49 protein-coding genes and 3 tRNA genes (2 of these 52 running past the window's edge) are annotated in these 57671 nt (G+C 71.6%); 16 read left to right on the top strand and 36 right to left on the bottom strand.

Features of this window, described 5'->3' with window-relative positions; genetic code table 11:
* A protein-coding gene (locus ABD932_RS10675; RefSeq protein ID WP_345011077.1) for a S8 family peptidase crosses the window boundary here: on the bottom strand, positions 1-312 show its start. 1023 nt of this gene lie to the left of the window's left edge; the window shows 312 of its 1335 coding nt (coding positions 1-312); the start codon lies at positions 310-312; the stop codon falls past the left edge of the window.
* Positions 313-636: 324 nt separating this feature from the next.
* On the opposite strand from ABD932_RS10675, the gene ABD932_RS10670 reads away from it, so the two are divergent.
* Complete coding sequence (locus ABD932_RS10670; protein WP_345011075.1) at positions 637-1563, top strand: oxidoreductase; 927 nt, start codon at positions 637-639, stop codon at positions 1561-1563.
* A 20-nt stretch (positions 1564-1583) separates the two neighbouring features.
* On the opposite strand, the gene ABD932_RS10665 is transcribed toward ABD932_RS10670, so the two are convergent.
* The 5 genes from ABD932_RS10665 to ABD932_RS10645 form a co-directional block, all read right to left on the bottom strand.
* Positions 1584-2363: an SDR family NAD(P)-dependent oxidoreductase gene (locus ABD932_RS10665; RefSeq protein WP_345011073.1), complete on the bottom strand. Its 780-nt coding sequence runs from the start codon at positions 2361-2363 to the stop codon at positions 1584-1586.
* A 72-nt stretch (positions 2364-2435) separates the two neighbouring features.
* Entirely contained in the window at positions 2436-3020 is a 585-nt protein-coding gene (locus ABD932_RS10660) for a TetR/AcrR family transcriptional regulator (protein WP_345011071.1), read from the bottom strand.
* Between the two features lie 46 nt (positions 3021-3066).
* The gene (gene nirD, locus ABD932_RS10655) at positions 3067-3417 is read right to left on the bottom strand and encodes a nitrite reductase small subunit NirD (RefSeq protein ID WP_345011069.1); all 351 of its coding nucleotides are present in this window, start codon (positions 3415-3417) and stop codon (positions 3067-3069) included.
* Positions 3414-6026, bottom strand: a complete 2613-nt coding sequence (gene nirB / locus ABD932_RS10650) for a nitrite reductase large subunit NirB (RefSeq protein WP_345011067.1) — start codon at positions 6024-6026, stop codon at positions 3414-3416. The genes nirD and nirB overlap by 4 nt, the downstream gene beginning before the upstream one ends.
* The gene (locus ABD932_RS10645; protein ID WP_345011065.1) at positions 6026-7249 is read right to left on the bottom strand and encodes an NAD(P)/FAD-dependent oxidoreductase; all 1224 of its coding nucleotides are present in this window, start codon (positions 7247-7249) and stop codon (positions 6026-6028) included. The genes nirB and ABD932_RS10645 overlap by 1 nt, the downstream gene beginning before the upstream one ends.
* Positions 7250-7693: 444 nt before the next feature.
* Between ABD932_RS10645 and ABD932_RS10640 the strand changes: the two genes are divergently transcribed.
* Complete coding sequence (locus ABD932_RS10640) at positions 7694-8476, top strand: sulfite exporter TauE/SafE family protein (RefSeq protein WP_126392060.1); 783 nt, start codon at positions 7694-7696, stop codon at positions 8474-8476.
* 27 nt (positions 8477-8503) lie between these two features.
* Here ABD932_RS10640 and ABD932_RS10635 read toward each other — a convergent pair whose 3' ends face one another.
* The 4 genes from ABD932_RS10635 to ABD932_RS10620 form a co-directional block, all read right to left on the bottom strand.
* Positions 8504-9571 carry a S1C family serine protease gene (locus tag ABD932_RS10635; RefSeq protein WP_345011062.1) on the bottom strand — a complete coding sequence of 356 codons (1068 nt, stop codon included), beginning with the start codon at positions 9569-9571 and terminating at the stop codon, positions 8504-8506.
* A 270-nt stretch (positions 9572-9841) separates the two neighbouring features.
* On the bottom strand, positions 9842-10561 hold the full coding sequence (locus tag ABD932_RS10630; RefSeq protein ID WP_345011060.1) for a class F sortase: 720 nt from the start codon (positions 10559-10561) through the stop codon (positions 9842-9844).
* Positions 10562-10678: 117 nt separating this feature from the next.
* Positions 10679-11197: a hypothetical protein gene (locus ABD932_RS10625; RefSeq protein ID WP_345011058.1), complete on the bottom strand. Its 519-nt coding sequence runs from the start codon at positions 11195-11197 to the stop codon at positions 10679-10681.
* 535 nt (positions 11198-11732) lie between these two features.
* Positions 11733-13379, bottom strand: coding sequence for a M4 family metallopeptidase (locus tag ABD932_RS10620; RefSeq protein ID WP_345011056.1), 1647 nt, complete (start codon positions 13377-13379; stop codon positions 11733-11735).
* A 111-nt stretch (positions 13380-13490) separates the two neighbouring features.
* On the opposite strand from ABD932_RS10620, the gene ABD932_RS10615 reads away from it, so the two are divergent.
* Positions 13491-13922 carry a gamma-glutamylcyclotransferase family protein gene (locus ABD932_RS10615; RefSeq protein WP_345011054.1) on the top strand — a complete coding sequence of 144 codons (432 nt, stop codon included), beginning with the start codon at positions 13491-13493 and terminating at the stop codon, positions 13920-13922.
* Between the two features lie 75 nt (positions 13923-13997).
* Here the strand turns inward: ABD932_RS10615 and ABD932_RS10610 are convergent, their stop codons facing one another.
* The 3 genes from ABD932_RS10610 to ABD932_RS10600 form a co-directional block, all read right to left on the bottom strand.
* Positions 13998-16220, bottom strand: a complete 2223-nt coding sequence (locus ABD932_RS10610; RefSeq protein ID WP_345011052.1) for a molybdopterin oxidoreductase family protein — start codon at positions 16218-16220, stop codon at positions 13998-14000.
* 195 nt (positions 16221-16415) lie between these two features.
* Positions 16416-16712 (bottom strand): hypothetical protein, encoded by a 297-nt coding sequence (locus ABD932_RS10605; RefSeq protein ID WP_345011050.1) that lies wholly within the window; start codon positions 16710-16712, stop codon positions 16416-16418.
* Positions 16713-16888: 176 nt separating this feature from the next.
* Positions 16889-17575 (bottom strand): SanA/YdcF family protein, encoded by a 687-nt coding sequence (locus ABD932_RS10600; protein ID WP_345011048.1) that lies wholly within the window; start codon positions 17573-17575, stop codon positions 16889-16891.
* Between the two features lie 235 nt (positions 17576-17810).
* Between ABD932_RS10600 and ABD932_RS10595 the strand changes: the two genes are divergently transcribed.
* On the top strand, positions 17811-18698 hold the full coding sequence (locus tag ABD932_RS10595) for a sirohydrochlorin chelatase (RefSeq protein WP_345011046.1): 888 nt from the start codon (positions 17811-17813) through the stop codon (positions 18696-18698).
* Between the two features lie 179 nt (positions 18699-18877).
* Entirely contained in the window at positions 18878-20131 is a 1254-nt protein-coding gene (locus ABD932_RS10590) for a deoxyguanosinetriphosphate triphosphohydrolase (protein ID WP_345011044.1), read from the top strand.
* Here ABD932_RS10590 and ABD932_RS10585 read toward each other — a convergent pair.
* Complete coding sequence (locus ABD932_RS10585) at positions 20115-20921, bottom strand: ArsR/SmtB family transcription factor (protein ID WP_345011042.1); 807 nt, start codon at positions 20919-20921, stop codon at positions 20115-20117. The two genes, ABD932_RS10590 and ABD932_RS10585, sit on opposite strands and share 17 nt — an antisense overlap.
* 328 nt (positions 20922-21249) lie before the next feature.
* Between ABD932_RS10585 and ABD932_RS10580 the strand changes: the two genes are divergently transcribed.
* From ABD932_RS10580 to ABD932_RS10570, 3 genes are all read left to right on the top strand, one after another.
* The gene (locus ABD932_RS10580; RefSeq protein WP_345011040.1) at positions 21250-22515 is read left to right on the top strand and encodes an NAD(P)/FAD-dependent oxidoreductase; all 1266 of its coding nucleotides are present in this window, start codon (positions 21250-21252) and stop codon (positions 22513-22515) included.
* 149 nt (positions 22516-22664) lie between these two features.
* Positions 22665-24566: a DNA primase gene (dnaG, locus tag ABD932_RS10575; RefSeq protein ID WP_345011038.1), complete on the top strand. Its 1902-nt coding sequence runs from the start codon at positions 22665-22667 to the stop codon at positions 24564-24566.
* 114 nt (positions 24567-24680) lie between these two features.
* Entirely contained in the window at positions 24681-25991 is a 1311-nt protein-coding gene (locus tag ABD932_RS10570; protein ID WP_345011036.1) for an RNA polymerase sigma factor, read from the top strand.
* A gap of 97 nt (positions 25992-26088) precedes the next feature.
* Here ABD932_RS10570 and ABD932_RS10565 read toward each other — a convergent pair whose 3' ends face one another.
* From ABD932_RS10565 to ABD932_RS10550, 4 genes are all read right to left on the bottom strand, one after another.
* On the bottom strand, positions 26089-28017 hold the full coding sequence (locus tag ABD932_RS10565; protein ID WP_345011034.1) for an ABC transporter ATP-binding protein: 1929 nt from the start codon (positions 28015-28017) through the stop codon (positions 26089-26091).
* Positions 28017-29750 carry an ABC transporter ATP-binding protein gene (locus ABD932_RS10560; protein ID WP_345011032.1) on the bottom strand — a complete coding sequence of 578 codons (1734 nt, stop codon included), beginning with the start codon at positions 29748-29750 and terminating at the stop codon, positions 28017-28019. The genes ABD932_RS10565 and ABD932_RS10560 overlap by 1 nt, the downstream gene beginning before the upstream one ends.
* 163 nt (positions 29751-29913) lie before the next feature.
* Entirely contained in the window at positions 29914-31371 is a 1458-nt protein-coding gene (locus ABD932_RS10555) for a xylulokinase (protein WP_345011030.1), read from the bottom strand.
* A gap of 176 nt (positions 31372-31547) precedes the next feature.
* Positions 31548-31856, bottom strand: a complete 309-nt coding sequence (locus tag ABD932_RS10550; protein ID WP_345011028.1) for a YtxH domain-containing protein — start codon at positions 31854-31856, stop codon at positions 31548-31550.
* 157 nt (positions 31857-32013) lie between these two features.
* Between ABD932_RS10550 and ABD932_RS10545 the strand changes: the two genes are divergently transcribed.
* The 3 genes from ABD932_RS10545 (at position 32014) to ABD932_RS10535 (ending at position 32419) form a co-directional block, all read left to right on the top strand.
* Positions 32014-32086: transfer RNA gene (locus ABD932_RS10545), tRNA-Asn, on the top strand.
* Positions 32087-32091: 5 nt separating this feature from the next.
* Positions 32092-32164, top strand: a tRNA-Asn gene (locus ABD932_RS10540).
* Between the two features lie 181 nt (positions 32165-32345).
* A tRNA-Ile gene (locus tag ABD932_RS10535) sits at positions 32346-32419 on the top strand.
* A 121-nt stretch (positions 32420-32540) separates the two neighbouring features.
* Here ABD932_RS10535 and ABD932_RS10530 read toward each other — a convergent pair.
* From ABD932_RS10530 to ABD932_RS10520, 3 genes are all read right to left on the bottom strand, one after another.
* Positions 32541-32960, bottom strand: coding sequence for a MerR family transcriptional regulator (locus ABD932_RS10530; RefSeq protein WP_345011026.1), 420 nt, complete (start codon positions 32958-32960; stop codon positions 32541-32543).
* A 33-nt stretch (positions 32961-32993) separates the two neighbouring features.
* Positions 32994-34310 carry an MFS transporter gene (locus ABD932_RS10525; RefSeq protein WP_345011024.1) on the bottom strand — a complete coding sequence of 439 codons (1317 nt, stop codon included), beginning with the start codon at positions 34308-34310 and terminating at the stop codon, positions 32994-32996.
* 65 nt (positions 34311-34375) lie between these two features.
* On the bottom strand, positions 34376-35326 hold the full coding sequence (locus ABD932_RS10520) for a ScbA/BarX family gamma-butyrolactone biosynthesis protein (protein ID WP_345011022.1): 951 nt from the start codon (positions 35324-35326) through the stop codon (positions 34376-34378).
* A 143-nt stretch (positions 35327-35469) separates the two neighbouring features.
* Here ABD932_RS10520 and ABD932_RS10515 point away from each other — a divergent pair, with 143 nt between their 5' ends.
* From ABD932_RS10515 to ABD932_RS10505, 3 genes are all read left to right on the top strand, one after another.
* Complete coding sequence (locus ABD932_RS10515) at positions 35470-36096, top strand: ScbR family autoregulator-binding transcription factor (RefSeq protein WP_345011020.1); 627 nt, start codon at positions 35470-35472, stop codon at positions 36094-36096.
* Complete coding sequence (locus ABD932_RS10510; RefSeq protein WP_345011018.1) at positions 36093-37070, top strand: NAD-dependent epimerase/dehydratase family protein; 978 nt, start codon at positions 36093-36095, stop codon at positions 37068-37070. Before ABD932_RS10515 ends, ABD932_RS10510 begins: the two co-directional genes overlap by 4 nt.
* 125 nt (positions 37071-37195) lie before the next feature.
* The gene (locus ABD932_RS10505; protein WP_345011016.1) at positions 37196-38080 is read left to right on the top strand and encodes a LysR family transcriptional regulator; all 885 of its coding nucleotides are present in this window, start codon (positions 37196-37198) and stop codon (positions 38078-38080) included.
* A 48-nt stretch (positions 38081-38128) separates the two neighbouring features.
* Here the strand turns inward: ABD932_RS10505 and ABD932_RS10500 are convergent, their stop codons facing one another.
* From ABD932_RS10500 to ABD932_RS10430, 15 genes are all read right to left on the bottom strand, one after another.
* Positions 38129-38968, bottom strand: a complete 840-nt coding sequence (locus tag ABD932_RS10500; protein ID WP_345011014.1) for a TIGR03619 family F420-dependent LLM class oxidoreductase — start codon at positions 38966-38968, stop codon at positions 38129-38131.
* A gap of 202 nt (positions 38969-39170) precedes the next feature.
* Positions 39171-40427, bottom strand: a complete 1257-nt coding sequence (locus ABD932_RS10495; RefSeq protein ID WP_345011012.1) for a serine hydrolase domain-containing protein — start codon at positions 40425-40427, stop codon at positions 39171-39173.
* Between the two features lie 64 nt (positions 40428-40491).
* Positions 40492-41172 carry an HAD-IA family hydrolase gene (locus ABD932_RS10490; RefSeq protein WP_345011010.1) on the bottom strand — a complete coding sequence of 227 codons (681 nt, stop codon included), beginning with the start codon at positions 41170-41172 and terminating at the stop codon, positions 40492-40494.
* Positions 41169-42026, bottom strand: a complete 858-nt coding sequence (locus tag ABD932_RS10485) for a sugar phosphate isomerase/epimerase family protein (RefSeq protein ID WP_345011008.1) — start codon at positions 42024-42026, stop codon at positions 41169-41171. Before ABD932_RS10485 ends, ABD932_RS10490 begins: the two co-directional genes overlap by 4 nt.
* Positions 42023-42787, bottom strand: coding sequence for an SDR family NAD(P)-dependent oxidoreductase (locus ABD932_RS10480; RefSeq protein ID WP_345011006.1), 765 nt, complete (start codon positions 42785-42787; stop codon positions 42023-42025). The genes ABD932_RS10485 and ABD932_RS10480 overlap by 4 nt, the downstream gene beginning before the upstream one ends.
* 168 nt (positions 42788-42955) lie before the next feature.
* A complete protein-coding gene (locus tag ABD932_RS10475) occupies positions 42956-44104 on the bottom strand; it encodes an alcohol dehydrogenase catalytic domain-containing protein (protein WP_345011004.1) in 1149 nt (382 codons plus the stop codon).
* Positions 44101-45522 carry an ROK family protein gene (locus ABD932_RS10470; RefSeq protein WP_345011002.1) on the bottom strand — a complete coding sequence of 474 codons (1422 nt, stop codon included), beginning with the start codon at positions 45520-45522 and terminating at the stop codon, positions 44101-44103. Before ABD932_RS10470 ends, ABD932_RS10475 begins: the two co-directional genes overlap by 4 nt.
* The gene (locus tag ABD932_RS10465) at positions 45519-46766 is read right to left on the bottom strand and encodes a sedoheptulose 7-phosphate cyclase (protein ID WP_345011000.1); all 1248 of its coding nucleotides are present in this window, start codon (positions 46764-46766) and stop codon (positions 45519-45521) included. Before ABD932_RS10465 ends, ABD932_RS10470 begins: the two co-directional genes overlap by 4 nt.
* A gap of 110 nt (positions 46767-46876) precedes the next feature.
* Positions 46877-48523 carry an FAD-binding oxidoreductase gene (locus ABD932_RS10460; protein ID WP_345010998.1) on the bottom strand — a complete coding sequence of 549 codons (1647 nt, stop codon included), beginning with the start codon at positions 48521-48523 and terminating at the stop codon, positions 46877-46879.
* A gap of 245 nt (positions 48524-48768) precedes the next feature.
* Positions 48769-50508, bottom strand: coding sequence for a VanW family protein (locus ABD932_RS10455; RefSeq protein WP_345010996.1), 1740 nt, complete (start codon positions 50506-50508; stop codon positions 48769-48771).
* 240 nt (positions 50509-50748) lie between these two features.
* Complete coding sequence (locus ABD932_RS10450) at positions 50749-51894, bottom strand: DUF475 domain-containing protein (RefSeq protein WP_345010994.1); 1146 nt, start codon at positions 51892-51894, stop codon at positions 50749-50751.
* A 2-nt stretch (positions 51895-51896) separates the two neighbouring features.
* Positions 51897-52292, bottom strand: coding sequence for a universal stress protein (locus tag ABD932_RS10445; RefSeq protein WP_345010992.1), 396 nt, complete (start codon positions 52290-52292; stop codon positions 51897-51899).
* Between the two features lie 18 nt (positions 52293-52310).
* Complete coding sequence (locus ABD932_RS10440) at positions 52311-53813, bottom strand: tripartite tricarboxylate transporter permease (protein ID WP_345010990.1); 1503 nt, start codon at positions 53811-53813, stop codon at positions 52311-52313.
* Positions 53814-53820: 7 nt separating this feature from the next.
* Complete coding sequence (locus tag ABD932_RS10435; protein WP_345010988.1) at positions 53821-54357, bottom strand: tripartite tricarboxylate transporter TctB family protein; 537 nt, start codon at positions 54355-54357, stop codon at positions 53821-53823.
* A complete protein-coding gene (locus tag ABD932_RS10430; protein ID WP_345010986.1) occupies positions 54354-55364 on the bottom strand; it encodes a Bug family tripartite tricarboxylate transporter substrate binding protein in 1011 nt (336 codons plus the stop codon). The genes ABD932_RS10435 and ABD932_RS10430 overlap by 4 nt, the downstream gene beginning before the upstream one ends.
* A gap of 97 nt (positions 55365-55461) precedes the next feature.
* Here ABD932_RS10430 and ABD932_RS10425 point away from each other — a divergent pair, with 97 nt between their 5' ends.
* Together ABD932_RS10425 and ABD932_RS10420 are read left to right on the top strand one after the other, a co-directional pair.
* A complete protein-coding gene (locus tag ABD932_RS10425) occupies positions 55462-57156 on the top strand; it encodes a sensor histidine kinase (protein WP_345010984.1) in 1695 nt (564 codons plus the stop codon).
* Positions 57153-57671: the 5' portion of a response regulator gene (locus ABD932_RS10420; protein WP_345010982.1), read on the top strand. 162 nt of this gene lie beyond the right edge of the window; the window shows 519 of its 681 coding nt (coding positions 1-519); its start codon is at positions 57153-57155; its stop codon lies beyond the right edge, outside the window. The genes ABD932_RS10425 and ABD932_RS10420 overlap by 4 nt, the downstream gene beginning before the upstream one ends.

Genomic DNA, 57671 nt, shown 5'->3' with positions numbered 1-57671 from the left:
GGCCGTGGTCACCAGCGCGTGGCGCTGGTCGGGCCGCACCTCGACGACGGCGGCGGCGAGGTCCTCGAAGAGCACCGAGACGTCGGGGCGCTCGAGGAGCTCGGCGATGTTTGTGGTGTCGGATCCTCGGACACGTTCGACGGGCGCGATGTCAGCGTTGGAACGCAGTGCGTTCAGGCCGCTTTCCTGGTTGCTCGGGTCGAGCAGGACCACGTACCGACCGGTGTACTCCGAGCTCTGGCCCGTCATGGGGCCGCTGGGTCGATCGGGCTGCTCGCCGAAGGCGCGCCTGTCCATGGGTCCGTTCGCCATTGAATTTCCCGCTTTCTGTGTGCTTGCCCCCGCTGGTTGGACACACGCCGATGCACGGAGCGGCACGTAGCCGGGGAAGGTGGATCGAGGTGCGGTCGTGCATCGACGCGAAATGCCGTCGCCTGCAAGGGCGTCCCTTGCCGGGCTCGCGGCACGACCCCCTCGAAAACGGTCGCACCGGACACCTCGGCCCGCAACCGACGGACGTCAGACCGCGGCCACGAGCACGGTGACGACTCCCTCGCGACGCCGCGACTCTGCGTGAGCTCGGCTGTCCCCACCCTCGTAGGCTGAACCCCAGTGGCCACCGGAAGGAGCTTCGTCATGTCCGGCTGGAACGCGTACGACATCCCCGACCAGGGCGGCCGGGTCGCCGTCGTCACCGGGGCCAACAGTGGGCTCGGGTACGTCACGGCGCGGGAGCTGGCGCGCAGGGGTGCCCGGGTGGTGCTCGCGTGCCGGAGTGAGGCGCGGGGCGTGGCGGCCGTGGAGCGACTCCGTTCCGAAGTGCCGGGCGCGCAGGCGGAGTTGCGGCGGCTGGACCTCGGAGACCTCGGTTCCGTGCGGGAGTTCGCCGCGACGTTCCCGGACGACCGCCTTGACCTGCTCGTGAACAATGCCGGGGTGATGGCGTTGCCGTACGGCACGACGGTGGACGGCTTCGAGACGCAGTTCGGCGTCAACCACCTCGGGCACTTCGCGCTCACCGGCCTGCTGCTGCCCGCGCTGCTCGGGACGCCGGGCGCGCGGGTGGTGACCGTCTCCAGTCCGATGCACGCGATGGCCAACATCGACATCGGCGACCTCAACAGCGAGCGCCGGTACCGGCGTTGGATCGCCTACGCCCGGTCCAAGACCGCCAACCTGCTCTTCACGCATGAGCTGGCCCGCAGGCTCGCGGCCCAGGGAGCGGAGGTGGTGGCGGCCGCCGCCCATCCCGGGTACGCGGACACCAACCTGCAGACCGCCGGGCCGCGCATGTCCGGGCGCCGGGCCGGCGAGCGCCTCATGCGGATCGGCAACCGCGTCTTCGCCCAGTCCGCCGAGGCCGGCGCCCTGCCCATCCTGTACGCCGCCACGGCCCCTGGCGTCCGCCCCGACTCCTTCACCGGCCCGTCCTTCGCCGGCTGGCGCGGCTCACCCGCCCCGTCCTGGCGGGCGCCCTGGACCCTCGACGACCGGGCGGGCGAACTGCTGTGGGGGGAATCGGCGCGGTTGACCGGGGTGAGGTACGAGGCCGTGAAGGTGTGAGCGAGCGCCTGGGCGTGCGCTCAGGCCGTCGCGCCGCTGTCCACCACCAGGTCGGTGCCGACCACCGACGTGGCGTCGTCCGAGGCCAGGTAGAGGACCGCCGCGGCCACCTCGTGCGTGGTCGAGACGCGGCCGAGGGGAAGGGCCGTGCGGGCGCGGTCGGCCCGGTCGGAGTCCGTCTCGCCGGGGCGCAGGGACATGGGTGTGTCCACGGCGCCGGGGCTGACCGCGTTGATGCGGACGCCGTCGCGGATGTGGTCGAGGGCGGCGCCCCTGGTGAGGACGGAGACGGCGGCCTTGGTGGCGGCGTAGGCGGCGGCGCCGGGGTGACGGGCGTGCACGCCGAAGGTGGAGGCGATGTTGACGATCGCGCCGCCGTTCGGCTGGGTGCGCATCTGGTGGATCTCGGCCTGCAGGGCGAGGAACACGCCCGTGACGTTGATGCCGAGCTGGGTGTGCCAGTCCTCCTCGGAGAGGTCGGCCAGCGGGGCGCCGCCCCGGAAGACGCCCGCGTTGTTCACCGCCACGTCCAGGGAGCCGAAGCGGTCCACCGTGGTGGCCACGGCCGCCTGTACGTCGGCGGCGCGCGAGACGTCCGCCGTGACCGCCAGGGCCTTGCCTCCCGCCTCCTCGATCAGCGCCACCGTCCCGTCGAGCGCCTCCCGCCCGCGGCCGACCACGACGACGTTCGCTCCCTCGGCTGCGAGCGCCCGTGCGATGGTCCGTCCGATGCCGGAGCCCGCGCCGGTGACGAGGGCGGTCCTGTCGGTGAAGCGCGTGCGGTGTGCTGCGGTGGTCATGATCTCCCCTTTTTCTTGACCGATCGGTTCAGTATTCGGGCCTGAAAAAACGCCCTCCGGACGGAAGGCGCTTCAGTCGAGCAGGGTCAGCGCCTGCTCCGCCGCGTCCCGGACGCGGGCCGGGTCCGGCGACGCCTTGCCCACGACCCTGAGGCCCTGCAGCAGGACCAGCAGCATCCGGGCGAGGGTGAGCGGGTCGCGGTCTGCGGACAGTTCTCCCTGGGCCTGGGCGCGGACCAGTGCCGAGTGCAGCACGGTCTCCAGCTGGTCCCAGTTGCGCTCCACCTGCCGCGCGGCGGCCCGGTCGTGCGGGGCGAGTTCCGCCGCCGTGTTGGTGACCAGGCAGCCGTTCAGGCGCAGTTGTGCGTCGGCGGCCTCGGCCGCGTACCGCCGGACGACCTTCCGCACGGCCGGCAGCGCGGGCCCCGGCTGGGACAGCTCCCGCACGATCGGCGGGAGTCCCGCCCGGTCGTAGCGCTCCAGCGCCTTCAGGTAGAGCTCGTGCTTGTTGCCGAAGGTCGCGTAGATGCTGGCGCGGCCGATGCCGAGACGCTCGACGAGGTCGGACATCGACGTCGCCTCGTAGCCGCGCTGCCAGAACAGCTCCAGGGCTGCCTGCAGCGCGGCTTCGGGATCGAACTCCTTGGTCCTGGCCATGTGGTGCAGCCTAGGATTTTCTGGAACGATCGGTCAAGCTGAGGGGTCAGGACGTACGGATCTCGTACGTCGCCACCCGCACCGCCTCGTCGTCCAGGCACTGCCCGGACTCCAGGTCGAACCGCTGCTTCAGCAGGGGCGAGGCCACGAACGGGCGGCCCTGGTGGCTGCCGGTCAGGCCGCGGGAGAGGACCGCCGCCCCACCGAACGGGTCGCGGTTGTCGATGGCGTACAGCCGGCCCGCGCGGTCGCGGAAGAGGGCCACCTGGTTGCCGTCCGGCAGCAGGGCCGCCACACCGCGGCCGGGGAGCAGACGAGTCAGGTCGCAGACCGTCAACCAGTCCTCGCCCACGCGTACTTGGACCTTCAGGTCGGTCGTCTCGGGTGCCAGGGTCATCGCTGGGCGCTTCCTTCCAGGGGGCGGTGGCCGATGGTCAGCAGCGGCAGGTCGGGCTTGATCTGGTCGCGCTCGGGGACGAAGCCGACGACGGGGTCGGGGGTGTCGGGCGCGTTGATGAAGGAGACGAAGCGGGCCAGCTTCTCCGGGTCCTTGATGGTCTCCGCCCACTCGTCGCGGTAGTTCGCGACATGGGCCGCCATCAGCGACTCCAGCTCCTCGCAGATGCCGAGGGAGTCCTCGACGACCACGTCGCGCACATGGTCCAGGCCGCCGGGGATCCGTTCCAGCCACACGCTCGTGCGCTCCAGGCGGTCCGCGGTGCGGATGTAGAACATCAGGAAGCGGTCGATCAGGCGGATCAGCTCGGCCTCGGACAGGTCCTGCGCCAGCAGGTCCGCGTGGCGTGGGGTCGCGCCGCCGTTGCCGCCGACGTAGAGGTTCCAGCCGTTGGCGGTGGCGATGACGCCGAAGTCCTTCGACTGGGCCTCCGCGCACTCGCGCTGGCAGCCGGAGACCGCCGACTTCAGCTTGTGCGGCGAGCGCAGGCCCCGGTAGCGCAGCTCCAGGTCGATCGCCATCCGGACGGAGTCCTGGACGCCGTAGCGGCACCAGGTCTGGCCGACGCAGGACTTCACGGTCCGCAGGGACTTGCCGTACGCGTGCCCGGACTCGAAGCCCGCGTCCACCAACCGTGCCCAGATCAGTGGGAGTTGCTCCACCCGCGCGCCGAACATGTCGATCCGCTGGCCGCCGGTGATCTTCGTGTAGAGGCCGAAGTCGCGGGCGATCTCGCCGATCACGATCAGCCCCTCGGGGGTGATCTCACCGCCGGCGATCCGCGGTACGACCGAGTACGAGCCGTTCTTCTGGATGTTGGCGAGGAAGTGGTCGTTGCTGTCCTGCAGGGACGCCTGCTCGCCGTCCAGGACGTAGCCGCTCGCGCCGATCGTCGGGGCGAGGGAGGCGATGATCGAGGCCACCGCCGGCTTGCAGACCTCGCAGCCGTCGCCGCCCTTGGCGCCGTCGCGGCCGTAGCGGTCGAGGAGGTCCTGGTAGGTGTTGATGCGCAGGGCGAGGACGATCTCGTACAGCTCCTCGCGGGTCTGCGAGAAGCAGCCGCACAGGCCCTTGTCGACCTCGACGCCGCTGGCCTCCAGCTCGGCGTTGATCAGCTGGCCGAGGACCTTGACGCAACTGCCGCAGGTCGTACCGGCCTTGGTGCACTTCTTCACCTCGGGCACGGTCGTGCACTGGTGGTCGGTGACCGCGCCGCGGATCGTGCCCTTGGTGACGTTGTTGCAGGAGCAGATGATCGCCTCGTCCGGCAGCGCGGACGGGCCGAGCTGGACGGGCGCTCCGGCGCCGGCGGGCAGGACGAGCGACTCGGGCGAGACCGGCGGGACCGAGCCGGTGAAGGCCTTCAGCGTGCCGTACGCCTCCGCGTCGCCGACCAGGATGCCGCCGAGCAGCGTGCCGTCGCGGCCGATGACCAGCTTCTTGTACAGGCCCGCGCGGGAGTCGGAGTACACGACGTCCAGGCAGTCCTCGGCGGTGCCGTGCGCGTCACCGAAGGACGCCACGTCGACGCCGAGGAGCTTCAGCTTGGTGGAGAGGTCGGCGCCGGTGAACGTCAACTGTTCCGTCTCGTCGGCGGCGATCGCCGCCGCGGCCGTCTCGGCCTGCTCGTAACCCGGGGCCACCAGGCCGTACACCCGGCCGTCGGAGGCCAGCGCGCACTCGCCGATCGCGAACACGTGCGGGTCGGCGACCGTACGGCACTGCTCGTCGACCGTGATGCCGCCGCGCTCGCCGACGGTCAGGCCGCAGTCGCGGGCCAGCTGGTCGCGGGGGCGGACACCGGCGGAGAACACCACCAGGTCGGTGGCGAGTTCGGAGCCGTCGGAGAGCTTCATGCCGGTGACCGCGCCGGACTCGTCGACGACGATCTCCTGCGTGCCGACGCCCGTGTGGACGGTCAGGCCCATGTCCTCGATGGTGCGCAGCAGCGCGGCGCCGCCGCCCTCGTCGACCTGGACCGGCATCAGCCGGGGCGCGAACTCCACGATGTGGGAGGTGAGCCCGAGGCCCTTGAGCGCGCCCGCGGCCTCGAGTCCCAGCAGACCGCCGCCGACCACGGCACCGGTCGTGCGGGTCTTGGCGTACTCCTCGATGGCGAGGAGGTCGTCGATCGTGCGGTAGACGAAGCAGCCCTCGGCGTCCTTGTTCGGGACCGGGGGCACGAAGGGGAAGGAGCCGGTGGCGAGGACGAGGGTGTCGTACCTGAAGACCTTGCCGGACCTGGCCGTGACCTGCTTCGTCTCGCGGTCGACCGTCTCGGCCGGGTCGCCGACGTACAGCTCGATGCCGTGGTCGTTGATGAACTCCATGTCGGTCATGGAGAGGTCCTCGGGCGTCTTGCCCGAGAAGTACGAGGTGAGGGCGACGCGGTCGTACGCGGGACGCGGCTCCTCGCACAGCACGACCACGCGGTGCGTGGCGGTCAGGCCGCGCTCGGCGAGCGCTTCGAGGAAGCGCTGGCCGACCATGCCGTGGCCGACGAGCACGATCGTGGGGGTGGCCTCCGTGGCCTCCGGGGTGGCGGTCATCAGGAGCCTCCATCGTTGGTGAGCAGGTGGAGCAGAGGGCCGTCGTCGGGGAGCGGCTCTGCTCCCTCCCAGGCGCGGGCGAGCGCGCCGACGGTGCCGAGTTCGCCGACGAGAACCCCGCCGACCAGGCGGTCGTCGCGGACGACGACCTTGCGGTAGGTGCCGCGGGTGGCGTCCGCGAGCTGCACGACGTCATCCCCGGGCCGCGGCTCGGTCTCGCCGAAGGCGGCGAGGTCGAAGGGGGAGTCGTGCCCGACGAGCGTGAGCCGGGTCAGCGCACGGGTACCGGTGTAACGGGCGCCCGCGTCACCGGATTCGCCGGCCAGCAGCTCGGCCAGTACCTCGGCCTGTTCGAGCGCCGGAGTGGCGAGCCCGTAGACGTTGCCGTCGTGCTGGACGCAGTCGCCTATGGCCCGGATGTGCGGGTCGGACGTACGGAGCTCGTCGTCGACGACGATCCCCTTGCGCACATCAAGGCCGGCGGCCTGCGCGAGGCCCGCGCGCGGGTGGACCCCGCAGGCCAGGACCACGAGGTCGGCGTCGAGGGCGTATCCGTCGGCCATCTCCACCGAGCGGACCGCGCCGCCGACGCAGCGCACGTCACGGACGCGGCACTCGGTGTGGACCTCGACGCCGAGGTCCTTGAGGTGCCGCTTGACCAGCTTCGACGCGCTCGGGTCGAGCTGGCGTTCCATGAGCCGCTCGGCCTGCTGGGCGAGGACGACCTGCGCGCCGCGCTGGGCGAGCGCGCGGGCCGCGGAGACCCCGAGGAGCCCGCCGCCGATGACGACCGCCCGGACCCCCGGCCGTACGGCCTTCGAAAGCCCCAGGCAGTCGTCCATCGTCCGGAACGCGTGCACACCCTCGGGCAACACGTGGTCGGGGGTGAACAGGCCGCGCAGGGGCGGGAGCACCGGGTTGGAGCCGGTGGCCAGCACGAGCGTGTCGTATGCGATCTCCGAGCCGTCCGCGAGATGTACGGCTCGCATCTCGCGGTCGATGCCGGTGACCCGGCCGCGCACCAGCTCCGCGGGCGCCGGGAGGGCGATCACATCGGGGCTGTACCGTCCGGCCAGCACCTCGGCGAGCAGCACCCGGTTGTACGGGCGGTGCTCCTCGTCGCCGACGAGCGTCACGGGCGTGCCCAGCTCGCCGAGCCGCCGGGCGAGTCGTACGCCCGCGAGTCCGGCGCCGATCACCACCACACGCGTATTCGAGGTCATGTCCAGGAGCGTGCGATGCGGGTGTTACCCGACCGCATCACCTCTGTTTCCCGCGAGGAACGCTGCCCTCAGCGGGGGTCGGGGGCCGGTGTGAGGGTTCGGCGGGGGCGGTGGGGGCCGGCTGTGAGGTCGGTCCGGGAAGGCGGGGTGGGGCCGACCCCGCCCCGGGTTTCCGTGCAGCCACCATCGTCTACGAACGGGCGGGCCCGAACCCTGGAGAGGCCCGGTTTCACCAGCTCACACCGAGCTCGCGTCCATCGCGCGTCCAGGGGGAAGCATCCAGAACGATGTCCGGATGATCCCGGTTTCCGGCCCCGGCCCGGCCATCCGTGATGCCGCCGTGCTGTGCGCCCGGAGGATCGTACGAGGGCCGTCTCACTCCGAATCTCAGATACTCCTCATGTACATGGACCGCGCACGCATCATCCGCCTAGGGTCGCGATCATGCCCGACATATCGCTGACCACGTTCGTCGTCCTGTGTCTCGCGGCCCTCGCGGCCGGCTGGATCGACGCCGTGGTCGGCGGCGGAGGCCTGCTCCTGCTCCCGGCCCTGCTGCTCGGCCTCCCCGCGAGCACCCCGGCCGCGTACGCGCTCGGCACCAACAAGGCGGTCGCGATCGTCGGCACGACGGGCGCCGCGGTCACCTACGCCCGCAAGGCACCCGTGGACGTGCGCCTCGCCGTGCGCATCGGACTGGCGGCGCTCGCGGGTTCCTCCGCCGGCGCCTTCTTCGCGGCCGGCATGAGCACCGAAGTACTGAAGCCCGTGATCATGGTCGTGCTGCTCGCCGTCGCCGCCTTCGTGATCCTGCGCCCCGCCTTCGGCACGGCCCCGGCGACGGGCCCCGCCACCCGCCGCCAGATCCTCGCCGCGATCGGCCTCGCGGGCCTGGGCATCGGCTTCTACGACGGCCTGATCGGCCCCGGCACCGGCACGTTCCTGGTCCTCGCCCTCACCGCCGTACTCCACCTCGACCTCGTCACCGCCTCCGCCACCGCCAAGATCGTCAACTGCTGCACCAACGCCGGCGCGCTGGCCACCTTCGCCTGGCAGGGCACGGTCCTGTGGCAACTGGCCGCGGTGATGGCCGTGTTCAACCTGGCGGGCGGCACCCTGGGGGCCCGTACGGCGCTGAAGAAGGGCAGCGGTTTCGTCCGGGGCGTGCTGCTGACGGTGGTGTTCGCGCTGGTGGCGAAGCTGGCGTACGAGCAGTGGATCGCCTAGCGGCAGGTGTCCGCGGGTGGAGGGGCGTCACTGGTCCAGCGTCATCTCGACCTGCCAGGGAGTGCCGGGTGAGAACGTGTTCCCCTCGTTGTCCGTCCCGTCGTACGTGAAGACACCGTCGACGGTGATCTTCTCGCCCGGGGCCGCGGACTGCAGGATGTCGCACACCTGCTGATCGGTGCCGACCGCCGTGTCCTTGAGGTGGGTGATGACGTCGCCGGCCATCAACTTCGCCTTGCCGGCCTGTGAGTTGCTGGACACGCTGGACACGTAGAGGCCGTCGATCTCCTGCTCCTGGAGCCGCTCCTTGAGCGCCAGAGCGTCGTCCTGGCTCTCCTCGGGGAAGTACAGCTCGAAAGAGTCGTCGGAGATGGCCCACAGGTCTCCCCAGCCGGGGTCGTTCTTGCTCTTGCCGTCGGCGAGCCCTTGGAGAAGTGGCTCCGCGTGGTCGCTGCTGATGGAGTAGTACTGGCCCTGGGTGCCGCCGACGCTGAAGGTGTTGACACCGACGAGCTTCCCGTCGCTGTCGAGCAGGGGACCCCCGGAGTTGCCGGGATTGAGGGCCGCCGAATGCTGCACGGTGGACGGCAGGTCGGGCTCGCTCGGCAGACCCGTGGACGCGACGTCCGGCGACTGGACCACGCCGGTGGTGAGGACAGCCTTCTCGCGCGAGACGTCGCCGGCGCCCTGCGGATAGCCGATCGCCGTGACCTCGTCGCCCTGCGCCAGATCGCCGCTGTCGCCGAACTCCACCTGCTTGAGATCCTCTTGTGGCGTCTGGAGCTTCAGAACCGCCAGGTCCTCACAGGGATCGCTGCCCATCAGCCGCACGGGGACGGGCTCTTTGTCCCCGATGCGGACCTTCAGAGCGGTCTGCCCGGCGACCACGTGCGCGTTGGTCAGGATGAGGCCGTTGTCCGCGTCGTAGACGACCCCGGTGCCGAAACCCTCTCCCGCCTGCACCTGCACGGTCGCGGGCGCCACCCGCTCGAAGATCTCCTTCGGATCGTCCGCCCGCGCGTCGGTCGCCGTCATGCCGAAACCCAAGGCGGCGGCGGACGCGGCGGCGACGTACGTTCTGGCTGTCGGCCGCATCTGGGCCTCCTAGCGTGCGTTCCCCATTCAGGCTAAGGCTCCGCAGAATGTCTGTCGCGCCGACGCGACATCGCAGGTCATCGGCGTGCGGCGGCTTTCTCGCGGCAGACCTGTCGGCCCGTCAGACGGGGTTGGCGAAGCCCCCGGAGGCACCCGCCCCCGAAGGCCCGGAGCGTCCCCGAAGGCACCCGCCTACCGACCGCCCGGCGCGCCCTGGCACCGCTCGCGGCATGGGGCCGGGAGAACATCCTGGATGACCGTGAGGAGAGGTCAGCGGCTGCCGGTGAGGTGCGCGAAGACGACGACGTTGCCCTGGTAGCCGGTCGTCCGTGAGTAACCGCCGCCGCAGGTGATCACCCGCAGCTCGGGGCGCGGCGCCGCGCCGTACACCTTCTCGTCCGGGAAGCCCTTCGCGTCGTACACCTCGACGGCGTCCACGGAGAAGAGCGCCGTGCCGCCGTCGCGCCGGTCCACCTCGATCGTGCTGCCCTTCTTCAGGGCGCCGAGGCGGTAGAAGACGGCGGGCCCGTCGGCGTTGTCCACGTGCCCGGCGACGATCGCGGTGCCGGTCTCGCCGGGCGTGGTGCCGGCCTCGTACCAGCCGGCCAGGTTCTTCCGCTCGGCGGGCGGCACGTCGAGGCTGCCCGTCCTCGTCAGGCCCAGGCCCATGAGGGGGGCGTCGACGCGGATCGCGGGGATGCGGATGCGGTCGGGAGGGGAGGGCGGGAGTGCGGGGGCGGCGGGGCGCGTGGGGTGCGAGGAGCGCGGCTCGGCGTGCGAACCACGGGTCTCCCCGGCCCGCTCGGTCTCCCCGGACCGCCCGGTCTCCCCGTCCCGCTCGGACTGCCCGGCCCCCCGCCCCTGCGCGGCCGACGGCTGTGGCGGGGCGTGTGTCTCGGCGCCGTCGCTCAGCAGCCAGGCGCCGGAGCACAGGGCGAGGACGGTGACGGCGGATATGGCGGCGTTGCCGACGCCGCGGTGACTGCGCACGCGAGCCTCCTGAGAGCTCTGCCGGGTCGCCCGATCCCCCTCCGGGCCGCGAGGGGCGTCGGACCCGGAGGGGGAGGGGACGTGCGGTACCGGTGGACGGACAGCGGAGGGTGTCCGTCAGATCCCGTCGCCTCTCGCCCGGCGATGCAGGAGCCAGGTACCGCCCGCGGCGGCGACGGCGAGAGCCGTCACGCCGGCCGCGGTCTGCACGGGGTCGTCGTCGCCGAGAGCGCCGCCGACCCCCGTCTTCACACTTCCTTTCGGATGCACCTGCTCGCGCGGGGCCGTCAGGGTGACCACCAGGTCCCCGCTCACCCGCCGGCCGCCTTCGGCGCAGGTGGCGACGATCTCGTACGTCCCCGGCTGTGCGCTCGGCGGCACCCGGAACTGCCCGCTCGCGTCCTGCTCGTCCGAGCCCGGCGCCAGCGTGAACGCACCGGCGCCCACGGCGCTGGCGTCGCCCGCCGCACCGCCGTCCCGGCACGCGGCCGTGTGCACCCGCACCTGTCCGCCCGGCACGACCGAGGACGGGGACACCTCCAGGCTGCCACCGTCGCCGTACGCGGGCGTGACGACGAGACCGGCGGTGCCGACAGCCAGCGCGGTCCCGGTCAGCAGACGGGCGGTACGTCGCATCGATGTTCCTCCGAGCTCACGGACTCACGACCCGCGACACCCCCATGTGCCGCCGCCTCGGCCGAGCCCGTGCCCTTCCGAGGTAAGAGGCAGCAGGGCGGGAGCGCTTCCTGAGGAAACGTCAAAAATAGGGTGAATGGGTGTCGGAGAGGGCGCGCGGGATCGCCGACGCGGAGGTGTTTCAGCAGGTCATCGCGGCGTGCCGGGGGTGCCGCGGAAGAGAACCTGATGGGCGCGGGCCGGGGGGTGTGAACGGGTGACCCGCCGGGCCGGAGCCTTCGTCGTCGAAGCGCAGCCAGACGGGAGCGCCTCCCACTGAGGGAGGCGGAGGGTGCCGCCCTGCCGGGCGCTGCCGGGCGGGCGAGGAGGACATACGACTCCGTGAAGGCTGGAACCGGCGCGAGTCCGGCCAACCCAGGGGCGCGGGGCTGTGTCACTATGCGGCTCCGCCGCGTGGGCGCGACCGGCTACGTACGACCCGCAGCCGGCCACGCAAGCCCACCCCAACGGCGCTGTTCCGCTCTCTGCCGGACCCTCAGCCCACGTTCACCGCACTCCAGGCCGCCGCCACCGCGGAGCGCTCCGCACTGTCGGCCCCGTACAGATCCCTCGCCGCGTTCAGCGTCGCCGTCCGCGCACCCGCGTACTTCGTCGAGGACGTCATGTAGACGGTCAGCGCCCGGTACCAGATCGCCCCGAGCTTGTCCCGCCCGATCCCGTCCACCGAAGAGCCGTTGCAGGTGGGCGAGTTGTAGCCGACCCCGTTGACGGTCTTCGCCCCGCTCCCCTCGGCGAGCAGATAGGCGAAGTGGTTGCCGACGCCGGACGAGTAGTGGACGTCGAGGTCCGCTGTCGTCGTGCTCCAGCAGTCCACCGAGACACCGTCCTTGGACGGCTTGTCCATGTACCGCAGGGCGTCCCGCCCCAGCCCCGACCGCACGATCTTCTCGCCGATCAGATAGTCGCCCGGATCCGAGGTGTTGCCCGCGTGGAACTCCACCAGCGTGCCGAAGATGTCGGACGTCGCCTCGTTCAGCCCGCCGGACTCGCCCGAGTACGTCAGCGCCGCGGTCTTCGACGTCACGCCGTGCGTCATCTCGTGCCCGGCCACGTCCAGCGACACCAGCGGACCGAGCTGGGTGCCGTCACCGTCGCCGTACGTCATGCAGAAGCAACTGTCGTCCCAGAAGGCGTTGTTGTAGGCGTTGCCGTAGTGCACGCGGTTGAACGAGCCCTTGCCGTCCCCCGCGATGCCCTTGCGGCCGTGGACGTCCTCGTAGTAGTCCCACGTCACGTCCGTGCCGTACTGCGCGTCCACCGCGACGGTCGACCGGTCGGTCGCCGCACCCGTGCCCCAGTGGTTGTCGGCGTCCGTGAACACCGTCGCCGGGGCGCGGCTGAGGCAGACGGTCAGGACGCACAGGTCGGTCTTGTTCGCGGCGTCACCGGTGTAAGTGCCGCCGCGCGTCGCGTCCTTCAGCTGGTACGTCGATCCCGACTGCGTCGTCTCCAGCGGCACCGTGCCGCCGTACAGCGACTTCCCGTCGCCCGACGCCGTCTCGATGCTGTCCCACGCGTCGATCTTCGCGCCGGTGCGGGCGTCGGTCAGCACCGTGCGGGCGACCGGGTTGCCGAGCGAGTCCTGGGCGACGGCGTCGGTCCGCCAGGCCAGCTTCGGGGTGCCGTGCAGGGCGTCGACGACCAGCTGGGGCTTGGACGTCAGCCGCTTCAGCGTCTCGCCGACGTTCGCGGCACGCAGCGCGGTCGCCGCGAGGTCGGCCGCCTTCGGTGCGGAGACCTTGGGGGTGATGCTCGACAGGGAGAGCGCGCCCTCGGTGGCGCGGGAGGCGCCGCGGTACGTGCCGTCCTTGGCCAGGTGGACGACGAAGTCGCCGCCGAGAACGGGGAGGTGGCGGTAGGTGCGGTCGTAGCGCACGTGCTGTGTGCCGTCCGCGTCCACGACCACGTCCCGCACGGTGGTGCCCTGCGCGGCGGTCAGCCCGAGGCTCGCCGCGCGGTCCGCGAGGACGGACGCGGCGTTCTCGAGCGCGGTGGCCCTGGTCGGACTGTCGTCCGCACCGGCGGTGGGGGAGAGCGCCGCGGCCAACAGGCCGGCGGCGGTGACGGAGAGGCCCACCTTGGCGAGACGGGAACCTCGAATGTGCGGCCGTATTCGGCTCATCGGTCTCCTTGAAGCTTGGCGGCGCAGAGGATGACCAAGATTCAAGGGGTCGTGCACATGCCATGGCCAGGGTGAATACGTGCAGGTGTGTGAGGGGAGAGAATCGTTCCTGTGAGCCCCTCTCCCCGACTCCCGTTCTTCGTCTACGGCACCCTGCGCCCCGGCGAGCCCAACCACGACGCCTTCCTCCGCGACCGCACGTTCGCGGAGGAACCGGCACGACTGGTCGGGGCGTTGCTGTACGACGGCCCGGGCTATCCGTACGCCGTGGAGGAACCGGGCGGCGGCACCGTGCGCGGCGACCTCGTCACCGCCCGCCCCGAGGAATACCCCGCGCTGCTCGCCGCCCTCGACCACCTGGAGGAGTACGCCCCGGACGACCCGCGCAACCTCTACGAACGCGTCGCCCGCGAGGTGCTCCGCGACGCGGACGGAACGGCCGTACGGGCGTGGGTGTATGTCGCCGCCCCGTCGGTGGCCGCGCGCCTGCGCAGGCGCGGCACGCTCATCGAGGGCGGCGACTGGGCGGTCCGGTCCAGTTGATCCGTAGGCGGTAGTTCGCCTGATTCGTGTGCGGCAGTCCGCCTGATCCGTATGCGGCCGTCCGGCCCCGGACGCCTACGACTTGACGGCTTCCACCCGCACCGCACACGCCTTGAACTCCGGCATCCGCGACGTCGGGTCGAGCGCCGGGTTGGTCAGGGTGTTGGCGCGGCCCTCGCCCGGCCAGTGGAACGGCATGAAGACGGTGTCGGGGCGGATGCCGGTCGTGATGCGGGCGGGGGCGACCGCCCGGCCCCGGCGCGAGACCACGGCCACCGGATCGCCCTCGGCCGCCCCGAGTCGTGCCGCCAGCCGGGGGTGGAGTTCCACGAACGGGCCCGGTGCGGCGTTGTTCAGCTCGTCGACGCGGCGGGTCTGGGCGCCGGACTGGTACTGCGCCACGACCCGGCCGGTCGTCAGCAGCACCGGGTACTCGTCGTCGGGTTCCTCGGCGATGGCGCGGTGCGAGACGGGGACGAACCGCGCCCGCCCGTCGGGGGTGGCGAACCGGTCGAGGAAGAGGCGGGGGGTACCCGGGTGCACCGCGCCGTCCGTGGGCGCGTCGGTCTCGGCGTCCTGCGCCGGGTCGTCGGCTCCCGCGACCGCGTCCAACGAGGCGTCCTCGCAGTCCTGGGAGTCCTCGGAGTCCTCGGCGTCGGCCGAGCCGTCATGGACGGCCGCCGGCGCCGGACACGGCCAGAACACGCCGTTCTCCTCCACCAGCCTCCGGTACGTGATCCCGGAGTAGTCCGCGGGCCCGCCGGCACTCGCCCGGCGCAGCTCCTCGAAGACCTCCTCGGGGTCGGTCGGGAAGCCCTTCTCCAGGCCCCTCTCGCCGCCCAGCCGCGCCGCGAGCTCGTGCATGACCTCCAGGTCGCTGCGGATGCCCTCGGGCGGGGTGATCGCGCGCCTGCGGAGCAGTACGCGGCCCTCCAGGTTGGTCGTCGTGCCCGTCTCCTCGGCCCACTGCGTGACCGGCAGGACGACGTCCGCGAGTTCCGCGGTCTCCGACAGCACGACGTCACAGACGGCAAGGAAGTCGAGCGACTTGATGCGCTCCTCGATGTGCGCGGCACGCGGCGCCGACACCACCGGGTTCGAGGCCATCAGCAGCAGGGCCCTGATGTCCGTACCCAGTGCGTCGAGCAGCTCGTACGCGCTGCGCCCCGGCCCGGGCAGGCTGTCCGGGTCCACACCCCACACCTCGGCGACATGCCGCCGTGCCGCCGGATCGTCCAGCTTGCGGTAGCCGGGCAACTGGTCGGCCTTCTGGCCGTGTTCGCGCCCGCCCTGCCCGTTGCCCTGCCCGGTGAGACAGCCGTACCCGGACAGCGGGCGGCCCGCCCGTCCCGTCGCCAGGCACAGGTTGATCCACGCGCCCACGGTGTCCGTGCCCTTGGACTGCTGCTCGGGCCCGCGCGCGGTCAGCACCATCGCGTGCTCCGGCTCGCAGAACAGCCGTACGGTCTCCCGGAGTTGGGGAACGGACACCCCCGTGATCCGCTCCACGTACTCCGGCCAGTGCGCCATCGCCGCGGCCCGCGCGTCCTCCCAGCCGACCGTGCGCTCCTGGACGTACTCCTCGTCGACCCGCCCCTCGGCGACGACCAGGTGCAGCAGGCCGAGGGCCAGCGCGAGGTCGGTGCCGGGGCGGGGGGCCAGGTGCACGTCGGCCTGCTCGGCGGTCTTGGTGCGGCGCGGGTCGATGACGATGAGCTTGCCGCCGTTCTCGCGCAGCTCGCTGAAGTAGCGGAGCGCGGGAGGCATCGTCTCCGCGAGGTTGGAGCCGACCAGGATGACGCAACCCGTCTTCGGGATGTCCTCCAGCGGGAACGGCAGCCCCCGGTCGAGCCCGAAGGCCTTCATCCCGGCCGCTGCCGCCGACGACATGCAGAAACGCCCGTTGTAGTCGATCTGCGAGGTGCCCAGCACGATCCTCGCGAACTTGCCGAGGCTGTACGCCTTCTCGTTCGTCAGGCCGCCACCGCCGAAGACCCCGCACGCGTCCGGGCCATGTTCCGTACGCGTGCGGCCCAGGCCCTCGGCGACGCGGTCCAGCGCCTCGTCCCAGCTCGCCGGCACGAGCGTGCCGCCCGACCGCACCAACGGTGAGGTCAGCCGGACGCCCGAAGCCAGCACCGCAGGCGCCGTACGGCCCTTGCCGCACAGCGCCCCCTTGTTCACCGGGAAGTCCGGGCGCTCGACCACCGCGACACCCCCGTCCTGCAGCGGCGTGAGGTTCATTCCGCACTGCAGGGCGCAGTACGGGCAGTGCGTGGGCGTCGCGGAGTTCGGCATACCGTCCAGCGTGAGTCGGGCGTGTTACGTGCGGGACGGCTCCCTGTTACGCGGCCGGGACGGTGACCTCCCCGCGGCGGCTCGGTGGCGGTGAGGACCCCCTTCGGGGCGCAGTCGCACGCGAAGGGCGGGAGCAGGGCACAGGCCCCGCTCCCGCCCGGTCAGGGCCGGTCCTTGGTCAGAGGACGCCCTTGGTCAGCACTCGTAGGCGTAGTACGGGACGTCGCCCGGCTCCAGACCGATGGTCGCGACCGCGCCCGGGCCGATCTGGATGCACGGCGGGTCGAAGCCGTCGACCTCGACGGTGGCGAAGACCGTGTGGCCGCACTCGTTGTAGATGTCCGCCCATCCGGAGCCGTAGCCGAGGAGGTGGGCGCAGCCCGGCTCCCTCGCCTGTGCGGCCTCGGCCGCGGTGGCGGTACCCGCAGCGGTACCCCCGGTGATCAGCATCGCCGCGGCGATCGCGGCGAGTACGGACCGAAGACGAGTCATCAGATGTCCTTTCCCCCAGGTCGCGGCGGGCGGCCCGATCCGCCGCCGCACACCCACGGACGCTATGGGTAGCCATCCGGTCACGGAACGTCTCTGCCGGGTTGTTCACACGGTTGGCTGGCGTGCGCGCGTCAAAACCTGCGTGTGAGGGCATGTGCCGCTCGCTTCGGGCGCCGCTATCGCCCCGCCGCCAGCGCGTTCGCCACCCCCGGCTCCCGTGGCCCGAGGAACCGGGGATCCGGCTCGAAGAGGGCGTCCAGGGCGGCCTTGCCGGCCGCGAAGATCTCGCGGGTGCCGCCGTAGTACCAGGTCGCGTCGTGCTTGGCGTCGACCCCCACGCCGTACGACGTCACTCCCGCCTCCTCGCACAGCGCGACCGCCCGCCGGATGTGGAACCCCTGGCTGATGAGCACCGCCTCGTCGACACCGAAGATCTTCTTGGCGCGTACGCAGGAGTCCCAGGTGTCGAAGCCGGCGTAGTCGCTGACGATGCGGGTGTCGGGCACGCCGTGCCTGGTGAGATACGTCCGCATGGCGTCGGGCTCGTCGTAGTCCTTGCGGCTGTTGTCGCCGGTGACGAGGACGACCTCGACCCGGCCCGCACGGTACAGCTCGGCCGCCGCGTCCAGCCGGTGGGCGAGGTACGGGGAGGGCTCGCCGGCCCAGAGCCCGGCGCCGAAGACGACGGCGACGTCGGTGCGCGGCGCGTCGGCCGTGGTCCGCAGCCGGTCACCGGTGACGACGTACATCCAGGTGGCCGGAAGCAGCGCCAGCACGCACCCGAGCATCACGGTCTGCACGAGCCGCCGCTGCCCCGTGCGGGTGCGCGGCAGACGTGGTCGGCGCAGCTTCGGTCGGCGCATCGGACGGTCCCTCCCGGTCGGCACAGAGCCTGTCTCTCGACCTGTTCCTCGACAGTCAGGGACGTCCTGTCAGCCCCGTCGGTTCACCGCATCGAACGTGACCAGCTTCACTTCACCCCACGAATCCGCAGGTCACGCCACCTCACAGCCTCCAGGAGCCCCACCGTGAACCCGGCGTAAACACCCGTTATCCACGCGCAACGGGGAGGCAACGTCCCGCCCTCACCATCGATCCATGACGGCGTCGAAACCTCCTCGCGACGAGTCCACGACCCTCCCCGGCCCGGGGGCCCACCTCGACAGTACGGCGCACATCATGAACCGGATCAGCAGCCAGCTCGCCAGCCAGCTCAGCCTCGTGTCGCGCGACGGCAGGCGGCGCCCCGAGCCGCCCGCGCTCGTCGTCGTGGCCCACGGCAGCCGCGACCCGCGCGCCCTGAGCACCGTGAGCGCGCTCCTCGACAAGGTGCGCGAGCTGCGCCCCACCCTGCCGGTCCACCTCGGCCACATCGAGCTGAACGAGCCCCTGCTCCCCGACACCCTCGCCGCTCTCGGTGACCGCGAGGCGATCCTCGTCCCGCTCCTCCTCAGCCGCGGCTACCACATCAAGCGCGACATCCCCGAGATGGCCGCCGAGTCGCGGGTACGCGCCCGCGTGGCCGGCGCACTCGGCCCGCACCCCCTGCTGGTCGAGGCCCTGTACACCCGCCTGGTCGAGGCCGGCTGGCGCACCCGCATGGACGAGGACACCCGCCGCGGCAGCGCGGTGGTCCTCGCGGCGGCGGGTTCCCGCGACCCCGAGTCCAAGGTGGACACCTCCCGCACGGCCCACCTCCTCGCCAACCGGCTGGGCGTCCCGGTGATCCCGGCCTACGCGACGACGGCGGCCCCCACAGTCCCCGACGCCATCCGGTCCCTGGCCGCCCGAGGCCGCACCAGGGTGGCGGTCGCCTCCTACTTCACGGCCCCCGGCCGCTTCGCGACGGAGTGCGCGGAGGCGGCACCGTGGATCGCGTCGGCACCGCTGGGAACGCACCCGGCGATGGCGAGACTGCTCCTCCACCGCTACGACCAGATGGCGGCGACGCCGGTCACGGCAGCACCGGAACTGGCGTCGGCTTGAATCGCCGGGAGGGACAGCCAACCCAGGGGCGCGGGGCTGTATCGATGTGCGGCTCCGCCGCGTGGGCGCGACCAGCCCCCACAACCCGCACTCGCAAACGAACAACACCCGGCAGACGAGTAGACGAGTAGGCGCAACACAGCCCTCCGTTTGTCAGTGTCTGCCCGTACTGTCGGTCCATGCACTACGACGAGTCGGCAGTAGAACGCTGGGCCCCCGAACCCGACAAACGACCAGGCCGCACGGCCTTCCAACGTGATCGCGCCCGCGTACTGCACTCCGCTGCCCTCAGAAGGCTCGCCGGCAAGACCCAGGTGGTCACCCCAGGAACCCACAGCAACGCCTGGGACCCCAGCCCGAGAACCCGCCTCACGCACTCCCTGGAGTGCGCCCAGGTAGGCCGAGAGTTGGGCGCGGCCCTCGGCTGCGACCCCGACCTCGTGGAGGCGGCCTGCCTCTCCCACGACCTCGGCCACCCCCCGTTCGGCCACAACGGCGAGGTCGCCCTCAACGAGTTCGCCGAGGACTGCGGCGGCTTCGAGGGCAACGCCCAGTCCCTTCGGCTCCTCACCCGCATCGAACCCAAACGGTTCACCCCGGAGGGCTCCGTGGGCCTCAACCTCACCCGGGCCACCCTCGACGCCGCCACCAAGTACCCCTGGCCCCGCGGCGCCCACCCCACCGACCCGACGTCCCCGAAGTTCGGTGTCTACGAGGACGACCGCCCCGTCTTCGACTGGGTCCGCAAGGACGCCCCCGGCGCCCGCACCACCTTCGAGGCCCAGGTCATGGACTGGTCCGACGACGTGGCGTACTCCGTGCACGACGTCGAGGACGGCCTGCACGCCGGCCACATCGACCCGAACTGTCTGCACGCCGAGCCCGAACGCCGGACGGTCTTCGCGGTGGCCATCGGCCGGTACGTCCCCGAGGACACCGACCCGGCCGAACTGGCCGCCGCCCTCGACCGGCTCCAGGACGAGGAGTGGTGGCCGCACGGCTATGACGGTTCCGCCGTCGCCCAGGCCCGCCTCAAGGACGCCACCAGCCAGCTCATCGGCCGTTTCTGCCTGGCCGCCGAGAGCGCCACGCGCGCGGCGTACGGCGACGGCCGGCTCACCCGCTACGGCGCCGAACTCGTCGTACCGCGCGACACCCGCCTGGAGTGCGCGGTCCTCAAGGCGGTCGCCGACCGGTACGTCATGCAGCGCGCCGAGCAGGAGCGGCTCCGCGCCGACCAGCGGATCGTGGTCGCCGAACTGGCCGAGGCACTCACCGCCCGGGCGCCCGACGGGCTGGACCCGCAGTTCCGGGCCCTGTTCGACGCGGCCGCCGACGACCGCGCCCGCAAGCGCGTGATCGTCGACCAGATCGCGTCCCTGACGGACGCGTCGGCACGCGCACTGCACGCACGGCTCACACAAAGGGCCTGAAAAGCACCGTCCATACGGCCACAAGGAGCTGAAGCGCACCGTTCATGAGGGCGTCACCGAGCCGGGTCCGCAGATGGAACACCCGGTTCCCCTGCCGCCGCGACTCCACCAGCCCCGCCTCCCGCAGGACCGTCGCATGCCGGCTGGTCGTCGGCGGCGTGAGCCCGAGGAGCCCGGCGAGATCGGTCGTGGTGCGCGGATGCTCCAGCGCGTCCAGGACCATCGCCCGGGTCGGCCCGATGAGCTGGGCCACCGGCAGCTGCCCGGTGGTCTCCCGCCGGGAGCGGGCCGGCCGGCCGGGCGCCGGGTGCAGAGGATGGACGAGGACGGGGTCGAGGTGCGGGTCGGCGAGGGTGACCGGGGTGCGTACGCAGAAGAAGGCCGGGACGATCGCCGGCGGGCGCCCGTCCAGCCGCAGCCCCCGGTCGAAGGGATAGTCGGTGACCAGCGCGTCGTTCTCCCGGCCGAGGACCGTGTCGTAGCTGTCGAGCAGGCCCCGGGGGCCCGAGGCCAGGGCCGCCTCCGCCCGGACCGAGCGGTCCGCCGCCACCGCCGCGCGGATCGCCGGGAGATACGGCTCCACCGCCACCGCGTAGCAGCGGCGCAGGGCCTCGCCGAGCAGCTCCAGCGCCCGCGGGACGCCCTCGCCCAGCCGCCGGAACCCCCGTGGCGGGGCCTTCGGGAACAGCTGCGACAGCTCCCGCGCGAGCCGGTTCTTCGGCGTGCCGAGCACCAGGTCGATGCCCACCTCCAGATCCGCGACACCCTGCCCGGGCCGAGGCCTCTGCAAGCATTTGCTGAACTTCTCCACCGTAGCCACGGAACGGGTGGGGTCCACAGCGCGCGCCGTTCCCTTTGCGTTCTGAACGAATGTCCCGACAACTCCCGGCCATCGCGGGACCCTTGGCGCGGTGGGGGGAGCGCCTGTCCCGGGGGGAGGCAGGCGCGCCGCCGGCCTTCTCCGCGGAGCCCTCACGTGCCCGCGACGGGTGAGACACATGGGGCGAACGGGCACTCGAAAGTGACCCTGCGTGGCCTGATCGGGTCACCCCCTCTTCCCGCATCACGCTGCGTGCGGGACGCTCGCATGTGGCGGCACCCTTACGAGGAGGCATCAAGTGGTCGACGCGGATCAGACATTCGTCATCGTCGGCGGAGGACTCGCCGGCGCGAAGGCGGCCGAGACGCTCCGTTCGGAGGGCTTCACCGGGCGGGTGATACTGATCTGCGACGAGCGCGACCACCCGTACGAGCGGCCGCCCCTCTCCAAGGGATACCTGCTCGGCAAGGAGGAGCGCGACAGCGTCTTCGTGCACGAGCCCGCCTGGTACGCGCGCAACGACATCGAGCTGCACCTGGGCCAGACCGTCGACGCGATCGACCGTACGGCGAAGACCGTGCGGTTCGGCGAGGACGGCACGCTCGTCCACTACGACAAGCTCCTGCTGGCCACCGGCGCCGAGCCGCGCCGCCTGGACATCCCGGGCACGGACCTGGCCGGCGTCCACCACCTGCGCCGCCTCGCGCACGCCGAGCGCCTCAAGGGCGTCCTGATGTCGCTGGGCCGGGACAACGGGCACATCGTGATCGCCGGCGCCGGCTGGATCGGCCTGGAGGTCGCGGCGGCGGCGCGCGAGTACGGCGCCGAGGTCACCGTCGTCGAGCCGGAGCCGACCCCGCTGCACGGCGTCCTGGGCCCGGAGCTGGGCGGGCTCTTCGGCGAGCTGCACCGCGACCACGGGGTGCGGTTCCACTTCGGCAGGCGGCTGACGGAGATCGTCGGCCAGGACGGCATGGTGCTGGCCGCGCGCACCGACGACGGCGAGGAGCACCCCGCGCACGACGTCCTGGCGGCGATCGGCGCCGCTCCCCGTACGGGGTTGGCGGAAGCGGCGGGACTTGAGATCGCCGACCGCAGGCATGGCGGCGGCGTGGTCGTGGACGAACAGCTGCGCACCTCCGACCCCGACATCTACGCGGCCGGCGACGTCGCGTCCTTCCCGCACGCTCTTTTCGACACCCGGGTGCGGGTGGAGCACTGGGCCAACGCGCTGAACGGCGGACCGGCGGCGGCGAGGGCGATGCTGGGCCAGGACGTCACCTACGACCGCGTGCCCTACTTCTTCTCCGACCAGTACGACTTGGGGATGGAGTACTCCGGCTGGGCGCCCCCGGGGACGTACGACGAAGTGGTGATCCGGGGGGACGCCGGGAAGCGTGAATTCATCGCGTTCTGGGTGAAGGACCACCGGGTGCTCGCCGGGATGAACGTGAATGTGTGGGACGTCACAGAGCCGGTCCAGCAGCTGATTCGTTCGAGGGCACGAGTGGACACGGAGGCCTTGGCGGATCCCCATGTGCCGCTGGAAGACCTGAGCGCCTAGGCGTCCGCGCGGAGCTGTTGTCCGGCGAGTGCGGGGTGTGTGCGGTTGCTCGCGCCCACGCGGCGGAGCCGCATATCGATACAGCCCTGCCCCTTTCGGGGCGCCACAGCTCGCCCAGATGTGTCAGTGCACCACCGTAGAATTCACGCGTGGCAGGACGGATCAACGACGAGGACGTGAAGGCGGTACGGGACGCGGTCCCGATCGACGCCGTGGTGTCCGAGTACCTCCAGCTGCGTAACGCGGGCGGCGGGAACCTCAAGGGGCTGTGCCCCTTCCACGACGAGAAGTCGCCGTCCTTCCAGGTCAGCCCGAGCAAGGGACTCTTCCACTGCTTCGGCTGCCAGGAGGGCGGCGACACCATCACGTTCGTGATGAAGGTCGACCACCTCACCTTCTCCGAGGCGGTCGAGCGCCTCGCCGCCCAGGCCGGCATCACCCTGCGCTACGAGGAGGGCGGCTACAACCCCTCCCACCAGCGCGGCGAGCGGATCCGCCTGGTCGAGGCCCACAAGATCGCCGCCGACTGGTACGCCGAGCAGCTGGCGACCAGCCCCGAGGCGGACACCGGCCGGATCTTCCTCGCCGAGCGCGGCTTCGACCAGGCCGCCGCCGTCCACTTCGGCGTCGGCTACAGCCCCCAGGGCTGGGATCACCTCACCCGCTTCCTGCGCGGCAAGGGCTTCACCGACAAGGAACTGCTCCTGTCCGGCCTGTCGCAGGAGGGCCGCCGGGGCCCCATCGACCGCTTCCGGGGCCGTCTGATGTGGCCGATCCGCGACATCGGCGGCGACGTGGTCGGCTTCGGCGCGCGCAAGCTGTACGAGGCGGACAACGGCCCCAAGTACCTCAACACCCCCGACACGGCGATCTACAAGAAGTCCCAGGTCCTCTACGGCATCGACCTCGCCAAGAAGGACATCGCCAAGGCCAGCCGCGCGGTCGTCGTCGAGGGCTACACCGACGTCATGGCCTGCCACCTCGCCGGCGTCACCACCGCCATCGCCACCTGCGGTACGGCCTTCGGCGGCGACCACATCAAGATCCTCCGCCGGCTGCTGATGGACAACGGCTCGGCCCGCGTGATCTTCACCTTCGACGGCGACGCGGCCGGCCAGAAGGCGGCCCTGCGCGCCTTCGAGGACGACCAGAAGTTCGCGGCGGAGACGTACATCGCGATCGCACCGGACGGCATGGACCCCTGCGAACTGCGCCTGGCCAAGGGCGACGAGGCGGTCTCCGACCTGGTCGAACCGCGCACCCCGCTCTTCGAGTTCGCGCTGCGCCAGATCGTCGTCCGCTACGACCTCGACACGCCGGCGGGCCGCGCGTCCGCGCTGGACGAGGCGGCGCCGATCGTCGCCCGCATCAAGAACAGCGGCGCCCAGCACGAGGTGGCCGTCCAGCTCGCGGGCATGCTCGGCATCCTCGACACCCAGTTCGTGGTCAAGCGGGTGGCGCAGCTGGCACGTTGGGCGCGCGACCGGGGCGGCAGGGGACCGGCCCCGGCGAACCGGGGGCCGCAGCCGTACGACGCCGCCCCCGCGCCCCGCGCCTCCGGCCCGGCCCTGACCCTGCGCAACCCCGTCTACGCCACCGAACGCGAACTCCTCAAACTCGCCCTCCAACGCCCCGAGTTGGTCTCGCCGGCGTTCGACGCGTACGGCGTCGACGAGTTCACCGCCGCGCCCTACGCCGCCGTACGCCAGGCCGTTTTGGACGCGGGCGGCGCCGAGTACGGCATGCAGGACGCGCAGGAGTACCTGATCCGCGTCCGCGAGGCGGCCCCCGACGACCAGGTGCGCGCGATGGTCACGGAGCTGGCGGTCGAGGCGATCATGCGCCGGGCCGTCGACGAGAACTACGCCGGCGAACAACTCGTCACCGTCCGCCGCCGCGCCGTGGAACGCCGGATCCGCGACATCCAGAGTCAGCTGACCCGCCTCGGCGCGGGCGGCGACCCCGCCCAACTCGCCGCCGTACAGAACGAACTGTGGGTGTTGCAGCAGTACGACCAGGCATTGCGCGAGCGGGGTGCCGCGGCGCTCTGAGCGATGCGCGGGGATTTGCGTACGACTGGGTAACCGCGCGGTCACGGACCGGACGCAAAAAGTCACCGCACGCCCCTCGTGGCGGTGATGTGTCGTACTCCACACTGGGTTCCGGTGCCTGAGTCCTCGGAGCGCGGCCGATCCGTTCCCCACGGGTCCCACACCCCCGCGGTTCCGCTCATCGCGTACGGGACGGACAGCGGCGAGGCCGCCGACTCCGCCCTCGAAGCAGCGCTGCCGTATGCCTCGACAGCGATCATCCTGGAGGTCGCCCCCGTGCAGACCCAGACCCTGAGCAAGACCGACACGAGTACCAACGGCACGGAACCGGACGCGGAGGCCGACGTTCTCGTCGCGGTGCCGCCGCAGAGCCGTGTCGCGCACCACCCCGAGGCGGAACCGGAGGCCTCGCCGGAGCCGGCGGAGCCGCCCGCCGAAGCTCTGAGCAGCGACGCCGACGCCACCGAGCCGGTCGAAGCGCCGCTGCCGAGCCGCAGCCGCGCCGACACCAGCGGCCCCTCCTCGGATCTCTTCCGCCAGTACCTGCGGGAGATCGGCCGCATCCCCCTCCTCACCGCGGCCGAGGAGGTCGAACTCGCCCGCCGCGTCGAGGCCGGCCTGTTCGCCGAGGAGAAGCTGAGCAGCACGCCCGACCTGGAGAGCCGGCTCGCCCTCGACCTGGACCGGCTGGTCGTCATGGGCCGCATGGCCAAGCGCCGCCTGATCGAGGCGAACCTGCGCCTGGTGGTCTCGGTCGCCAAGCGGTACGTCGGCCGCGGCCTGACCATGCTCGACCTCGTCCAGGAGGGAAACCTCGGGCTGATCCGGGCCGTCGAGAAGTTCGACTACGCCCGCGGCTACAAGTTCTCGACGTACGCCACCTGGTGGATCCGCCAGGCCATGTCCCGCGCCCTCGCCGACCAGGCCCGCACCATCCGAGTGCCGGTCCACGTCGTCGAGTTGATCAACCGGGTCGTCCGCGTCCAGCGCCGCATGCTGCAGGAACGCGGCTACGAACCGACGCCGGAAGAAGTCGCCGCCCACCTCGACCTGCCGCCCGAGCGGGTCAGCGAGGTGCTGCGCCTGGCCCAGGAGCCGGTGTCCTTGCACGCCCCGGTGGGCGAAGAGGACGACGTGGCGCTGGGCGACCTGATCGAGGACGGCGACGCGACGAGTCCGGTGGAGTCGGCAGCGTTCCTGCTGCTCAGGGAGCACCTGGAAGCGGTGCTGTCGACTCTGGGCGAACGTGAACGCAAGGTCGTCCAACTCCGCTACGGGTTGGCGGACGGCCGCCCCCGCACGCTGGAGGAGATCGGGCGGATCTTCGGGGTGACGCGGGAGCGGATCCGCCAGATCGAGTCGAAGACCCTCAACAAGCTGAGGGACCACGCCTTCGCCGACCAGTTGAGGGGGTACCTGGACTGAGCGCAGGGTGCCGCTGCAGCATGCGTAGCTGCGGGCAGTCGTGCCGCTGGGGCGGCACGGGTGGGCGCAGCGGCACCCCGACGCCGGGCAACCCGCCTCAGTCCACCTCGGCCACCGCCTGCGCGAACTGCGCCTTGTACAACCGCGCATAAGCCCCGTCGGCCGCCAACAGCTCCCCGTGCGCACCCTGTTCCACGATCGACCCGTTCTCCATGACGAGGATCGTGTCCGCGTCCCGGATGGTCGACAGCCGGTGCGCGATGACGAACGACGTACGCCCGTGCGCCAGTTTCGCCATCGCCTTCTGGATCAGCACCTCGGTACGGGTGTCGACCGACGACGTCGCCTCGTCCAGCACCAGGATCACCGGATCGGACAGGAACGCCCGCGCGATGGTGATGAGCTGCTTCTCACCGGCGCTGACCCCGCTGCCCTCGTCGTCGATCACCGTGTCGTACCCGTCGGGGAGCGTGCGGATGAACCGGTCCGCATGTGCCGCCCGCGCCGCCTCCTCGATCTCGCCCCGCGTGACCTCCCGGGAGGCGCCGTACGCGATGTTCTCCGCGATCGTGCCGCCGAACAGCCACGTGTCCTGCAGCACCATCCCGATCCCGGCCCGCAGTTCGTCCCGGGACATCCGCGCGATGTCGACCCCGTCGAGGGTGATGCGCCCGGACGAGACGTCGTAGAACCGCATCAGCAGGTTGACCAGCGTCGTCTTGCCGGCACCCGTCGGACCGACGATCGCGACCGTGTGCCCGGGTTCCACCGTCAGCGACAGGTCCTCGATCAGCGGCTTCTCGGGGTCGTACCGGAAGGAGACCCCCTCCAGCGCCACCCGTCCCCGCAGCTCCTCCGGCCGCACCCCCGGCACGGGGTCCGCCTCCTGCTCCTCCGCGTCGAGCAGCTCGAAGATCCGCTCGGCGGAGGCGACACCCGACTGCACGAGGTTCGCCATCGACGCGACCTGCGTCAGCGGCATCGAGAACTGCCGCGAGTACTGGATGAAGGCCTGCACGTCACCGATGGACAGCGAGCCCGACGCGACGCGCAGACCGCCGACCACCGCGACCAGCACGTAGTTGATGTTCGACACGAACAGCATCAGCGGCTGCATCACACCGCTGTTGAACTGCGCCTTGAAGCCCGCCTCGTACAGCGCCTCGTTCTGCTCGGCGAATTGCTTCGCCGACTCCTCCTGCCGCCCGAACACCTTCACCAGGGTGTGCCCGGTGTACATCTCCTCGACGTGCGCGTTGAGCTTGCCCGTCGAGCGCCACTGCTGCACGAAGTGCGGCTGCGACCGCTTGCCGACGCGCGTGGCGACCAGGAACGACAGCGGCACGGTCACCAGCGCGACCAGCGCCAGCAGCCACGACACCCAGAACATCATCGCCAGCACACCGATGATGGTCAGCACCGAGTTGATCAGCTGGCCCATCGACTGCTGGAGCGTCTGCCCGATGTTGTCGATGTCGTTGGTCGCCCGGGACAGCACCTCACCGCGCCGGCTCTTGTCGAAGTACGACAACGGCAGCCGCGACAGCTTCGCCTGGACGTCCTCGCGCATCCGGTACATGGTCCGGTTCACGGCCCGGTTCACCAGGCGCGTCGCCACCGCCATCAGCAGACCGGCGACCACGAAGACGACGAGCGCGAACAGCAGGACGCTGCCGACCGCGCCGAAGTCGATGCCCTGGCCCGGCGTGAAGTCGGTGCTGCGGAGCATGTCGGCGATCTCGCTGTCGCCGCGCTCCCGCATGGCCGCGAGGACCTGCGCCTTGGTCGTCCCGGACTCGAACTGCCGCCCGACGATGCCCGCGAAGACCAGGTCGGTGGCCTCACCGAGGATCTTCGGCCCGGCGACCGACAGGCCCACGCTCACGACCACGCAGAACAGCAGCGCGTAGATGGTCAGCCGCTCGGGCTTGAAGTGGGAGATCAGCCGCTTGCCCGACACCTTGAAGTCCAGCGAGCGCTGATCGGGACCGCCGCCGGCCATCATCCGTCCCATGGGCCCGGCCATCAGGCAGCCTCCGCTTCCGTCAGCTGGGAGAGCACGATCTCCCGGTACGTCTCGTTGTCCGCCATCAGCTCGTGGTGCCGGCCCGCGCCGACCACCCGCCCCTCGTCGAGCACGACGATCCGGTCCGCGTCCCGGATGGTCGCCACGCGCTGCGCGACGATGACCACGGTCGCCTCGGCGGTCTCGCGGGCCAGCGCCGCACGCAGCGCCGCGTCCGTGGCGTAGTCGAGGGCGGAGAAGGAGTCGTCGAAGAGGTAGATCTCCGGGCGCTGGACGAGCGTGCGCGCGATGGCCAGCCGCTGGCGCTGACCGCCGGACACGTTCGTGCCGCCCTGCGCGATGGGGGAGTCGAGCCCGCTCTCCAGCCCCTCCACGAACCCCTTGGCCTGCGCCACCTCCAGCGCCTGCCACAGCTCCTCGTCCGTCGCGTCGGGGTTGCCGTAGCGCAGGTTCGTCGCCACCGTCCCCGCGAACAGATACGGCTTCTGCGGCACGAGGCCGACCGTCTTCGCCAGCAGCTGGGGCTCGATGCCCGCCACGTCCTCGCCGTCCACGAGCACCTGGCCGTCGGTCGCGTCGAACAGCCGGGGCACGAGCCCCAGCAGCGTCGACTTCCCGCTGCCCGTCGACCCGATCACCGCGGTCACCTCGCCGGGCCGGGCCACCAGGTCGATCGCCTTCAGCACCGGCTCCTCGGCGCCCGGATAGCGGAACCCGGCGCCCCGGATCTCCAGATGCCCGTGCCGGCGCAGCTCACGCACCGGCGCGACCGGCGGGACCACGCTCGACGACGTGTCCAGGACCTCCTGGATACGCTCGGCGCACACCTCCGCGCGCGGCACCATCATGAACATGAAGGTGGCCATCATCACGGACATCACGATCTGCATGAGATAGGCGAGGAACGCGGTCAGGTCACCGATCTGCATCCCGCCGCTGTCGATCCGGTGGGCCCCGAACCACACCACCGCGATCGACGACAGGTTCACCACCGTCATGACGATCGGGAACATCAGCGCGAGCAGCCTGCCGGTGCCCATCGCCATGTCGGTGAGCTCGACATTCGCCTTGCGGAAGCGCTGCTGCTCGTACTCGTCCCGCACGAAGGCGCGGATCACCCGGTTGCCGGTGATCTGCTCGCGCAGCACCCGGTTCACCGTGTCGAGGCGCTCCTGCATGGTCCGGAACAGCGGCCGCAGCGCCCGCACGATCAAGGTCACACTGATGCCGAGCACCGGCACCACGGCCACCAGCACCGCCGACAGCGGCACGTCCAGCCCGAGGGCCAGCACGATGCCGCCCACGCACATGATCGGCGCCGACACCATCAGCGTGAACGTCATCAGGGCCAGCATCTGCACCTGCTGGACGTCATTGGTCGTCCGGGTGATCAGCGAGGGCGCGCCGAAATGCCCGACCTCACGCGCCGAGAACGACTGCACCCGGTCGAAGACGGCCGCCCGCACGTCCCGCCCGACCGCCGCGGCGGTCCTGGCGCCGTAGTACACGGCACCGATGTTGCACACGACCTGCACCAGCGAGATGCCGATCATCAGGGCGCCGTAGCCGAGGATGTAGCCGGTGTCGCCGTTGACGACGCCCGTGTCGATGATGTCCGCGTTCAGCGTGGGCAGGTAGAGGGTGGCGCAGGTCTGCAGGAACTGCAGCAGCACCAGCCAGGCGACGGGTTTTCGGTAGGGCCTGAGGTAGGTCCGCAGAAGTCGTATGAGCACGCTGCTTCTCTCGGAGTCGACGACGGGGCGATTGGTTGCCCCTGGCCCCTATCGTCGAACACTCCGGTGGTGTTACCTCAACCGATTAAGCCGTCAGCGCGGCTCCGTACGGCCTTCCGGGTGCAGCTTCCTACCGGTCTCTTACCTTCCGCCCATCCCGTCGCTACGGCCGGAACGCCCCGGGATGCGTCTGATCGCGCACCGACACGAACTGCTGCCGCACCGCCTGACCCACCGCCAGCTCCTCGCCCGGCTCCAGAACCTGCGCGGCCGCGCCCTGCCAGACCGGCGGGGTGCGCGGGTCGAGCGTGCCCTGCGACACACCGAGCGCCCAGGCGGCCTGCCGGGCGGCGCCGATCGCCGCGTAGTCCGCGGGCTGCGGCACGACGACCTGCACACCGAACAGCGCGGGCGCCGCCGCCTGTACGGCCGACAGCTCGGCGACCGCCCCGAGCAGGAAGATCCGCCGCACCTCGACACCCCGGCCGCGCAGCACGTCGAGCGCGTCCGCGAGCCCGCACAGCATGCCCTCGAACGCGGCCCGCGCCAGATGCTCCGGCTTCATCGACTCCCGCCGAAGCCCGGCCAGCGTGCCCGCGGTGTGCGGCAGATTCGGCGTCCGCTCACCCTCCAGATAGGGCAGCAGCACCAGCCCATGAGCCCCCGGCGTCGACTTCATCGCCAGATCGGACAGGCTCTCCAGGTCGGGCACGCCGAGGAGTTCGGCGGTGCCGCGCAGGGTGCGTACGGCGTTGAGGGTGGTGACGACCGGCAGGTGCATGCCGGTCGCGTCGGCCAGGGAGGTGATCATCCCGCTGCTGTCGACGAGCGCCTCGGGGTGGACGGCCATCACGGACCCGGAGGCGCCGAGCGACACGACGGCGTCGCCGAGCCCGATGCCCAGCCCGAACGCGGCGGCCATGGTCTCGCCGGTCCCCGCGGAGATCAGCAGCCCCTCCGGCGTCGTACCGGCCGCTTCGGCCGGGCCGATCACCTCGGGCAGCATCGCCTGGTGGCCGAGCGCCAGCTCGACGAGATCGGAACGGTAGGCGCCGGTGGCCGCCGACCAGTAACCCGTCCCGGAGGCGCCGCCCCGATCTGTGGTCCTTCTCACGGGCCGGCCGAGCAGCTGCCACACCAGCCAGTCGTGCGCCTGCATCAGCACGGCGGCGCGTACGGCGTTCTCCGGCTCGGTCTTGGCGAGCCAGCGCAGCTTGGTCACCGGCTGCGCGGCCTGCGGCACACACCCCACGGCCTGCGCCCACGCCTCGCGCCCGCCCAGCGCGTCGACCAGATCAGCCGCCGCGACCTGCGCCCGCTTGTCACCGCCGACCATCGCGGGCCGCACGGTGTTGCCCTGCGCGTCCAGCGGGACCACCGCGTTCTGCTGTGTCGACACGCCGATGGCCTGCACACCTTCGAGCAGCCCACCGCCGGCCGCCTCACCGAGGGACAGCAGCCAGGCCTGCGGGTCGATGTCGGAGGGGCGGGCGCCGCCGCCGTCCGGCGATTCCACCGGGTGCGGGGCGTACCCCTGCCTGAGCACGGCGCCTGTGTCCGTGTCGCAGACGACGATGCGAGTGAAATCGGGCGAACTGTCCAGCCCGGCGACTATCCCCATGGTTCAAATTCTGCCGTAGCGCTGCGCTTGCCCGGGCCATGGGCGCGGTGGGGGTTCGTGGCGTCTTTCGGGCGCGGGTGTGTGGGAGCTGGTCCCGCCCACGCGGCGGAGCCGCACATCGATACAGCCCCGCGCCCCTTGGCGGTGTTGCCGTGCCCGGTGTCCAAGACGTGCTGTTACGTGTTGCTCGTGCCCCAGTCGTCCTCCGCGCCTCCGTTGTGGGCGCTGCGTTCGCGGAGGCTGCGTACCCGTGCGGCGACCGACTCGGGGACTCGGTCGCCCACCTTCTCGGTGACCGTGTGGTAGGCCACGCCTGCGTAGTGGCGGCCCTGTTGTGCCGCCGACTCCGCGGTGTTGCGGACCGCGGGGTTCTGGGAGATGTCCCGGGCGGTCTTCTTCAGCTGCTCGTAGCGCTCGCGCCCGGCGCGTGTGCCGAGGACGTAACCGACGGCGAGACCGATGACGAACGTGAGCCGGTAGCGCATGGCGGCCACCCTTCCTTGCGTAGGTCCCTGGTGCGGCGTCGCGGCCGGGGGGAACCGATTGGCGGAGCACCCCCCTGCTTGCGCTAATGTATGTGTCGCAGCGAGCGCACGCCCCCTGGCGAATACCCAGGTAGGTACGTTCGATGCAACGAGGCATTCCTCCGTAGCTCAATTGGCAGAGCAGCCGGCTGTTAACCGGCAGGTTACTGGTTCGAGTCCAGTCGGGGGAGCTCGGTCCTCCGTAGCTCAATTGGCAGAGCAGCCGGCTGTTAACCGGCAGGTTACTGGTTCGAGTCCAGTCGGGGGAGCATGCTGAACGAGGACCCCACGAAGGGGTCCTTTTTCATGTTCGTGTCCCTGTCGTGGGAACCGCGCAGGTCAAGGCGGAGTCCTTCAGGGCATGCGAAGTCGACCATACGAAGCAGGAGATCGTATGAGCGGCTATGCTGCGGCAGACGGCGCGCACACTTGTACGCGACACGCCGCTATGGGGCGGTAGCTCAGCCGGTTAGAGCAGCGGACTCATAATCCGTCGGCCGTGGGTTCGAGTCCCACCCGCCCCACCGAACGCCATCTGTGCAGAAACGATGCGACCTGTGGGGACGTAAAAGGGAGAGGCGCCGCTTCGGCGTGGCGCCCCTCCCTCACCCGGTCGGACCGGGATGCAGCTCCCGAACGCGGGTCCTACGCCGCCGCACGCTCCGCGAGCCGCTGGGGGCAGACCCGGTCTCCGGGCGGGGCGGCCCGCTCGCGCAGTTCACCGAGGCGGTCGAGCAACCGGGCGCGGACGTGCGTGAGATCGTCGATACGCCGCTGGATCACCGCGAGCCGCTGCTCGAACACCGCGATCTTGGCGCCCGGGTCCGCGCAGCTGTGGTCGTTCAGCAGCTCGTCGCGCAGGCAGCGGTCGAGGATCAGGAGGTCCTCCGTGGTGAGTCCGGCGGCCAGGAGCAGCCGGATGTTCTCCACGACCCGCACGGAGTCCGGCCCGTAGACGCGGTAGCCGTTCGAGGTGCGCTCGGGATGGAGGAGTCCGTGCTCCTCGTAGTACCGCAGCGCGCGTGTGGTGGTGTTGGTGGTGTGCGCGAGTTCCCCGATGCGCATGGCTGCTCCTTTCCGACCGGCGGTCATGAACGCTCAGACGGGGCTTTCGGAAGCCTTCTCCGTGGCCGTGGCCGTGGATGCCTTCTCCGTGGACGTGGGCGTGGGCGTGGGTGCGGGCGTGGATCGCTCCAGGGGGTCCTCCGCTGTCGTCGCCGCTGTGCGACGCCGTTCGCCCGCCGCCTCGCCCACGGCGAGCAGCAGGGCGATCAGTGCGACCAGGCCGCCCACGACGGGCAGCCAGCGCAGTCCGGCGTCCGCAGCGATGACCCTGCCGCCCAGCCAGCCGCCCACGGCCGTACCGAGGTTGAACGCCGAGCTCTGCACGGTCAGGGCGAGTGTGCGGGCCTGCTGCGAGGCGACGTTGAGCAGGCGCGTGTTCACCGCCGGGATCACCGCGTAGTAGGCGGCGCCGAACAGGAACAGGAACGCCACCGCCGCCACCTTGATGTCGGTTGTCGCGCCCAGGAGCAGCAAGGAGGCGGCCAGTGCCGCCACCGACAGGGAGACCGCTCCGAGCACCGAGCGGTCGGTCAGCCGGCCGCCGATGAGGTTGCCGACCGTGCCGCCGATGCCGAACAGCAGCAACAGGACGGTGACCGAGGACTCGCTGAAACCGACGGAGTCGGTGAGCAGGGGGGTGACATAGGTGTACGCGGTGAAGGAGGCGGCGGCGCCCAGGGCGGTGATTCCGGTGACGATCTGCACCCGGCGGTCACCGAGGACCTTGAGCTCCCTGAGCCGTCCCTGGTCGTCGGCCGCGGAGATACCGGGGGTGTCGGGGGCGAGGGCCGCGACCGGCACGGTGGCCGCGAGGGTGAGCGCGGCGACCGCCCAGAAGGTGGCCCGCCAGTCCAGCCACTGGCCGAGGGCGGTGCCGATGGGCAGTCCCGCGATCATCGCCAGGCTGAAGCCCAGCGAGACCCGGGCGACGGCCATGCCGCGCTTGTTCGGCGGCACGACGTCGGCCGCGATACCGAAGAACAGCGGCATCAGGGCCGAGTGGGCCAGCGCCGCGATGATCCTGCCGGTGGCCAGCGGCCAGAACGAGGGCGCCACGGCGGACACGATGTTGCCGAGGACGTAGGTGACCATCAGCGCCGTCAGCAGCCGGCGCCGCCGGGCCCGGCCGGTGGTCAGCGCCAGGATGGGGCCGCCGATGACGACGGTCAGGGCGAAGGAGCTGACCAGCAGGCCCGCCGTGGACAGCGAGACACCGGCGTCGCCGGCGATGTCCGGCAGCAGGCCCGCGATCATGATCTCGCCGGTGCCGAGAGTGAACGAGCACAGGGTCAGGACGGTCAGCGCCCAGGTGGTACCCCGCTCGGTGGGGGGAGTCTGTGGTGTGTGCATGGGTGGCAGCATCAACCTTTACGTCTGGGTGAAGGTCAAGTCGGCGACGGTGATGTGAGTGGCCCTCAGGCCGCGCCGCGTCCGGTGTGAGGGGCGTTCGCGGCGGGCGTGGCCTGCGTGGCGGCCAGGGCGACGGAGGCCGTGAAGCACTCCTTGTCGTTCTGCCAGGCGGTCACCAGCAGCCGGTCCGGGTGGGCGGGGTCGACCGCGGTCTCGATCCAGCAGGGGGCGTCGAACTCGACGTACCGGAAGAACCGGGTGGTCATACCAATGGGATGGACCGGGCGGACGCGGGAGGCGGCGTGCGCGGCCTGGCGTGCGGCGTCGAGCAGCAGGATGCCGGGGACGTGGTCGACCGGGTGGTCGAAGAGGACGGGATGGCCGGTGTCGACGCGCAGTTGATGGCGGCCGGGGATGTCCGTGGGGGACAGGACGACGTCGTACGGCCGCTCCCGGCCCGCCTCCTGCTCCGGCAGGGGCGCGGGCAGCGGCAGGCGGCGCTCCAGCGCGTGGGCGACGTCGGCGTACTCGCCGCGCAGCCGTCGGTAGACCGCCGGGGTCTGGATGGTGAACCGCGTGGTCGCGGTGCCTATCAGGGAGTCGCCGTGCAGGGCGCGTATGTGCGCGGTGGCGGCGCCGGCCCGGGTGCCGCGACGGGAGATGTCGGTGCAGTCGATGTGCAGGGTGATGTCTCGGGGTGCGCTCGGCGACTCGGCGAGCGAGTAGTCGTACGTCTCCCACAGCAGGTGGTGGCCCAGGGGGACGTCGTACGCTGCGTGCGACAGCACCGGAAGGCACTGCCGGACGGTCTCGCTGAACAGCAGCGGGTCGGTGCCGTCCGCCCCGGTGGTGTAGAAGGAATGGTCCCCGGGCCAGCCGGCCTTGATCAGGAATCTGTCGGGGCCGGTGCGCTGCCAAGAGGTGAGGAGGGTCTCGTCCGCGTTGCGCTTGTGGCTGTAACTCTGCGGCACGGGGGCCCACGACGAGGAAGTCAGGTCCTGGGCGATGCGGATCACGGTGCTACCTCTTCTCGGACAGGACGGATCGCGCGGGCGGGGTGGCCGAGCGCGGCGTCCGTCTCACGGTTGGTAGCCGATACTATAAAGGGCGATCGTTTTGTTTTTGTTGCTGTCACTTCTCAATCACATGGAGCTGTCCGATGACACGGCCCAAGCAGGAACGCGCGGTCCGCACCCGTGAGGCGATCCTGACCGCGGCGGCGGAGGTGTTCGACGAGTACGGGTACTCGGCCGCCGGCGTCAGCAAGATCCTGCAGCGGGCCGGGGTCACCCAGGGCGCCATGTACTTCCACTTCAAGTCCAAGGAGGACCTCGGCCGGGCGGTGCTCGTGGAGCAGGCCGCCACGCTCGCGCTGCCCGACGAGCCGGCCGGGCTGCAGCAGCTGGTCGACCTGACCCTCTATCTGGGCTTCGAGCTGCAGCGCAACGTGCTGCTGCGGGCCGGGGTGCGGCTGGCCGTCGAGCAGGGCGAGGCAGGGCTGCGGGACTTCACCGTCTACCGCTGGTGGATCGACCGCTTCCGTGCCGAGCTGGACGCCGCCGAGCAGCGCGGTGAGCTGCTGCCCCAGGTCGACGGTGCCGAGTTCGCACGGGTCCTGGTCGCCTCCTTCACCGGTACGCAGCTGATGTCCCACCTGGAGAACGAGCGGCAGGACCTGCCCGCCCAGATCGCGACGCTGTGGAACTACCTGCTGCCGGGCATCGCCACCCCCGCGACCCTGGCGCGGCTGACCGTGGACGTGGAGCGCGGGAAGGCGATGCTGTGAGCGGGGTGCGCGTTCTGCTGACCGGGGCCACGGGATTCATCGGCTCGACGGTGCTGCGCACGCTCTCGCGGGCCCGGGCCGACGGGGCCGACCTCGCGGTGCGGGCCGTCGTGCGGGTCGCGCCCGCCGGGCAGGAACCGCTGCCCGGAGTGGAGTGGGCCCGTGCCGACGTCACGGATCCGGCGTCGCTGCGCGGCCTCGGCACCGGCTGCGACGTCCTGCTGCATCTCGCCGCCCGGGTCGGTGGCGACCCGGACGAGTGCACGGCCGTGAACGTGGGCGGCACCTCCGCACTGCTCGACGAGGCGCGCCGGGCCGGTGTCGGGCGGATCCTGCTGCTCTCCACCGCCGCCGTGTACGGCGCCGGTCCGCACCGGGGCATCGCGGTCGACGAGATCGACCCCGCCCCGGTGTCCGCCGCCAGCCGCACCAGGCTGGCCGCCGAACGGCTGGTCCTGGACGCGGGCGGGACTGTGCTGCGGCCGGGGCTGGTGCTGGGTGCCGGGGACCGCTGGGTGGTGCCCGCGCTGGCCGAGCTCACGGAGCGCGTTCCGGCCCGCTGGGACGGCGGGCGGGGCCTGCTGTCCGTCGTGGACGTCCGTGACCTCGCCCGGCTGGTCACGGCCCTCGCTCGCGCCGGACGGCCGACGGGCGGGACGTATCACGCGAGCCACCCGGAGCCGGTGCGGGTCGCCGATCTGCTGACCGCACTGGCCGGACACGGCGTACTGCCCGAGGTCGCCGAGCGGGACTGGCCGCTGGGGCGCTGTCTGACGGAGCTGTCCCGCACCCCGGGGCGGATCAGCGAGCGCCAGTTCCGGCTGCTGTCCGAGGACCACTGGTACGACAGCCGGGAGATCTGGCGGCTCGCGGACTGCGCGCCCGGCCCCGGGCCGCTGGCCGGGCTTGCCGACGCGGCCGCCTGGTACCGCTCCCTGCTTGCCGGACGCGAGCCCTCCGCGACGGTAAGGTAAAGAGTTTGTTTTGCTGTCGTCCACGGATAACCAAAGCCGCTTTACAAAACGATCGTTCTGTTTGTAATTTTCCCATGGGTGATCAGATGAGCCCCTCGATGTGACCCCCACGGAGGACATGAGCAGTGCGCGGAACATCGCCCGGACAAGCGGCCATAGCGGACATAGGCATACGCCACCTGCGCGCCTTCCTCGTACTCGCGGAGCAACTGAGCTTCACCCAGGCCGCTGCCTCGCTGTACACCACCCAGCCGTCCCTGACGCGCTCCATCCACCGGCTCGAAGAGGCCCTGGGTGCCCGGCTCTTCCATCGCACCACCCGCACGGTCCGGCTCAGTGAGTCGGGTGTGCTGCTGCGGGAGGAGCTGAAGGAGCTGCTGCCCCGTCTGGAGTCCGCGCTCACACCGCGGTACGACATCCAGACGCTGCGGATCGGCTTCAGCTGGCTGTTCCCCGACGAGCTGCTGCAGGACACGATCGTCGGCTTCGAGCGGGCGTACGGTGTCGCCGTGGATCTGGTCCGCCGGGACGAGCGGTGTGCCGGGGTGGACGAGGGTGCCGTCCAGCTCGCCGTGTTGCGCGGCCGGCAGGTCGCCCGGGGGCTGCGGACCGTGCGGATCGCCCAGGAGGAGCGTGTCGCCGCCGTCGCCCGAAGATCACCGCTCGCCCGCCGGCGCAGCCTCGCCTGGTCCGAGCTGGCCGAGCACCCGATGCTGATCAACACCGTGAGCGGTGCCACGCAGCTGCGTGACTGGCCGGAGGAGGCCCGGCCCGCCAACGTGACACTGTGCGGCGGCTTCGCCGAGTGGCTGGAGCTGATCGCCGCCGGTCACGGCATCGGCGTCGTGCCCGAGCTGGCGCTGCGCCGCAATCCGCACCCAGGGGTCCGCTTCGTCCCGCTCACCGGAGCCCCGCCGATGCCGCTCTGGCTGGCCCGCCCCTCGACCGGGGCCCACCCGCTGGCCCTGCGCTTCATGGAACGCGTGGTCGGGGTACGGCAGGCCGCCTGAGTCGTCGGGAGTCGCGTCGGAGCCCGTCGGGGGCCGCGACGCCAGGGCTCACTCGCCCCGCCACGCCGCGATCGCCAGCTCGTACCGCTCCAGATACCGCTCGACCACGCTGCGCCCCGCCGCCGGCAGCAGGGTCAACACCCGGGTCACGCCCGCCTGTTCGCACCGCTCCAGGACGCGCGGGTCATGCGGTACGCCGGCCAGCACCACGGGGACCGGACCGCGCCCGGCGTCCTCGGCCCGCTTGCGCAGCTCGGGGATGCGCCCCAGCGTGTGGGTGAACGTCTCCTCGTTCGCGAAGTCGGGCAGCCAGGCGTCGCCGTAGGCCAGGACCCGCTCCAGGACCCGCGGCCCCATGCCGCCGATCATGACCGGCGGATGCGGCCACTGGGCCGGCTTGGGCCACGACCACACGCCCTCGAAGGCGACGCTCTTCCCGGCGTAGGAGGCCTCCCGCTGCGTCCAGATCGCCCGCATCGCCTCCACGTGCTCGCGCATCCGCGCGAAACGGCGGTCCGGATCCACCCCGTGGTGCCGCATCTCGTCCACGGCCCAGCCCGCCCCGACGCCGAAGTCGACGCGGCCGCCGGACAGATGGTCGACGCTGGCGACGGTCTTGGCCAGCACCAGCGGATCGTGCTGGGCCACCAGGCAGATGGCGCTGCCGACCCGCAGCGAGCGGGTGGCGCAGGCGGCGGCCGTCGCGGCCACGAACGGATCCAGCGTCTCGCGGAACTTGTGCGGCATCCGCTCCGCCTGCCGGCCCGCGACCGCGTGGGTGTGCTCGGCGAAGTACAGGGCGGTGTGCCCGTGTTCCTCCAGCAGCCGGGCCAGCGGCCCCGGCGGCATGGTGGCGGGGGTGGCGAACACGGAGGCGCCGGTTTCCATGAAGTGAGCTCCGGTGGGGGGAAGTTGACGTACGGGAGGTGGAGTTGGCGTACGGGAGGCGGGAGGCGGGAGGCGGGAGGCGGGAGGCGGAAGGGGAGTGCGGTGATCGTACGAGGACCGGCGGGCGCCGCGGGCTTGTGGCCCGGGCGCCCGCCGGTGCGGCCGTCGCCGGGGGAGGGGGTCGGACCCCGGCGACGGCCCGTCACGCGCCGAGCCGGGATACCGCCCGCGCGAGAGCCTTCAGCAGCGAGGAGGCCCGCTTGTCGTCGGGGCCCACCGCGATGAGCCGGTTGGTGATGTAGGAGAGGCCGACTCCCGCGCCGGGCCAGGCCAGATGGGCCGAACCGCCACCGCCGTCGTGCCCGAAGGAGTCGCCGTCCACGCCGTCGCGCGGGGTCGACCGCAGCCGGAAGCCGGCACCGCCGTACACCATGCGGATGTCGATGAGCGGATCGGTCTTGCGCACGTACTCGCGCCGCGCGTCGTCCAGCACCTCACGGGAGAGGAGGGTGTACTCCTCGCCGTGCGCACGGGTCGCGTCCGTGGCCAGGATGGCGTACAGCCGCGAGATGGCCCGTGCCGTGCCGATGACATTGGCCGCGGGTATCAGCGAGGTGCGCCGCTCCGGGCGGTTCCAGACCATCTCCTCGTGCGGGAACGGGATCGGGTTCTGCCAGATCCGCTGGGTCATCGGATCGTCGCTGGTGAAGAACCCGGTGTACTGGGCCAGGAAGTGTGCCCCGTACTCCAGCCGGGCCACCTCGCCGGCGCGCTCCGCGGGAACGCCGTACGACATGTCGAGCTCGTGCGGGGCGGCGATCTCCTCGGCGAAGAACCGGTCGATGGTGCGCCCGTCCACGCGGCGCACGACCTCGCCGGCGATCCAGCCGGCCGTGTACGGCCCGTACAGGATGCCTCCGGCCCGCTCGTCCTCCTCCGGCGCCTGCTCGGCGATGAGCCGGGCCATCGCCAGCGGATCGGTGATGTCGTCCTGGCCGAGCGGCACCCGGACCCCGGGCAGACCCGCGGTGTACGACATCACCTGGCGCAGCGTGATGCGCTCCTTGCCGTGCCGGCCGAACTCGGGCCAGTAGCGGGCGACCGGGGCGTCGAAGTCGATCAGGCCCTTCTGGACGGCGACGAGCAGCGTGATCGCCACGATCCCCTTGCTGCCGGAGAAGATCAGGGACTTGGTGCCGGGCTCCCAGGGGCGGCCGGTGCCGGAGTCGGCGACTCCGCCCCAGATGTCCACCACCTTGGCGCCGCGCCACCAGGCGCAGAAGGCGCCGCCGAGCTCGTCGCGCTCGCGCAGATTGCGGTCGAACTCCTCGCGGACCTCCTCGAATCCCTCGGCGACATAGCCCTCGGCGACGAGGCCGTGGTCGGCGGGGCCGGCGAGCCGGACGTCGGGGGCGCCGGGGACGGCGGGGACGGTGGTGGTCTCGGGCAGGGTTGTCATGGGCTGGAAACTCCATCAAGTGCGGTGCGGAACAGGGATGTTGGGGTGGGGCGAGACCTCGTCGTCAGGCCCGGGACACCGGCTCGGGGTGCTTCAAGGTCAGGCGCAGTACGCCGCGGCCGGTGTCGGTGACGGTCACCTCGCGCAGGTCGCGCACCCTCGGGCAGCCCTCGGCGGCCGGGCCGCCGTGGCCGCCGACCACCACGGCGGGGGCGCCCGCCGCGGCCGCCGCGCGCAGCCCCGCCTCGGCGTCCTCGAAGACGACCGTCGCGGCCGGGCGGACGTTCAGGGCCGCCGCGGCGGTCAGATAGCCCTCCGGGCTGGGCTTGCCCTCGCGCACGTCGTCGGCGCTGACCAGCAGGGACGGCAACGGCAGCCCGGCCGCCGCCATCCGGCGGTGCGTCAGCTCCCGTCCGGCGGAGGTGACCACGGCCCAGCGGGCACCGGCGAGTGAGGCAAGCAGCTCCGGCGCACCGGGCACGGGCACGATCCCGTCGACGTCCTCGACCTCCTCCGCGACGAGTCGTGCGGTCTCCGCCGCCACGTCGACGCCCGCCGGGGCGTACCGGGCGACCGTCTCGCCCGTGCGGCGGCCGTGCGCGGTGGCGAGGATCCGGTCGGCGTCGAGCCCGTGCCGCCGGGCGAAACGCCGCCAGGTCCGCTCGACGACCACGGTGGAGTCCACCAGGGTGCCGTCCATGTCGAAGAGCAGGGCCTCGGCGGAGAGCGTGGTGCGCGACGTCATACGGCTGCCTCGGTGCGGTGAGAGGGGGCGGGGGACGGCGTGGGGCGGGCGGCGCGGGCCCGGGCCCAGGCGAGGTCGCGGAGCGGGAGGGCGGTGTCGCCGTCGCGGTAGTCGTTCTCCAGGACGAGGGCGCGCGGCGCGGGGCCGTACGCGGCCACGGCGGCGAGGACGTCGTCCAGACGGCCGTCCCCCGTGCCGAGCGCGGCGCTTCCCTCCGCCCGGAGGTGTCCGTCCTTGAGATGGATCTGGTCGGCGAGGTACGGCCCCACGGCCGCCACCCACCGCACCGGGTCGCGCCCGGCCACGCACAGGTTGTACGGGTCCAGCAGCAGCCGGAAGCCCGGCGAGCCGACCTTCTCGACGAGGTGCGCGGCCCGTTCCGGCTCCAGGACGTTCTCGTTGGCGAGGACCAGCCCCCGGGCGTTGGCCTCCGTGGCGGCCCAGGCCAGGATCCGTGCGGTGCGCCGGAAGTCGTCCGGGGTGTCGATGGCGCTGCGCCGGAAGCTGGGCAGGAACACCAGCGGCACACCGTAGGCGTGCGCCGCGTCGAGCAGTCGTACGACCACCACCCTGGCGAGGGTGCCGTCGGCGCTGCGCGAAGGGGCGGTGAGCCCGATGTCGTTCAGGGTGTTGGCGGTCAGCCCGAGCAGCGCGACGCCTGCTTCGGCCCGCGCCCGGAGCACCGCCTCGACCGTCCCGGGGTCGTCGGCCCACGGGCCACGGCCCGGACCGCCGAGGTCGAGCTGCACACCGTCGGCGCCCAGGCGTGCCGCGTGCCGGACGGCCTCCTCGGCGCCCTCGGCGGGAAGGCGCCAGGAGGTGAGGCCTACGGTGGTGGCGGCCGGGGCGGTCATGCGGGGACCTCGCGGCTCTGGGAGACGGGGCGTGCCTCCCGTACGGAGCGCCACTGGCCGTACTCGTCCACGATCAGGCTGTCGCCGTGGTGGTCGGCGGCCCCGGCGGTGACCAACTCGTGGGCCAGCGCGGCGAAATGCCGAGGGCGCATGTAGGCGCCGTAGTCGAAGTCGGCGGGGCGGCGCTGCCGGATTCCGGGCGTGTCCACCATGCCGGCCGGGAGTGCCTGCACGACACGGACGCCGTCCGCGCCCTCCTCCTGGGCGATCGAGTCCAGCAGCGCGCTGCCTGCGGCCTTGGTCGCCGCGTAACCGGAGCGTCCCGGACCGGCGTTGTAGACCACCTCGGAGGAGATGCCGAGGAACAGCCCGGACCGCGCGCGCCGCAGGACGGGGAGGGTGGCCGACAGGGTCAGCCACAGGCCGTGCAGATTCACCTCCACCTGCCGGCGCCACTCGCCCTCCTCGACGTCCCCGAACGGCGCGCGGCGGGTGCCGTACGACACGGCCGAGTAGCAGACGGCGTCCAGCGGGCCGGCGCCCGCCCCGTCGAGCGCGGCCCGGGCGGCGTCGGCGTCGGAGAGATCCAGCGGGGACCAGTGCAGCAGGTCGGCACCGTCTCCGGTGGGCCTGCTGCGGCTCAGCACCAGCACATCGAGCCCGGCCCGCGCCCAGGCCTCGGCGACCGCGCGCCCGATCCCGGTCGAGCCACCGACGACCAGGGCGCGGCGGGGGGCCGGTGATGGGTGGGGGACGGTCATTTGGGCTCCTTGGGCGAGGGGTTGGGGGCGGTCGGTGGTCCGTCGGGCGGGGCGTTCTGGCCGGCTTCCGGGTGTGCTTCGTGGCGCGGGTGCTGTCGTTGCGGCGTCGGCACAGTGGGCGACCGGTGTGTGCCCGCCCGGCGTCGTCGGGCGCGGTGGCCCGGGTGGTCAGGTGGGCTGGGTGGTCGACGTGGGTGTGGGTGGGGTGATGTGTACGGCCAGCTTGATCAGGCGGTGGCCCTGCCAGGTGCGGTCGCGGTGGAGGGCCAGGTGGTGCATGATCCGGGCGGCCTCGTCGAGGTCGGCGACGTGGGTGACCAGGTCGCGGTACCGCTCGGGGGCCGCCGCCAACTCGGCCGCCGCGTCCCGCAGATGGTGGTCCGCCACCCCGCGGTGACCGAACAGCCGCACCCGCGCTCCCGCGTCCGTGACGGCGTGATCGACGCGCGCCGGGCTGGGGCGGCCGCCGCAGTTGGCCGCGCGGACGGCGGCGAGTTCCACTCCGGGAAGCAGCGGACTCCGGGCGTCGGAGGGAAGCCCGCCGAGCAGGTCGACGGTGAGCTCCCCGGGCACGGCCCGCAGTGCCGTCTCCAGACAGCGCAGCGTCGCGTCGCGGGGCGTCGCCAGGACGACGCCGACGGGTTCGTCGCCGACCACGGAGGACAGGGCGTCCGGGCCGTCGGCCGGGCTGAGGAGGACGTCCGCCCGGTGCGCCCGGCCCTCGCTCCAGGTACGGCCGGCGTCCGTGTGGTGGACGTGCACCGTGCGCACGCCGGGCCCGAGCATGCGGCCGGCCGCCCGGACGGCCAGATGACCGACCGTGCCGTCGCCGAAGACGAGCAGCGTACGGATGCCCGCCCGCTCCAGGACCGAGAACGCGTACCGCACGGTCGCGAGGGGCTCCAGCAGGGCGGCCAGGCCGTCCGGCTCGAGGGGCTCGGGCAGCGGCATCACCAGCCCCGCGCGCACCGCGCTCGCCGGGATGAGCGTGCGTTCCTGGAGCAGGCCGTCGAGATGATGACCGAGCAGGAAGGACGGGTCGTCGGGATGGGTCGGGTTGACCACGACCCGGGTCCCGGGCCCGAGGGCCGGATCCACACCGGGCCCGGCCGCCACGACCAGCGCGGTTCCCTCGTGCCCGATCACCGGCGCCGGGTCGCCCCGCAGCCCGCGCAGCATCTGCAGATCCGTACCGCACAACCCGGCGGTCTGCGGCGCGAGCAGAACCTCCCCGGCCGCCGGCCGTGGGGTGGGCCGCGGCTCCACCCGGACGCGGGTGCCCGTACGGACGATCGCGCGGTGCTGGGAGACGGTCATCGGGGGGCTCCTGCGGGGAGTGGGCCGGTCGTGCCCGGGGTGGCGTGCGCGGGGACGGCCGGGCTGCCGTCGTCCGTGGGACAACCGGCCGTGTGGGGGCCGCCTGTGTGGGGATCGGCCGTGTGGGGATCGGCCGTGTGGGGACCGCCCATGTGGGGACCGCCCATGTGAGAACCGGCCATGTGGGGACCGCCCATGTGAGAACCGCCCATGTGGCGACCGACCACGGATCCGGCACCTCCGCCCTCCCGCCCCCACCACCCCGACAGGCCACCGCCCGCGGCGATCCCCGCACCGATCAGCGGGTCCGCCTCGCCCGGCCGGGACGCGGTGACACGGCGGGCGGCCCAGTCGGGGGAGCGGTCGGCGGTGAGGTACAGACCGGTGCGGGTCAGATGGGTCAGCAGGGCGCGTCGTACGTGGTCGCCGAGGCCGTACACCACCCCGCCCGTGAGCACGATCTCGTCGAGCTCCGGGTCCAGGCACAGCGCGGTGCGCAGCACGGCCGCGAGGGGCTCGGTCGCCGCCGCGAGCAACGCCTCGGCGGTCGCGTCACCCGCGTCCAGCGCCTCCCGCAGCGCACCCTCGAACCCGGCCTCCTCCCCGGCCCGCCCCAGCGCCGACGCCGCCCACCGCTCGCCGTCCCGCGCCCGCATCAGCCCGGCGAGACGCCGGATGCCGGGGCCCGAGGCGTACGCGGCGACATGACCGGGCTCGCCGCAGTCGCAGACGGGGCGCAGCTTGGCGGGCAGGAGCGGGGCCGGTACGGCGTCCGGTGCCGGCGCGCCCGGTGTGGCGGTCGGCACCGGCGTGGCCGGTATGGCGGCCGGGAGGTGGCCGATCTCGCCCTGCAGCCCGCAGTCGTCCACCGGCACGGTGCCGGTGCGCAGATCCAGGGTGCGGCAGGCGATGCCCGTGCTGACGGTGACCAGGAGCAGCTTGCGCAGGGTGCGCCGACGCGGTGCGGCGGCCGCGTGCAGCAGCGCCGCCGTCACGTCGTTGACGAGGTGCCAGGCGACCTCCGGCCGGGCCGCGCGCAGCGCGCCGAGCAGATCGAAGGGCTCGGCGTGCGCGCCCCACAGTGGCGCCGAGGCGTACACCGTCCCCGTACGGTGGTCCAGCGCCGCGCCGAACGACACTCCGGCACGGCTCGCGCCCGGGGCGACGGCGGCGCACAGCGCGTCGACCATCCGGCTCCGCAACTCCCGCACAGGCAGCCCGGGATGGGTCCGTACGCTCGGCGACGGCCCGTCGACCAGATCCCGCACCCCGCGCTCGGCGGACCAGATCCCTCGGCGCAACCGCGTGCCGCCGACGTCGACGACCGAGATGTCCCCGCTGCCTTCGACGCCGGTGTCGAGGCCGGATTCCAGGCCGGTGCCGAGACCGGTGCCGAGGCCGGTGGTCTCCTTCGTCACGACGCCGCCGCCAACACCCCGGCGTCCTCCGGCACACCCTGCGCGGCGGCCCGCTGCCGTACGAACTCCCGTGCGCGGCCCAGCTCTTCGCGGGTGAGGTCGTTGACGAACCGCACCCGGCCGATGCCGTCGGTCAGCGGTACCCGCTGGAAGCCGTCGCGGTGCTTGACGGCGTCCCGCAGGGCCTCCTCCAGCAGGTCGGTGGTGAACACGGGGTGGGTGATCGGGAGCCCGGCGGTGTGCATCAGGCGCAGTGCGCGGTCGGTGTCGTCGGCGGACAGCAGGCCGCGGTGGTGGGCCAGGGCCACGCAGATCGCCATGTCGACGGCGACCGCCTCACCGTGCAACAGCGGGGGATCGGCGCGCAGTTCGAGGGAGGGGCTGAAGGTGTGGCCGTAGTCGACCGACCGCTCCAGCACCTGTTCCCACAGGTTGGGCTCCAGTTCGTCGAGCATCCCGGCGATGGCCCGGGAGATCACCTCGGTGGCGGCGGGCCCGCCCGCGGCGAGGCTCTGCGGGCCGGCGTCGGCGAACGTGGTCTCCAGGAGCTCGAACAGCGCGGCGTCCTTGACCAGGGCCATCTTGATGATCTCGGCCGTGCCGTTGACGATGTGCCGCGGGTCCACGGTGGCGAGGAACTCCGGGTCGATCAGGGCGGTTTCGGGCGCGTAGTAGGTGCCCAGGCGGTTCTTGTGGGTGCCGTGGTTGACGCCCGTCTTGACGCCGATGCCCGCGTCGATCTGGCCCAGCAGGGTGGTGGGGACCCGGACGTAGGGGACCCCGCGCCGGTACAGGCTGGCGGCGAATCCGGCCACGTCGAGGACCACGCCGCCGCCGACGGCGACGACCTTCTCGGTGCGGCGCAGCAGACCCATCGCCGTCATCGCCTCGGTCACCTCGACGGCGCTGTCCAGTTCCTTGGCGGCCTCGTCGCCGGGGAGCACCTTCCAGAAGGACTCCACGCGCCAGGCGTCCAGGTAGGCGCGGATGCGCTCCGCGTAGAGCGTGTGCACCTTGTCGTCGACGACCACCAGGCAGCGGGTCGGCTGCTGACCGTCGGCGCCGCAGGCGCGGGCGAGCACCGGGTTGGCCGGGTTCAGCAGCCCCCGGACGATGTTCACGTCGTAGCCGACGGGCTCACGTGACTGCACCCGCCAGGTCAGGCCGGGCGGCTTGGGCAGATCGTGGGGCGTGCCGAAGACGGGGGTCGCGGCAGCGGTGGGCAGGGGAAGGGAAGGAGACATGGCGCATCCTCGTTCCTGGGGGAGTGTCTGCAGGTCGATAGGGGGCCGCACCCGCGCGTGACGGGCGTTCGCGGCCTCGGAGCCTCGGAGCCTCGGAGCCTCGGGTCCGGTCAGGCCCGTACGGACTGGCGGTGCCGGAAGACGTCGTTCGGGTCCCAGCGCCGCTTCACGTCCCGCAGGCGCCGGTAGTTCCCCTTGAAGTAGAGGTCGTGCCAGGGCACGGACGACCGGTTGTAGCGGGGGTCACCGAGGTCGGAGTCGGGATAGTTCACATAACAGCCGTCGGTGCGCTCGTCCGGCACGGGCACTCCGCCGGTGCCGGCGTACACGTCGGCGTAGACACCGCGCACCCAGGCGATGTTGGCCGCGTCGTCGTTCTCGTCGTACCAGTACGCCTCGTAGGTGACCTTCATGATCGAGTCACGCTGGGCCACGGCCGTCGCGGCCGGACCGACCTCGGCGATCCGCCCGCCGGTGGACGGCATGACCAGCCCGGCGATCCTTGCGTTCTGCGGCGAGCGGGTCAGGTGCTCGTAGACCGCCTCGATCTGCTGCCGGGTGAGACCCCGGCGGTGGTACGCCGACTTGTGCTTGCCCCGCATGTTGGGATCGGTCTGCGTGGGGCTGACGGTGCCCACGTAGCGGGTGGCGCGCAGCCAGGGCAGCCGCTGCGTGGTGGCGTATGTCGACCGGTGCGTCCCGCCGGTCCGCTCCGGCACCCCCGGCGTGTCGCTGACACCGAGGGCCTGGTTGAGCCCGGTGAGGAAGTCGGTCAGCAGACGTGGGGCGTCCGGGACCGTGGCGTCCAGCTGGGCGATCAGGGCGATGTCGCCGGCCGACTGGTGGTTCGGCATCAGCCAGACGCACATGTCCTTGTACGGCGACGAGACGTCCTTGTGCCGCTCCAGCCAGGAGCCGTAGAACTCCAGCAGACCGACGAAGCCGGCCTTGCTGACGTCCTCCCAGGGCCAGGACGCCATCGTCACGTACACCTCGGCGGGCGGCCTGGGCAGCAGTGCCCCCGGATCCGTGCCGGTGCTGCCCGGTGTGCGGAACCAGTACTTGGTGATGACCCCGAAGTTCCCGCCGCCGGCGCCGGTGTGCGCCCAGAACAGGTCGCGGTTCGGGTCGGCGGGGTCGCGGCCGGCCACGACGCTGCGGGCCCTGCCGGACGCGTCGACGACCACGACCTCCACGGCGTCGAGATGGTCGACGGTCAGGCCGTGGGCGCGGGAGAGCATTCCGTAGCCGCCGCCGCTGACATGGCCTCCGACACCGACGGAATAGCAGGCACCGCCGGGAATCGTGACGCCCCAGCCCTCGTAAAGGGATTCATAGACCCGGAGCAGAGTGGCCCCGCCCTCCACGGCGAATGCCTGCCGTTCCTCGTCGAAGGAAACGGCGTTCATCCGGGACATGTTGATGACGACCTCGACTTCCGAGTTGAAGACGAAGTCCTCGAAACAGTGTCCGCCGCCCCGGATGCTGATGCGCTTCTTCCGGTCCACCGCGTCCTGCACCATGGCGACGACCTCGCGCGTCGTCGTGGGCAGCACGATCCGTTCCGGGGCCGCGACCCACCGCTGGTTGAGGCCCGATGTCAGATCGGCGTACCGCGCGTCGCCCGGTGTCACGGTCACAGCGCCCGCCGTGGCTCCCGCTGTCGGGGCGGCCGTGGCGGAACCCGACGCCAGTCCGACACCGATGGCCGCGCCGGACCCCGTGAGCAGCAGACGGCGACGATTCATCGAACTCATGCGAAAAAGCCCCCGTTCACGTTCGAGCCCCCCGCTGGGGGATTCGTGAGCAACGTAGAACGGCATCCGGCGGCAGAACAAATGCCGGATCCGGAAGGCTTATACGCGATCCGTATCGCTGGTTTCGCTCATGCGTCGGGCGAAATAAAGGCTGCCGGATCAGCCTGGTGAGTTCGGACTCGCGCCCTCGACCGTTGTTTCCGGGAAAGGGATTGATGCGTCAGGGGAAAGACCCCGATATCCGCTCACTCGCAGACGATCTCGTCCCTCGGGGTGTAGTGCGTACGGAACGGCTCCCGCTTCACCTCTTCGCCGCCCTGGACGAACACCCGCTGCACGGTGACGTCGAAGCCCTCCAGCGGAGTCTGCGGCACGCACTTCTTGTCGGTGCTGACCTTCTTCTCCGGCTGCTTCACGTTCGTGCGCGGACCGGTGACCGACTCGATCTCGTCGTACTTCTTGGTGCCGAGGAAGGTGATGGTCACCGAGGTGTCGGTGGACTCGGCCTGGATGTAGATGGCCTTGCCGGAGTCGTTGCGGAACTTCAGGTCCAGGCTGCCCCAGGCGACCGTGGCCTCGCGGCCCTCCGGGTAGCGCTCGATGTAGAAGGAGTGGGCGCCGTACTCCACGGGCTTGACCCCGGCGAAGAACATGGCGTTGAACATGGTCGTCGCCACGGCCGAGACGCCGCCGCCGGGCGCCTTGGTGAACTCGTCGTTGAGGATCATGATGCCCTCGGTGAAGCCGTTGGCCTCGGTGCGCTCGCCGACCGTCCTGTTGAAGCTCCAGGTGTTGTCCGGCATGACGACGGAGCCGTTGATCAGCTCCACGGCCCGGCCGATGTTCTTCGTGCGGTACGGCGCCGACTCGAAGTTGACGGTGAACGAGGACATCTCCTCCGTCAGGCCCAGCCGCTCGGCGTTCTCGGCGGTCACCTGCGGCTGCGTCACCTGAGCGGCGATCTCGCCGGTGCGCGCGGACCCCGACTTGGTGAGCAGCGGCAGCACGGCCTTGCCCAGCGCCTTGTCGGTGACCAGTACGCCGGCCCTGGCGTCGTCGGCCGCCACGACCTCGCCGCCGTCGAGGCTCAGCGTGGCGTTCCGCGGCCTGGCGGGCAGGTCGGACAGGGGCTCGGTGACCGCGGGGGCGGCGCGCAGGCCCTTGGCGTCCAGGTGCGCGGTGAGCTTGCCGGTCTTGTCCGGCCGCATCGTCAGGTACTCGCCGAGGACCGCCGGGCCGAGCGTGAACCGTTCGCCGGCCGCGGTGAGCATGACCGGCGCCGACATGGCCGGCTGCGCGAACTCGCGCACCGCTCGTCGCACCTCCGCCGCCGTGACCTTCGGCTTGGTCTCGCGGGCGGGCAGGGCCGTGACGGAGTCGGCCTTGCCGCTCAGGAAGGCGGTGCGCAGGGGGGCGACGGCAGCGTCCGTGTCGAGGGCGTAGCCGTTGTGCGGGGCGACCTCGCGGGCCTGGCCGTCGGCGAAGGTGACGGCGCCGTCGCGGACCTTCTGGTCGAGCGACTTGGCCAGCGTCTTCAGGGCCGAGTGGGCCTTGGCCTCGTCGACGCGTACGGCCGGCTCGACGGAACCGCCGGAGCGGAAGAGGCCGCCGATCACGGTGAACGGGTCGGCGGCGTGCGTGCGGGCCGCGGTGTCCACCGTCTTCTCGTAGTCGAAGGTGATGCCGACCTGCCGCGGATCGACCGTGCCCTTGCGGTCACCGACCGTCACGGTCAGCTCCCGCGGCGCGGCCGGGCCCAGCCGGTCCTCCAGCTTCCGGACGGCCTCCGCTCGGCTCAGCCCCCCGATGTCGACGCCGCGCACGGTCGTACCGGCGTCTATGTCCCCACCGGCGAGCAGCAGCCCGGCGACGTAGAGGCCGCCGACGCCGACGGTCAGGGCGCCGCCGGCCAGGGCAAGGGGCCGAAGGGGGGTGAAACGGGAAGCTGAGGCAGTTCGCGGGGCTGAGGGGACGCGCAGGCGCATGGGTCTCCCGGGCGGACGATCGACAGGGGCGGCGCGTCCGACGACGCGACGCTGGGCGCGAGGCAAAGCACATCCAGCTAGCCATAATCGGACGAAAACGCCTATGTCGCAGACCACGTATGTTTCAGATCACGTGTCCCGGTGCCCGGGTCGCAGCCGCCCCAAACGGCCGAACGCAGCGTGGGAACGCCCCGCACGGACAGGCGGTCGCGTTCCCACGCTGTGTGCGGGATCTCCCTCTCACGCCCCGGACGGCACCTCCGCCTTCTCGTCCGGCGCCACTTCGTCCGCCTCGGACGCCCCCAGCGCCTTGTTGCGGCGGACGGAGGCGACGAAGGACGCGGCGATCAGGACGACGCCGATCAGGCCGGTGATGATCTCGCTGATCTGGTGCTGGATGGTGATCAGCAGGATCGCCGCGAGGGCACCGATGGCGTAGTGGGCGCCGTGCTCCAGATAGACGTAGTCGTCGAGGGTGCCCTGGCGGACCAGGTAGACCGTGATCGACCGGACGTACATGGCGCCGATGCCCAGACCCAGCGCCATCCAGAAGATGTGGTTGGTGATGGCGAAGGCACCGATCACGCCGTCGAAGGAGAAGGACGCGTCCAGGACCTCCAGGTACAGGAAGAGGAAGAACGCCGCCTTGCCGGCCAGGGCGACCGCCGAGACCGGCCTGCCCTCGGCCCGGGCCTTCTCCTCCTCCTCGTGCTCGTGTTCCTCCTCGTCTTCGAGCCGGGCCTCGAAATAGCCGGAGAGGCCGCCGACCACGAGATACGTGATCAGACCGGCGACGCCGGAGAGCAGGACGGTGGCCGTCTTGTCCGCGTGGCCGGTGCTGACGTGGGCGTGCGTGGCGAAGGTCATCGCCGTGGCCAGCAGGGCGATCAGCGCGAGGCAGACCGCCAGCATGTCGATCTTGCCGAGCTTCGCGAGCGGGCGCTCCAGCCAGCCCAGCCACTTGATGTCGCGGTCCTCCAGGATGAAGTCCAGGAAGATCATCAGCAGGAACATGCCGCCGAAGGCCGCGATCGCCGGGTGGGCGTCGGTGACCAGGGCCTCGTAGCGCTCCGGTTCGTCGAGGGCGAGCTGGACCGCCTCGACGGGGCCGACCTTGGCGCTGATGGCGACGATCACCACCGGGAAGACCAGCCGCATGCCGAAGACGGCGATCAGGATGCCGAGGGTGAGGAAGATCCGCTGCCAGAAGGCGTTCATCTTCTTCAGGATCCCGGCGTTGACGACCGCGTTGTCGAAGGACAGCGAGATCTCCAGGACCGACAGGATCAGTACGATCCCGAAGGCCTCCCAGCCCCACTGCCACGCGGCGAAGGCGAGGCCGAGCGCCGTCACGGCGAGCGACCAGCCGAAGGTCCGCAGTACCACCGTCAGCCCTCCGCCTTCACCGCGAGGACCGGGCAGCCCACGCCCAGCAGGATCTGCTGGGCGGCCGACCCCATGATCAGCTTGCCGACCGCGCTGCGCCGCCGCAGCCCGATCACGACCAGGGAGACATCCATCTCGTCCGCGAGGTCGATGATCTCCTCGGCGGCGTCGCGGGCGCCGAGGACCTGACGGATGTCGAAGGCGATGCCCAGGGCCGCGAGGTCCTCGCGCACGTGGGACAGGTCGGGTTCCTGGGCGAAGCGCGGGTCCACGATCGCGTCGCCCCGGGAGGTGTTCACCACCAGCAGCTTCTCCTCGCGCCGACGGGCCTCGTCGATCGCCGCGCGCAGCGCCGCCTCGCCCTCGGGGGAGGGAACGTAGCCGACCAGAATGGTCATCTCGATCTCCGGGAGTTGTCAGGCGGCGCTTCGCGCGCGCAGCGGACGTACGACGAACCGGCCTATCAGCGGCCACACCAGGACCAGCGCGATCACCACGTAGACCGTGTACGACACCGGCCCGCCCAGCAGCCCCGACAGCTCGCCGCCGGACAGCTGGAGGGAGCGCCGGCCCTGGAGTTCCGCGCGCGGGCCCAGGATCACGCCGACGATCAGCGGCAGGACCGGCAGCCCGAAGCGGCGCATGGCGAAGCCGAGGAGGCCCAGGGTGAGCAGGATGAACAGGTCCAGGGGCTGGGCGTTGACGGCGTAGGCGCCCATCGTGGCGAAGAACAGGATGCCCGCGTAGAGGTAGGGGCGCGGGATCTGGAGCAGCTTCGCCCAGGCCGGGGCCAGGGGGAGGTTCAGGAGCAGGAGGAACAGGTTGCCGATGAAGAGGCTGGCGATCAGGATCCAGACCAGGTTGGCCTCGCGCTCGAAGAGCAGGGGGCCGGGCTGGATGCCGTACGACTGGAAGGCCGCCAGCATGACCGCCGCCGTGGCGTTCGTCGGGAGGCCGAGCGCCAGCATCGGGACCAGCGTGCCCGCCGCGGACGCGTTGTTCGCGGCCTCCGGGCCCGCCACACCCTCGATCGCACCCTTGCCGAACTCCTCGGGGTGCTTGGTGAGCCGCTTCTCGGTGGCGTACGACAGGAAGGTCGGGATCTCCGCGCCGCCGGCCGGCAGCGCGCCGAACGGGAAGCCGTACGCCGTCCCGCGCAGCCAGGGCTTCCAGGACCGCCGCCAGTCCTTCCTGCCCATCCACGGGCGGCCGACCGGGATCACCTCGGCGGGCTTGCGGCGCAGATGCGCGGCCACCCACAGCGCCTCGCCGACCGCGAAGATGCCGACCGCGACCACGACGACGTCGATGCCGTCGGCCAGCTGCGGGACGCCCAGGGTCAGGCGCTGCTGGCCGGACACCGTGTCGATGCCGACCAGGCCGATCGTCAGGCCCAGCAACAAGGAGATCAAGCCCCGGATGCGCGACGAGCCCAGCACCGACGTCACCGCTATGAACGCCAGCAGCATCAGCGCGAAGTAGTCGGGAGCGCCCAGGCTGACCGCGAAGTCCACCACGAACGGGGTGACCAGGACCAGCAGCAGGGTGCCGATCGTGCCCGCCACGAAGGAGCCGATCGCCGCCGTGGCGAGCGCCTGGGCCGCCCGGCCCGCCTTCGCCATCCTGTTGCCCTCGATGGCCGTGACCACGGACGAGGACTCGCCGGGGGTGTTCAGCAGGATCGACGTCGTCGAGCCGCCGTACATGCCGCCGTAGAAGATGCCGGCGAACATGATGAACGCCTGCACCGGCTCCATGCCGTAGGTGACGGGCAGCAGCAGGGCCACCGTCATCGCCGGGCCGATGCCCGGCAGGACGCCCACCGCGGTGCCGATGACGACGCCGATGAGGGCAAGCAGCAGGTTCATCGGGTCCATGACGTCCGCGAAGCCCTGCATGAGGTTGTTCAGGTTGTCCATCAGGGCCTCACAGGATTCCTTGCAGGACGCCGGCGGGGAGGTTCACGCCGAGGCCGATCGCGAACGCGTAGAACGTCGTGAGGGAGAGCGTCGCGGCGATGAGCAGATTGCGTATGTAGTGGCGGTTGCCGAGCGCGAACGCCGTGCCCCAGAAGAGCAGGCCGCCGCTGATCACCCAGCCGAGCCGCTCGATGAGCAGCGCGTTCGCCAGGAACACCGCGATCAGCAGCGTCACCGTGCGCCAGTCGCTGCCGCTCGACAGGTCGACGTCCTCGCCGGCCTCCGGCTCTCCCCGGCCGCCCCGGGCCACGTCGACGGCGTACAGCACCGCGAGCAGCAACAGCAGCGCGCCCAGGATCAGGGGCACCGCGCGCGGCCCGACCGGGTCGGTGCCGCTGGCGGTGTGCGCGATGCCCAGGGCGTCCACGATCACGGCGGTGCCCAGCAGGGCGAGGAACGCGCACACGCCGTACTGCGCGCGGTCCCCGCCCTCCCGGGGCGGCCGGGAGTCCTCCACGGTCTGTTCCTCTACCTGCGAGCTCATGCCAGCCCGAGCTCGGCCAGCAGGTCGGCGACGGCCTTGTCCTGCTCGGTCAGATAGCTGCCGAACTCGTCACCGGTGGCGAAGGCGTCGACCCAGCCGTTCTTCTCGAGCTGCGCCTTCCACTCGTCCGAGTCGTGCATCTTGGTCAGCGAGTCGATCCAGGTCTGCTTCTGCTCGTCGGTGATGCCCGGAGGGGCCACGATGCCGCGCCAGTTGGTGAAGACCAGGTCGATGCCGGAGTCCTTGAGGGTGGGGGCGTCCTTGAGCGCGTCGATCGGCTTCTCGCTGGTCACCGCGAGGACACGCACCTGGCCGGCCTCGATCTGGTCGAGGAACTCGCCGAAGCCGCTCGCCCCGAAGGCGATCTTGTTGCCGAGGATGGCCGGGAGCAGCTCGCCGCCGCCGTCGTACGAGACGTAGTTGACGTCCTTCGGCTTGATCCCGACGGCCTTCGCCAGCTGCATCGGCAGGAGATGGTCGGGGCCGCCCGGCGACGAGCCGCCGCCCACGGCGAACTTCTTGGGGTTCTCCTTCCAGGCCGTGACGAGGTCGTCCATCGTCGTGTACGGGGAGTCCTTCGGCACGACGATCGCGCCGGCCTCCTCGATCAGCTTGGCGATCGGCGTGGTGTCGGTCAGCGTCGCCTTCGACTTGGAGGTGTACGAGGCTCCGACGACGCCCAGGCCCATCTGCATGGCCATCTTGCCGTTGCCCTTCTCGTTCACCAGACGCTGCAGGCCGACCGTGCCGCTGGCGCCGGGCAGGTTGAACACCTGGACGCCGGAGGCGACCTTGGTGTCCTGCATGACCTGGGTGACGGTGCGGGCGGTGAGGTCATAACCGCTGCCCGGGGTGTTCGGGACCATCAGCCGAAGGCCGGTCACGGGCTTGTCGGACCCGCCTCCGCTTCCGGACTCCTCCTTGTCGGCGGTGGCGCCACAGGCGCTGACCGCGAGCATGGACACGGCAGCAAGAGCTCCGACAAGTGCGGCTCGTCGAGTTCTCATGGCTCATCTCTTTCGCTTGGGCCGATCCGGCGCCATGATTGTGCGGTTCCTGAGACACCCCGTCTCGGTTGTGTGACCATTGAAGGTTGAGTTCATAGTGGTCATAACGTCACGGTCACCGTCACGGAGACAGCGCCGTCAGACGCTCGCAGGTGAGCTGCTCGTATGGCAGCTCGCCATTGTCGTGATCGTGCTGGCGGCGGTGGCCGCGGTCTCGCTGGCGCAGTCGAAGTCGACGTTCGACCGGGTCGAAGGACGCCGGGTCACCGCGCTCGCCGAGGAGATGGCGGGCAACCCCCTCCTGCGCACCCAGCTGGTCCGGCCCGCCCCGGCCGAGATGCTCGCGCCGCTGCTCCAGTCCACGCTGACCAGGTCCGGCGTCACCTCCGCCACGGTCGCCGACGCCCGCGGCAGGATCGTCGCCTCCACCAACCCCACCCTCCTCGGGACGCGGCTGCCGGGCTCCGGCACGGACGCCGCCGGGGGCCGCGGCTGGTCCGGGGAGCTGCCGGTGAACGGCGTCACCGAACTGGTGGCGCAGGCCCCGGTGCTCGGCGCCGAGGACGAGAACGCCGGGGACCACCTCGGCACGGTCATGATCGGCCGCGCCTCGCCCTCGGTGTGGCAGCGGCTGGTGGGCGCCTCGTCCTATCTGCTCATCTACCTCGGCGTCGCCAGCGTCCTCGGAGTGGCCGGATCCTGGCTGCTGGCCCGGCGCATCAAGCGGCAGACCTTCGGGATGGAGCCGCGCGAGATCGCCGGGCTCGCGGAGCACCGGGAGGCGATGCTGTTCGGGATCGCCGAGGGCGTGGTGGCCCTCGACCCGCACCAGCGGCTGACGCTGGTGAACGCGGTCGGCCGGGGGCTGCTCGACCTGCCCGAGAACTGCGTCGGGATGAGCCTCGCCGACCTGGGGATCGAGGGCCGGCTGTACGACGTCCTGGCCGGGACCGCGCCCGAGGGGGAACCCGGCGAGGAACTCGCGCGGCGGGACGAGGTCGTCGTACGCCGTGGCCGGGTCCTGGTGATGAACCGGATGGACGTCACCAAGGACGGCCGCCGCCTCGGCTCCGTGACGACCCTGCGCGACCGTACCGAACTCGCCCAGCTGGAACGGGAGTTGGGCTCCTTCCGCAGCACCACCGAGCTGCTGCGCGCCCAGGCCCACGAGTTCTCCAACCAGCTGCACACCATCTCCGGGCTCATCCAGATCGGCGAGCACGACGAGGTCGTACGCTACGTCCGCGCCCTGCGCAAACACCGCGAGTCGCTCGACCTGCACCTCACCAGCCGGGTCCGGGACCGGGCCGTCGCCGCGCTGCTCATGGCCAAGTCGGCGCTCGCCGCGGAACGCAAGGTGCGGCTGAAGATCTCCGAGCGCACGGCGCTGGAGCGGCTGGAGCCGACGGACTCCGCGGATGTGGCGACCGTGCTGGGCAACCTCGTGGACAATGCGGTCGACGCGGCCGCGAGCGGTTCCAGGGCGGGGGACGGTGACCCCGACGCGTGGGTGGAGGTCGAGCTGCGCCAGGACGCCTCCAGCGTGGAGATCGTCGTACGGGACTCGGGGCCGGGGGTGGCGCCCGAGCTGGCGCAGGAGGTGTTCTCGCACGGGTTCACCACCAAGGCCGCGCAGGGCGGCGACCGTGGCATCGGCCTGGCGCTGACCCGGCTGGTGTGCAAACGCCGGGGCGGTGAGGTGTCGGTGGCCAACACGCGGGCCGGTGCCATGTTCACCGCCCGGATGTCCGTCGGCCGTCCGGCCGACCGAGCGACGGAGGGAGTGCGATGATCGATGTCCTGGTCGTGGAGGACGACTTCATGGTGGCGCGGATCCACCGCGGATTCGTCAATGACGTCCACGGGTTCCGGGTGATCGGCACGGCGAACTGCGGCGAACAGGCGCTCACCGCCGTCGCCGAACTGCAGCCCGACCTGGTGCTGCTCGACCTCTACCTGCCCGACATGTTCGGCCTGGAGGTCATCCCCCGGCTGCGCAGCGCCGGCCACGACTGCGACGTCATGGTGATCAGCGCGGCGCGCGAGGCGGACGCGGTCCGCGGCGCCGTACGCCAGGGCGTCGTCGACTACCTGCTCAAGCCCTTCGACGCCGGCGACCTCAGGGCGCGCCTGGAGCAGTACGCGGCCCGCCGCAGCAACCTCTACGCCGCCGTGGTCAGCGGCCAGTCCGACGTGGACCGGGCCCTGGCCCGCGGCGCGGCACCGGCCGCCCCGACGCCCACCCTTCCCAAGGGCATGAGCGTGGAGACCGCCGAGCTGATCGAGCGCGAGCTGCGCGCGACCGAC

It is taken from the genome of Streptomyces shaanxiensis (genome assembly GCF_039537145.1).
Lineage (GTDB): Bacteria > Actinomycetota > Actinomycetes > Streptomycetales > Streptomycetaceae > Streptomyces > Streptomyces shaanxiensis.
This window is presented reverse-complemented; position numbering and strand designations above follow the sequence as displayed.

Bases quoted from the DNA above. Each gene is read 5' to 3' on its own strand.
- ABD932_RS10670 (WP_345011075.1), top strand. From the start codon at position 637: ATGTCCGGCTGGAACGCGTACGACATCCCCGACCAGGGCGGCCGGGTC.
- ABD932_RS10665 (WP_345011073.1), bottom strand. From the start codon at position 2,363: ATGACCACCGCAGCACACCGCACGCGCTTCACCGACAGGACCGCCCTC.
- ABD932_RS10660 (WP_345011071.1), bottom strand. From the start codon at position 3,020: ATGGCCAGGACCAAGGAGTTCGATCCCGAAGCCGCGCTGCAGGCAGCC.
- nirD (WP_345011069.1), bottom strand. From the start codon at position 3,417: ATGACCCTGGCACCCGAGACGACCGACCTGAAGGTCCAAGTACGCGTG.
- nirB (WP_345011067.1), bottom strand. From the start codon at position 6,026: ATGACCGCCACCCCGGAGGCCACGGAGGCCACCCCCACGATCGTGCTC.
- ABD932_RS10645 (WP_345011065.1), bottom strand. From the start codon at position 7,249: ATGACCTCGAATACGCGTGTGGTGGTGATCGGCGCCGGACTCGCGGGC.
- ABD932_RS10640 (WP_126392060.1), top strand. From the start codon at position 7,694: ATGCCCGACATATCGCTGACCACGTTCGTCGTCCTGTGTCTCGCGGCC.
- ABD932_RS10635 (WP_345011062.1), bottom strand. From the start codon at position 9,571: ATGCGGCCGACAGCCAGAACGTACGTCGCCGCCGCGTCCGCCGCCGCC.
- ABD932_RS10625 (WP_345011058.1), bottom strand. From the start codon at position 11,197: ATGCGACGTACCGCCCGTCTGCTGACCGGGACCGCGCTGGCTGTCGGC.
- ABD932_RS10620 (WP_345011056.1), bottom strand. From the start codon at position 13,379: ATGAGCCGAATACGGCCGCACATTCGAGGTTCCCGTCTCGCCAAGGTG.
- ABD932_RS10610 (WP_345011052.1), bottom strand. From the start codon at position 16,220: ATGCCGAACTCCGCGACGCCCACGCACTGCCCGTACTGCGCCCTGCAG.
- ABD932_RS10605 (WP_345011050.1), bottom strand. From the start codon at position 16,712: ATGACTCGTCTTCGGTCCGTACTCGCCGCGATCGCCGCGGCGATGCTG.
- ABD932_RS10600 (WP_345011048.1), bottom strand. From the start codon at position 17,575: ATGCGCCGACCGAAGCTGCGCCGACCACGTCTGCCGCGCACCCGCACG.
- ABD932_RS10595 (WP_345011046.1), top strand. From the start codon at position 17,811: ATGACGGCGTCGAAACCTCCTCGCGACGAGTCCACGACCCTCCCCGGC.
- ABD932_RS10590 (WP_345011044.1), top strand. From the start codon at position 18,878: ATGCACTACGACGAGTCGGCAGTAGAACGCTGGGCCCCCGAACCCGAC.
- ABD932_RS10565 (WP_345011034.1), bottom strand. From the start codon at position 28,017: ATGGCCGGGCCCATGGGACGGATGATGGCCGGCGGCGGTCCCGATCAG.
- ABD932_RS10555 (WP_345011030.1), bottom strand. From the start codon at position 31,371: ATGGGGATAGTCGCCGGGCTGGACAGTTCGCCCGATTTCACTCGCATC.
- ABD932_RS10550 (WP_345011028.1), bottom strand. From the start codon at position 31,856: ATGCGCTACCGGCTCACGTTCGTCATCGGTCTCGCCGTCGGTTACGTC.
- ABD932_RS10530 (WP_345011026.1), bottom strand. From the start codon at position 32,960: ATGCGCATCGGGGAACTCGCGCACACCACCAACACCACCACACGCGCG.
- ABD932_RS10525 (WP_345011024.1), bottom strand. From the start codon at position 34,310: ATGCACACACCACAGACTCCCCCCACCGAGCGGGGTACCACCTGGGCG.
- ABD932_RS10515 (WP_345011020.1), top strand. From the start codon at position 35,470: ATGACACGGCCCAAGCAGGAACGCGCGGTCCGCACCCGTGAGGCGATC.
- ABD932_RS10500 (WP_345011014.1), bottom strand. From the start codon at position 38,968: ATGGAAACCGGCGCCTCCGTGTTCGCCACCCCCGCCACCATGCCGCCG.
- ABD932_RS10495 (WP_345011012.1), bottom strand. From the start codon at position 40,427: ATGACAACCCTGCCCGAGACCACCACCGTCCCCGCCGTCCCCGGCGCC.
- ABD932_RS10490 (WP_345011010.1), bottom strand. From the start codon at position 41,172: ATGACGTCGCGCACCACGCTCTCCGCCGAGGCCCTGCTCTTCGACATG.
- ABD932_RS10485 (WP_345011008.1), bottom strand. From the start codon at position 42,026: ATGACCGCCCCGGCCGCCACCACCGTAGGCCTCACCTCCTGGCGCCTT.
- ABD932_RS10480 (WP_345011006.1), bottom strand. From the start codon at position 42,787: ATGACCGTCCCCCACCCATCACCGGCCCCCCGCCGCGCCCTGGTCGTC.
- ABD932_RS10475 (WP_345011004.1), bottom strand. From the start codon at position 44,104: ATGACCGTCTCCCAGCACCGCGCGATCGTCCGTACGGGCACCCGCGTC.
- ABD932_RS10465 (WP_345011000.1), bottom strand. From the start codon at position 46,766: ATGTCTCCTTCCCTTCCCCTGCCCACCGCTGCCGCGACCCCCGTCTTC.
- ABD932_RS10460 (WP_345010998.1), bottom strand. From the start codon at position 48,523: ATGAGTTCGATGAATCGTCGCCGTCTGCTGCTCACGGGGTCCGGCGCG.
- ABD932_RS10455 (WP_345010996.1), bottom strand. From the start codon at position 50,508: ATGCGCCTGCGCGTCCCCTCAGCCCCGCGAACTGCCTCAGCTTCCCGT.
- ABD932_RS10445 (WP_345010992.1), bottom strand. From the start codon at position 52,292: ATGACCATTCTGGTCGGCTACGTTCCCTCCCCCGAGGGCGAGGCGGCG.
- ABD932_RS10440 (WP_345010990.1), bottom strand. From the start codon at position 53,813: ATGGACAACCTGAACAACCTCATGCAGGGCTTCGCGGACGTCATGGAC.
- ABD932_RS10435 (WP_345010988.1), bottom strand. From the start codon at position 54,357: ATGAGCTCGCAGGTAGAGGAACAGACCGTGGAGGACTCCCGGCCGCCC.
- ABD932_RS10430 (WP_345010986.1), bottom strand. From the start codon at position 55,364: ATGAGAACTCGACGAGCCGCACTTGTCGGAGCTCTTGCTGCCGTGTCC.